This window comes from Collinsella sp. SGI.033 (assembly GCF_050315135.1).
Classification (GTDB): Bacteria; Actinomycetota; Coriobacteriia; order Coriobacteriales; family Coriobacteriaceae; genus Collinsella.
In genome coordinates this window covers 56,050-96,645 of sequence record NZ_JBNPOK010000005.1, presented here as the reverse complement: position 1 = coordinate 96,645, position 40,596 = coordinate 56,050, and the positions used below count along the sequence as shown (strand labels likewise).

The 40,596-nt window shown below is 59.4% G+C and carries 39 protein-coding genes; 32 read left to right on the top strand and 7 right to left on the bottom strand.

Annotation, left to right across the window (positions count from 1 at the left end; all coding sequences use genetic code 11):
- Nucleotides 1-93 precede the first annotated feature (93 nt).
- The 27 genes from ACQRC0_RS02990 (at nucleotide 94) to ACQRC0_RS02860 (ending at nucleotide 29,025) form a co-directional block, all read left to right on the top strand.
- Entirely contained in the window at nucleotides 94-1,575 is a 1,482-nt protein-coding gene (locus tag ACQRC0_RS02990) for a DUF1846 domain-containing protein (RefSeq protein WP_154515227.1), read from the top strand.
- Nucleotides 1,576-1,768: 193 nt separating this feature from the next.
- Nucleotides 1,769-2,152 (top strand): hypothetical protein, encoded by a 384-nt coding sequence (locus ACQRC0_RS02985; protein ID WP_427727637.1) that lies wholly within the window; start codon nucleotides 1,769-1,771, stop codon nucleotides 2,150-2,152.
- Between the two features lie 180 nt (nucleotides 2,153-2,332).
- Complete coding sequence (locus tag ACQRC0_RS02980) at nucleotides 2,333-3,994, top strand: CTP synthase (RefSeq protein ID WP_427727635.1); 1,662 nt, start codon at nucleotides 2,333-2,335, stop codon at nucleotides 3,992-3,994.
- Nucleotides 3,995-3,996: 2 nt separating this feature from the next.
- Nucleotides 3,997-4,938, top strand: coding sequence for a site-specific tyrosine recombinase XerD (xerD, locus tag ACQRC0_RS02975; RefSeq protein WP_427727632.1), 942 nt, complete (start codon nucleotides 3,997-3,999; stop codon nucleotides 4,936-4,938).
- A 465-nt stretch (nucleotides 4,939-5,403) separates the two neighbouring features.
- A complete protein-coding gene (locus ACQRC0_RS02970) occupies nucleotides 5,404-5,838 on the top strand; it encodes a division/cell wall cluster transcriptional repressor MraZ (RefSeq protein WP_035137949.1) in 435 nt (144 codons plus the stop codon).
- A gap of 20 nt (nucleotides 5,839-5,858) precedes the next feature.
- Complete coding sequence (gene rsmH, locus ACQRC0_RS02965; RefSeq protein ID WP_427727630.1) at nucleotides 5,859-6,824, top strand: 16S rRNA (cytosine(1402)-N(4))-methyltransferase RsmH; 966 nt, start codon at nucleotides 5,859-5,861, stop codon at nucleotides 6,822-6,824.
- Nucleotides 6,825-6,914: 90 nt separating this feature from the next.
- Entirely contained in the window at nucleotides 6,915-7,385 is a 471-nt protein-coding gene (locus ACQRC0_RS02960) for a hypothetical protein (protein WP_427719178.1), read from the top strand.
- Between the two features lie 260 nt (nucleotides 7,386-7,645).
- Complete coding sequence (locus tag ACQRC0_RS02955; protein WP_427727628.1) at nucleotides 7,646-9,268, top strand: peptidoglycan D,D-transpeptidase FtsI family protein; 1,623 nt, start codon at nucleotides 7,646-7,648, stop codon at nucleotides 9,266-9,268.
- A 124-nt stretch (nucleotides 9,269-9,392) separates the two neighbouring features.
- Nucleotides 9,393-10,817 (top strand): UDP-N-acetylmuramoyl-tripeptide--D-alanyl-D-alanine ligase, encoded by a 1,425-nt coding sequence (locus ACQRC0_RS02950; RefSeq protein WP_427719184.1) that lies wholly within the window; start codon nucleotides 9,393-9,395, stop codon nucleotides 10,815-10,817.
- A gap of 3 nt (nucleotides 10,818-10,820) precedes the next feature.
- Entirely contained in the window at nucleotides 10,821-11,840 is a 1,020-nt protein-coding gene (gene mraY / locus ACQRC0_RS02945) for a phospho-N-acetylmuramoyl-pentapeptide-transferase (RefSeq protein WP_154515238.1), read from the top strand.
- Nucleotides 11,841-11,849: 9 nt separating this feature from the next.
- Nucleotides 11,850-13,256 (top strand): UDP-N-acetylmuramoyl-L-alanine--D-glutamate ligase, encoded by a 1,407-nt coding sequence (murD, locus tag ACQRC0_RS02940; RefSeq protein WP_427727626.1) that lies wholly within the window; start codon nucleotides 11,850-11,852, stop codon nucleotides 13,254-13,256.
- Nucleotides 13,257-13,292: 36 nt separating this feature from the next.
- Entirely contained in the window at nucleotides 13,293-14,786 is a 1,494-nt protein-coding gene (ftsW, locus tag ACQRC0_RS02935; RefSeq protein WP_427727624.1) for a putative lipid II flippase FtsW, read from the top strand.
- Nucleotides 14,776-15,891 carry an undecaprenyldiphospho-muramoylpentapeptide beta-N-acetylglucosaminyltransferase gene (murG, locus tag ACQRC0_RS02930; RefSeq protein WP_427719191.1) on the top strand — a complete coding sequence of 372 codons (1,116 nt, stop codon included), beginning with the start codon at nucleotides 14,776-14,778 and terminating at the stop codon, nucleotides 15,889-15,891. The genes ftsW and murG overlap by 11 nt, the downstream gene beginning before the upstream one ends.
- Before the next feature lie 96 nt (nucleotides 15,892-15,987).
- Nucleotides 15,988-17,406: a UDP-N-acetylmuramate--L-alanine ligase gene (murC, locus tag ACQRC0_RS02925; RefSeq protein ID WP_427727623.1), complete on the top strand. Its 1,419-nt coding sequence runs from the start codon at nucleotides 15,988-15,990 to the stop codon at nucleotides 17,404-17,406.
- A gap of 5 nt (nucleotides 17,407-17,411) precedes the next feature.
- A complete protein-coding gene (murB, locus tag ACQRC0_RS02920; RefSeq protein ID WP_154515248.1) occupies nucleotides 17,412-18,323 on the top strand; it encodes a UDP-N-acetylmuramate dehydrogenase in 912 nt (303 codons plus the stop codon).
- A gap of 73 nt (nucleotides 18,324-18,396) precedes the next feature.
- Nucleotides 18,397-19,545: an FtsQ-type POTRA domain-containing protein gene (locus ACQRC0_RS02915; protein ID WP_427727621.1), complete on the top strand. Its 1,149-nt coding sequence runs from the start codon at nucleotides 18,397-18,399 to the stop codon at nucleotides 19,543-19,545.
- Between the two features lie 200 nt (nucleotides 19,546-19,745).
- Entirely contained in the window at nucleotides 19,746-20,897 is a 1,152-nt protein-coding gene (gene ftsZ, locus ACQRC0_RS02910; protein ID WP_427727619.1) for a cell division protein FtsZ, read from the top strand.
- 210 nt (nucleotides 20,898-21,107) lie between these two features.
- Nucleotides 21,108-21,908, top strand: a complete 801-nt coding sequence (locus ACQRC0_RS02905; protein WP_427727617.1) for a polyphenol oxidase family protein — start codon at nucleotides 21,108-21,110, stop codon at nucleotides 21,906-21,908.
- Nucleotides 21,905-22,741, top strand: a complete 837-nt coding sequence (locus ACQRC0_RS02900) for a phosphate ABC transporter substrate-binding protein (RefSeq protein WP_427727615.1) — start codon at nucleotides 21,905-21,907, stop codon at nucleotides 22,739-22,741. The genes ACQRC0_RS02905 and ACQRC0_RS02900 overlap by 4 nt, the downstream gene beginning before the upstream one ends.
- Before the next feature lies 1 nt (nucleotide 22,742).
- Nucleotides 22,743-23,669 (top strand): phosphate ABC transporter permease subunit PstC, encoded by a 927-nt coding sequence (gene pstC, locus ACQRC0_RS02895; protein WP_427719203.1) that lies wholly within the window; start codon nucleotides 22,743-22,745, stop codon nucleotides 23,667-23,669.
- Between the two features lie 3 nt (nucleotides 23,670-23,672).
- The gene (pstA, locus tag ACQRC0_RS02890; protein WP_427727613.1) at nucleotides 23,673-24,578 is read left to right on the top strand and encodes a phosphate ABC transporter permease PstA; all 906 of its coding nucleotides are present in this window, start codon (nucleotides 23,673-23,675) and stop codon (nucleotides 24,576-24,578) included.
- 12 nt (nucleotides 24,579-24,590) lie between these two features.
- On the top strand, nucleotides 24,591-25,394 hold the full coding sequence (gene pstB / locus ACQRC0_RS02885) for a phosphate ABC transporter ATP-binding protein PstB (RefSeq protein ID WP_089571588.1): 804 nt from the start codon (nucleotides 24,591-24,593) through the stop codon (nucleotides 25,392-25,394).
- Between the two features lie 92 nt (nucleotides 25,395-25,486).
- Nucleotides 25,487-26,344, top strand: a complete 858-nt coding sequence (locus tag ACQRC0_RS02880; protein WP_427719211.1) for a phosphate signaling complex PhoU family protein — start codon at nucleotides 25,487-25,489, stop codon at nucleotides 26,342-26,344.
- A gap of 120 nt (nucleotides 26,345-26,464) precedes the next feature.
- Nucleotides 26,465-27,202 carry a YggS family pyridoxal phosphate-dependent enzyme gene (locus ACQRC0_RS02875; protein WP_427727610.1) on the top strand — a complete coding sequence of 246 codons (738 nt, stop codon included), beginning with the start codon at nucleotides 26,465-26,467 and terminating at the stop codon, nucleotides 27,200-27,202.
- A 60-nt stretch (nucleotides 27,203-27,262) separates the two neighbouring features.
- Nucleotides 27,263-27,991, top strand: coding sequence for a cell division protein SepF (locus ACQRC0_RS02870; protein ID WP_427727608.1), 729 nt, complete (start codon nucleotides 27,263-27,265; stop codon nucleotides 27,989-27,991).
- 15 nt (nucleotides 27,992-28,006) lie between these two features.
- A complete protein-coding gene (locus ACQRC0_RS02865; RefSeq protein WP_427727642.1) occupies nucleotides 28,007-28,294 on the top strand; it encodes a YggT family protein in 288 nt (95 codons plus the stop codon).
- Nucleotides 28,295-28,356: 62 nt separating this feature from the next.
- Nucleotides 28,357-29,025 (top strand): DivIVA domain-containing protein, encoded by a 669-nt coding sequence (locus ACQRC0_RS02860; RefSeq protein ID WP_154515270.1) that lies wholly within the window; start codon nucleotides 28,357-28,359, stop codon nucleotides 29,023-29,025.
- A gap of 166 nt (nucleotides 29,026-29,191) precedes the next feature.
- Here the strand turns inward: ACQRC0_RS02860 and ACQRC0_RS02855 are convergent, their stop codons facing one another.
- The 3 genes from ACQRC0_RS02855 to ACQRC0_RS02845 form a co-directional block, all read right to left on the bottom strand.
- On the bottom strand, nucleotides 29,192-29,713 hold the full coding sequence (locus tag ACQRC0_RS02855; RefSeq protein WP_427727640.1) for a nitroreductase family protein: 522 nt from the start codon (nucleotides 29,711-29,713) through the stop codon (nucleotides 29,192-29,194).
- Nucleotides 29,714-30,005: 292 nt separating this feature from the next.
- Complete coding sequence (locus tag ACQRC0_RS02850) at nucleotides 30,006-30,629, bottom strand: DUF47 domain-containing protein (protein WP_427719219.1); 624 nt, start codon at nucleotides 30,627-30,629, stop codon at nucleotides 30,006-30,008.
- A gap of 66 nt (nucleotides 30,630-30,695) precedes the next feature.
- Complete coding sequence (locus tag ACQRC0_RS02845) at nucleotides 30,696-31,745, bottom strand: inorganic phosphate transporter (RefSeq protein ID WP_427719222.1); 1,050 nt, start codon at nucleotides 31,743-31,745, stop codon at nucleotides 30,696-30,698.
- Between the two features lie 285 nt (nucleotides 31,746-32,030).
- On the opposite strand from ACQRC0_RS02845, the gene ACQRC0_RS02840 reads away from it, so the two are divergent.
- From ACQRC0_RS02840 to ACQRC0_RS02825, 4 genes are all read left to right on the top strand, one after another.
- Nucleotides 32,031-32,333 (top strand): hypothetical protein, encoded by a 303-nt coding sequence (locus ACQRC0_RS02840; protein WP_195838523.1) that lies wholly within the window; start codon nucleotides 32,031-32,033, stop codon nucleotides 32,331-32,333.
- Nucleotides 32,334-32,413: 80 nt separating this feature from the next.
- Nucleotides 32,414-33,109, top strand: coding sequence for a Bax inhibitor-1 family protein (locus tag ACQRC0_RS02835; RefSeq protein ID WP_427727606.1), 696 nt, complete (start codon nucleotides 32,414-32,416; stop codon nucleotides 33,107-33,109).
- A gap of 136 nt (nucleotides 33,110-33,245) precedes the next feature.
- Complete coding sequence (locus tag ACQRC0_RS02830; protein ID WP_427727605.1) at nucleotides 33,246-34,361, top strand: TIGR02452 family protein; 1,116 nt, start codon at nucleotides 33,246-33,248, stop codon at nucleotides 34,359-34,361.
- A 78-nt stretch (nucleotides 34,362-34,439) separates the two neighbouring features.
- Entirely contained in the window at nucleotides 34,440-35,099 is a 660-nt protein-coding gene (locus ACQRC0_RS02825; RefSeq protein ID WP_427727602.1) for an SGNH/GDSL hydrolase family protein, read from the top strand.
- A gap of 73 nt (nucleotides 35,100-35,172) precedes the next feature.
- On the opposite strand, the gene thiD is transcribed toward ACQRC0_RS02825, so the two are convergent.
- Nucleotides 35,173-36,003, bottom strand: coding sequence for a bifunctional hydroxymethylpyrimidine kinase/phosphomethylpyrimidine kinase (gene thiD / locus ACQRC0_RS02820; RefSeq protein WP_427719233.1), 831 nt, complete (start codon nucleotides 36,001-36,003; stop codon nucleotides 35,173-35,175).
- A 177-nt stretch (nucleotides 36,004-36,180) separates the two neighbouring features.
- Nucleotides 36,181-37,515 (bottom strand): phosphomethylpyrimidine synthase ThiC, encoded by a 1,335-nt coding sequence (thiC, locus tag ACQRC0_RS02815; RefSeq protein WP_427727600.1) that lies wholly within the window; start codon nucleotides 37,513-37,515, stop codon nucleotides 36,181-36,183.
- 171 nt (nucleotides 37,516-37,686) lie between these two features.
- Here thiC and ACQRC0_RS02810 point away from each other — a divergent pair, with 171 nt between their 5' ends.
- The gene (locus tag ACQRC0_RS02810) at nucleotides 37,687-38,202 is read left to right on the top strand and encodes a hypothetical protein (RefSeq protein ID WP_427727598.1); all 516 of its coding nucleotides are present in this window, start codon (nucleotides 37,687-37,689) and stop codon (nucleotides 38,200-38,202) included.
- A gap of 40 nt (nucleotides 38,203-38,242) precedes the next feature.
- Here the strand turns inward: ACQRC0_RS02810 and ACQRC0_RS02805 are convergent, their stop codons facing one another.
- Both ACQRC0_RS02805 and ACQRC0_RS02800 read right to left on the bottom strand, forming a co-directional pair.
- The gene (locus ACQRC0_RS02805) at nucleotides 38,243-39,052 is read right to left on the bottom strand and encodes a YaaA family protein (RefSeq protein WP_427727597.1); all 810 of its coding nucleotides are present in this window, start codon (nucleotides 39,050-39,052) and stop codon (nucleotides 38,243-38,245) included.
- A gap of 103 nt (nucleotides 39,053-39,155) precedes the next feature.
- On the bottom strand, nucleotides 39,156-40,553 hold the full coding sequence (locus ACQRC0_RS02800) for an aminopeptidase (RefSeq protein WP_427727595.1): 1,398 nt from the start codon (nucleotides 40,551-40,553) through the stop codon (nucleotides 39,156-39,158).
- Between the last annotated feature and the right edge of the window lie 43 nt (nucleotides 40,554-40,596).

Below are 40,596 nucleotides of genomic sequence, written 5' to 3'. Positions count from 1 at the left end.
CCCAAATTAGCTGCCCCGGCCTCGTCGGTGGGGGAGGGTCTGCTCCGCTATAATCGCCTAGGACATTAAATGGAAACGGGACGGGAGCCATACATGCGCCAGGGTTTCGACAACGCGAAGTATATCGAGCTGCAGGCTGCTCACATTAAGGAGCGCATCTCGCAGTTTGGCGGCAAGCTGTATTTGGAGTTTGGCGGCAAGCTGTTCGATGACTATCATGCGAGCCGCGTGCTGCCGGGTTTTGAACCGGACAGCAAGTTCCGCATGCTCAAGAGCATTGCCGACGACGTCGAGGTCATCATCGCAATCAATGCGAACCATATCGAGAAGAACAAAGCCCGTGGCGACTTGGGCATTACCTATGACGAGGACGTCCTGCGTCTGGTCGATCTGTTCCGCGGGAACGGATTTGCCGTTGCCGCTGTGGTTATCACGCAGTATGCCGGTCAGCCCGCTGCCGACGTCTTCCGCAATCGTCTAAACGCGCTCGGCATTCCCGCCAAGCTGCACTATCCCATCGAGGGCTATCCGCACGATGTCGACCTGATCGTTTCTGATGAAGGCTACGGCAAGAACGAGTTTGTCGAGACCACGCGTCCGCTCGTTGTCGTGACGGCGCCCGGCCCTGGCTCGGGTAAGCTCGCCACCTGCCTGTCGCAGCTGTATCACGAGCACAAGCATGGCACCGCTGCCGGCTATGCCAAGTTCGAGACCTTCCCGGTCTGGAATCTCCCCCTCACGCATCCGGTGAACATTGCCTATGAGGCTGCCACGGCAGACCTCGATGACGCCAACATCATCGACTCGTTCCACCTTGAGGCATATAACAAGACCACGGTCAACTACAACCGAGACGTTGAGGCGTTCCCGGTTGTTCGCGCCCTGATGGAAAAGATCTTGGGCGAGAGCCCCTATCAGAGCCCCACGGACATGGGCGTCAATATGGTCGGTTTTGCCATTACCGATGACGATGCATGCCGAGATGCCTCCAAGATGGAGATCGTGCGCCGCTATTTTGCCGCGGTTGAAAGCGTGCGCCGTACTGGCGTGGGCGATGAGCAGGTCGACCGTCTCAAACTCATTATGAAAAAAGCCGGCATCGACAAGAACTATTCGCCGGCACGCTCGGCTGCTCTCACCAGGGAACAACTGACGGGCGGTCCCGTGGGTGCCATGGTGATGCCGGACGGTTCGGTAGTGACCGGAAAGACCTCAACGCGTCTGGGTGCCGCGAGCTCGCTCATCATGAACGCGCTTAAGCATGTTTCGGGCGTCGATCTTGAGCTCGAGGTCATCAGCGATGAGGCGATTGAGCCTATCAGCAAGCTCAAGACGCATTTCCTTGGCAGCAAAAACCCGCGTCTCCACACCGACGAGACGCTCATGGCGCTCTCTATCACCTCGGCCACAAGCGAGACGGCTACTCGTGTTCTTTCGGGTCTTGAGCAGCTGCGCGGCTGCGACGCCTTCTTTAGCGTGATTATCTCGCCTACGGACGAGACGGTGCTGCGCAAGCTGGGCATTAACGTGTGCTGTGAGCCCAAGTTTGAGCGCCGCGGTTTCTTCCATCGCTAAGATTGAGATGAGACGCCGCATCGGAGTGCGCACCCGATGCGGCGCTTAGGGGGTTTTAGGGCTTAATTTGCCGAAATTTAGGCCGTTTACCTGCCCAAAAGCGATTTGTGTCGTATACAATTACCTCAGTGGATACATCCTTTGCGGGGTTACCCATGATGGATGTTACCGGCTATCGAGGGATGCGCCGGTCGTGCGCGGTGCTTTTGATGCTCGTGCTCGGTTTGAGGAGGCTGCCATGGCGGGCAAGGGTCGTGCGAGTGTCAACGATATGAAGCGTGTCGAGGTGCTGGTGCTGATGGAGATCGCTCGGCAATCTAAGGGAAACGGTGTGCCGTACGGTTTCTCGCGCAAGACACTCTCCGAGTGCGTAGGGGTTTCGCCGTATCGTGCCCGCGCTGCAATCGACCGTTTGGATTCTGATGGCCTTATCGAGGTCGTTTCTCGTTATAACGATGATGGCGGCCAGCTTGCAAACGGCATATGCCTGACCGAGCGAGGCGAGTGGTACCTTAAGGGTGTTCGTGCCGGCATGCTTGTTCAGGATATGTTGAAGGATGAGACTGCCGATCGGTAACAACACGGCAGTTTCGACGAGCCTGCACCGCCCAAAGCTACTTGGGCGGTGTTTTGTTTCGAGATGGAGAAATGCGGGCATGCGGGTGAAAAATAGCGAGCGGCTTGCTTTTCGAGTATTACAATGAAGACCCGTAAGATGTGAATGGAAAACTTCTACGGGAAGCGCAGGTAATTCAATATGACCAAGCATGTGTTTGTAACCGGCGGCGTAGTTTCGTCTTTGGGTAAGGGCATCACCGCGGCCTCGTTGGGCCGTCTGCTCAAGTCACGAGGCTACAAGGTGACGATGCAGAAGGCCGACCCGTATCTGAACGTCGACCCCGGCACCATGAGCCCGTTTCAGCATGGTGAGGTCTTCGTGACCGAGGATGGCTACGAGTCCGACCTGGACCTGGGCCATTATGAGCGCTTTATTGACGAGAATCTTACCCGTGATTCCAACTTTACGACCGGCGCTATCTACAAGAGCCTGATTGCCCGCGAGCGTCGCGGTGACTTTTTAGGCGGCACCGTTCAGGTGATTCCGCACGTCACCAACGCCATTAAGGATAAGTTCCGCCGCATCGAGGAGCAGACCGGTTCCGACGTGGTCATCACCGAGCTGGGCGGCACGATTGGCGATATCGAGTCGCAGCCGTTCGTGGAGGCCATCCGCCAGTACCGTAAAGAGGCCGGTCCCGAGAACGTCTGCTACATCCACGTGTCGCTCGTCCCCTATATTGCCGCCGCGCACGAGGTCAAGACCAAGCCCACGCAGCATTCGGTCAAGGAGCTTCGCAGCTTTGGCATTCAGCCCGACATCATTGTGCTGCGTTCTGATCACCATATCGACGACGCCATCCGTGGCAAGATCGCAAGCTTCTGCGACGTCGATACCGACTGCGTCTTTACCAACGAAGATTGCGCGAGTATTTACGATGTGCCGCAGCTGCTCGCCGAGCAGGACTTTGACCTGCGCATTTGCGAGCGCCTGGGCTTGGACCCGCGCGAGCGCGACATGAGCGAGTGGAACGAGTTCCTGCGCAAACAGAACCATGCCAACCACCATACCGACAAGGTCAAGATCGCCGTTGTGGGCAAGTACACCCAGCTCCCCGATGCCTACCTGTCGGTCATCGAGGCCCTGCATCATGCAGGCGTTTTCTATGATCGTCATGTGGACGTGCAGCTGGTCGACGGCGAGAGCCTCGACGAGCAGAACGTCTCCGAGGTGCTTGGCGACGCATCGGGCATTTTGGTGCCCGGCGGCTTTGGCAAGCGTGCCCTGGAGGGCAAGATTCTTGCTGCCGAGTTTGCTCGCGAGCATAAGATCCCGTATCTGGGCATTTGTCTGGGCATGCAGGTCGCCGTGTGCGAGTTTGCCCGCAACGTGGTCGGCCTTGCCGGCGCTAGCTCCTCCGAGTTCGATCCGGACGGTCCGTTTAGCGTAATTGACCTGATGAGCTCGCAGGAGGACGTGACCGAGAAGGGCGGCACCATGCGCCTGGGCGCCTATCCGTGCAAGCTCGCCGCCGATACCCTTGCGCGCGAGGCCTATGGCGAGGAGCTTGTCTATGAGCGCCACCGTCATCGCTTTGAGTTCAACAATGCCTTCCGCGACCAGCTCGAGGACGCGGGTTTGGTTATCTCGGGTCTTTCGCCTGACGAGCGTCTGGTCGAGATGGTCGAGCTGCCGCGTGACGTGCATCCGTGGTATGTGGCCACCCAGGCCCACCCCGAGTTTAAGAGCCGTCCGACCAAGCCGCAGCCTCTGTTCCGCGAGTTCGTGCGCGCCTCGATTGGCCAGCACGAGGGTGTCGATCGCCTGCAGGTGACGCCCATGAACCTCGCGACGGACTAAGGGTGTCAGCGAACGAAAGACATACCGAAGATACTCCCTCGTTGCTCGATACGGTGACGGGGGAGTATCTTGATTACCTTGCGGTCGAGCGAGGCTTGGCGCGCAATACGATCGCGGCATATCGTCGTGACTTGACGACTTACTGTTCCTACCTGGAGCGGGCCGGTGTTGAGTCCTTTGAAGGCGTGAACCGTCAGATAATAGAGGGTTTTGTCGGTGATCGGCGCGACGGGGGCTACTCCGATGCCTCGGTGGAGCGTGCAGTTGCGGCCGTGAAAGGTTTGCATGCCTTTTTGGTTCGCGATGGGATCGTCGCCCAAAACCCGACGGCTGCACTGCGCCTGCCCAAAAAGGCGGAGCGCCTTCCGGAGTATCTCTCGGTAGGGGATGTCTCGGCGCTCCTCGACCAAGATTTCCCGGAAGGGGAGATGGGTTTGCGGGACCATGCCATTTTGGAAGTGCTCTATGGATGTGGCCTGCGCGTGAGCGAGTTGGTGGGGCTCGATGTGGGCGACGTCCATTTTGACGACGGCTTTGTGCTGGTGCGCGGCAAGGGCTCGAAGGAGCGGCTTGCCCCACTCGTGGGAAGTGCCGCACGGGCTATGGCTCAATATATTGCTGATGGGCGTCGGCGCCTGGCCGCTCATGCCCGCGGGTCAAAGACGCCGGCAGTCTTTTTAAATAAGAACGGTGGTCGCCTGTCGCGTCAGAGTGTTCATGTCATATGCGAGCGATACGGGCGTCAGGTGGGACTGGTGGGGCTTCATCCTCATACCTTGCGTCACTCCTTTGCGACCCATATGCTTGCGGGCGGTGCCGACCTGCGCGTGCTACAGGAGATTTTGGGACATGCCGACATTTCGACCACACAGGTCTACACGCATGTCGACCGCACGCAGCTGACCGAGGTCTACCTGGCGGCTCATCCGTTGGCGCATCGCTAGCGACTCTTTGACCTGCATATTTACAACTAATGGGGGACGGACCCCAGGTTGTCGTGACGCGGTTTTGTGCGCGTATCGGCAATCTGGGGTCCGCCCCATCTTTTGTCTTGCGCCGATGCGCCGGTGGGTCGCGCGTGACGTTGGTAGGGAAGTTTGGGGGGGGCGATGTGAACGGCGCGTAAAGGGACACAAAATTCGCCTCAAGGTCAACTTGAAGGTTGAGGTTGAAAGCCGGGCTGCTACAGATGGCATCCCGGCTTTGCTGTAAACACAACATGTTGTGTTTTCGAACATATGAACGAGGGTGTTTTACAGCATATAGAGGGTGGAGTGGTGGGGTGTTGTGGGGGAAGGTGTGGGGAAAGATGTTGAAAAATGGGGCAGTTCCCCATATTATTAATGACGTCGACAGGCGGGGTGGTTCCCCGCGTACGTGCCATCTGAGTAACCGAGGGGAGGGCGCACATGGGAATGACGGGTGCATACGAGCGCAATCTCGATGCAAAAGGTCGTCTGTCCCTGCCTGCACCCCTTCGCGAGGAGCTTGGAGAGCATGTTCGCGTGTTCAAAGCCCTGGATGTCGATGCTCTGTACGTGTTCTCTGCCGAGGCCTTCGATAAGTGGGTCGAAGGACTCTTCGCGGGTCGTGAGGGCCACGAGGGTTTTAACCCTCGTGACATCAACGACCAGAAACTCATGAGGGCGATCAACAAGCGCACCACCTCGATGGATGTGGACAGCGCCGGTCGTATCGGTCTTTCTGAGTCTCTCCGCAAGCAGGCGAACCTCGACCGCGAGGTCACGGTTGTGGGCAACTACGACCACCTCGAGGTTTGGGACCGTGCTACGGCCGATGAGGACGATGACGATGAGGCTCTGCTGGACCTCTTCTTCTCGTAAGGGCAAGGCATGAGTAACGGATGGAGCGTGGGATCTTGACACAAGAATATCGGCATGAACCTGTCATGCTCGGCGAAGTGCTTGAGTCGCTGCAGCTAAAGAGCGGATCTGTCGTCTGCGATTGCACCCTTGGCGGTGCCGGTCATTCGGTAAAGATGGCCGCGCAGGTGGGGGAGACGGGTCTTTTGCTTGGCGTCGATCAGGACGACATGGCCCTCGAGGCCGCTGGTGCCCGTCTGGACCGCGAGGTCCCCGGCGTCCCGCATCAGCTGCTGAAGGGCAACTTTGGCGACTTGGACGAGCTGCTTTGCTCGGCCGAGGTGCCCGGGGTCGATGGCTTCCTGTTCGACTTGGGCGTTTCGTCACCGCAACTCGATATCCCTGGCAGGGGCTTTTCGTATAACGAAGATGCCCCATTGGACATGCGGATGGATCCGGGTAACAACACCCTAAACGCAGCTGAGGTCATCAACACCTATAACGAACACGACCTCACCCGGATTCTACGCGTCTATGGTGAAGAGAAGTTCGCCTCGCAGATCGCACGCGAGATCGTGCGTCGACGCGAGTCCGAACCGATTGAAACCACCGGTCAGTTTGTCGAGATCATCAAGGCTGGCATTCCGGCTGCCGCTCGTCGGCATGGCGGACACCCGGCCAAGAAAAGTTTCCAGGCCATTCGCATCGAGGTCAATCATGAACTCGATGTGCTCGAGAGAGGACTTGACGCCGCCACCAGGTGGCTCAACCCGGGCGGACGCATCTGCGTCATCTCGTATCACTCGCTCGAGGACCGTATCGTAAAGAACCACTTTAAGGAGATGAGCCAGGGGTGCACGTGTCCGCCGGAGATTCCGGTGTGCGTGTGCGGCAACGTGCCGATACTCAAGGTCATCACCCGCAAACCCTTGGTTGCCCAACCCGATGAGGTTGCGCGCAACCCTCGGGCGAGATCAGCCAAAATCCGCGTGGCGGAGCGCTTGTAGCGTTGCGCGCGCGATATTGGACCTCCCGCTCGCACCATAAACGAAGCTTAAACACACTACCAACGTACTCAGGATGGGAGGCGGCATATCATGGGCTACAACACCTCAAACGCAGCACTCGCCTATGATATGAACGCCATGCCCGCCTACCGCGAGGCACCGCAGGCGCCCGCTGCTCCTCGTGAGCAGCGCACACCGCGCTTTGATGTCTACACGGGCGCGGGCCGTCAGGCAAACCAGGCGGTAAGCCCGGTTTTCATGAGCGTTCTTAAAACGTTTTGCATCATTGCGGCTATCTTCATGACGATTGGCGTCGCCCGCGTGGCGCTTGCAAGCGTTACGGCCCAGGTGCTCAACAGCAACGCCGAGCTTACCAACACGCTCGAGAAGGCGACCGATGAGAGCTCTGACCTTGAGGTCATGCACTCTGTTTATGGTGCCGATACGCGCATTCGCGATCTTGCGGGCGCTTATGGCATGGTGGAGCCCAGTGAGAGCGTTACACTTGATTTTTCGCAGGATGCAGCCGCGGGCGCTAGCTCGGCTGCGGCTGTCCAGTAATAAGACGGTAGCTGAGTATGACAAATGATTATCGCCGCGGTCCAGACGGGAGTCGCGGGCAGGGACGTCCCTCTTCGCGGGGACGTTCTGGTTATCAAGGATCGGGTCGGTCATCTTACAACTTGGGGTCGAATCGTGGCAACGACCCAACGTCGCGCCTTCGCGGCTCGGATGACCCTCAAGTACGCAATAGCAGATCGAATAGACGATCTTCGACCGAATGGCTTACGGGGACGCCATTGCCTCGCCGTAATGCCGTCATGGGTTGTATCGGTTTGGGCCTGGCTGCGGGCGCCATCCGCCTTGCCGACTACCAGATCGTAAATGCCGATGAATTGCGCGGGCGCGCCGATGCTCGACGCCTGCTTGCGGAGACGCTTTACGCCAAACGCGGCACGATCTACGACCGAAACGGCAACGTGCTGACGTCGTCGGTCGAGTGCAGCAATGTCGCCGTGAATCCACAGCTGATCGAGGATGTCGATAAAACGGTATCGGCCTTGGTTAAGGCGACTGGAATCGATAAGAAGACTTGCCGCAAGCTGGTTCAGTCCGATGGCACTTGGGTGTATATCAAGCGCCAGGTGGACGAGGACGATGCCGCGGCATTGAAGAAGAAAAATCTGCCCGGCGTGCTCTTTGAGCAGGCGATGAAGCGGGTGTATCCATACGGCAATCTGGCTTCGCAGGTTCTAGGCGTGGTGAACGTTGACAACGTGGGCCTAACGGGACTTGAAAAGCAATATGACAAATTGCTGACCGGAACAAACGGCACGCTGGTACGAGAGCGTGCGAGGGACGATAGCTATATTGCGGGTGGCGCCTATAAAAAAGTCGCCGCCATCGATGGCGTTGACATCGTGACGACGCTGGATGTCAATATCCAGCGTGCAGCAGAGGACGCTCTGGCGGAGGCGGTCGAGAAGACCAAAGCCAAGAACGGTTCGGCTTTGGTGACAGACCCTACTACCGGCGAGATTCTGGCCGCCTGTTCGTATCCGACCTACGACCCGACCAATTTGGAGAACGCCAAGACCGAGGATATGAACTTGCGCTTGGTCACCGATGCGTATGAACCCGGTTCGGTCTTTAAGACGCTCGTTGCAGGTGCGGGTTTCGACTTGGGCGTCGTGCGCTCGAGTACGTCGTTTGAGGTGCCGGCGAGCATTAAGGTCGGCGACGATACCGTCACCGATGCCGATAAGCGTGACTACGCCATGACCATGGATGTGCGCGAGATGATGCGCCGCTCATCCAATGTTGGCTTTGTATTGGTCGGGCATAAGATCGGCGCGGACGATTTTGCCGCGTACGTGGACAAATGGGGCGTTGGACACAGTTCGGGCATCGATTTTCCCGGCGAGAGCCTTGGCATTGTCAAGGAGCGTGACCAGTATGACGGCGCCACGTTGGGCTCGATGAGTTTTGGCCAAGCGCTGTCTGTCTCGCCGATCGAGATTGCGCGCGCCGTGGGTGGCATTGCCAACGACGGCGTGATGATGACGCCGCACTTTTATAAATCCAGCAAAGGCGAGGAGAAGGACTGGGGCGAGGGCGAGCAGGCGATTTCTGAGGACGCCGCCGCCCAGGTGACATCGTGCATGCAGACGGTCGTTTCCGAGGGCACGGGTGTCGGGGGCGCCGTCGACGGTTACGACGTGGCGGGTAAGACCGGTACGGCCGAGCGCGCCGATGAAAAAGGCGGCTACCTCAAAGCGAGCTATATGTCGTCCTTTATGGGGTTTGCCCCGGCGCAAGCACCCAAGGTTTTGTGCTATATCACGCTCGACGGAACGCCGAGCGGTTCGGATGCCGCCGCCGTGCCGTTCCAGGTCATTATGGCTAACGCGCTCGATGTGTTGGGTATCCCACGCACCAAGTAGGGGGTTACAATCCTGGAAAGGGCTGTCGATTAATCTGGAGGGTGTTCACATGCCCTGCACCACGCATGCGCGGCGCTGGGATACAATACGCCGATAGCATTATTAGGTTTACAGGGGAGCTGCAATGATAGAGATCGCCGTCAACAACCTCGCGGCCGCAACAGGGGCCCGGACCGTGACGGGAGAAGCCGATCGGGTATGCCGTGGGTGCGTTATCGACTCGCGCCAGGTTGAGGAAGGCACGATTTTTGTTGCCTTTCCGGGTGAAAAAGTCGACGGCAACGATTTTGCTTCCCGCGCCATCGAATCGGGCGCCGGCGCTGTTGTGATGACGCGCGAGCCCAACGCCGAGCTTGTATCGCTGGCTCAGCGTAAGGGCTGCGCCATCCTACACACCGATGATCCCGAGGAATTTTTGCTGCGCCTGGCACATGCCTATCGCACGCAGCTTGGCTGCCTCGTGGTTGGCATTACCGGCTCTATCGGTAAGACGACGACCAAGGATGTCCTTGCGGCAGTGCTTGCCAAGCGCTATCGCGTTTGGGCCACCAAGGGTAATTTCAACAATCTGATCGGTATGCCGCTCACGGTTTTGGCCGCTCCTGCCGACACCGAGGTGCTGGTTCTCGAGATGGGTATGAACCATTTTCACGAGATCGAGCGCCTTTCTCGGTCCGCCAATCCCAACCTTGCCATCGTGACCAAGATCGGCACCTCTCATATTGGAATCCTGGGAAGTCGCGAGAATATCGCCCGCGCTAAGTCCGAGATTGTTGGGGGCATGTGTGCCGCCGACGACCTTCTCCCGTTGCTGGTTTTGGGCGGCGAAGACGACTTCACCCCGTTCATTCGTGAGACGTTTGCCGAGCCCGCGGGTATCGACGTGATGCTGGCGGGTGTTTCGGATGTTGATGAGGTTTGCGCCCGCGGCATTCACATTGATGATGAGGGCCGCCCGGTCTTTACGCTTGACTTTGGTATGGGTGAGTCCGTTGACACCATGCTCGCCATTCCCGGCGTCCAGTCCGTTCCCAACGCCGTTAAGGCCGCCGCAGTTGCCTATCGTTTGGGTGTGACCCCCGAGCAGATCGATGCTGCCTTTAGGGGTATCGCGATTACCGGTCATCGTCAGGAGATCAAACACGCCAAGAGCGGTGCCCGCATTATCGACGACTCGTATAACGCCAGCGCCGAATCCATGGCTGCTGGCCTTGACCTGCTGTGCTCGCTTTCGTGTTCTGGCTCTCGAATGGCGATTCTGGGCGAGATGGGCGAAATGGGCGACGAGGCCCCCCGCATGCATGAGCTGGTGGGCGCCTATGCCGCGGCTAAGAAGCTCGATATGCTGGCGTGCGTGGGCGGTGAGCTGGCCGCTCGTATGGCCGAAGCCGCGCGCATGATGGGCATGGACGAGGACCGCATCCAGGTGTTCTCCGATTATCAGCAGGTGCTCGACCGTATGGCCGGCGCACTTGAGAAACATGACGTTGTGCTGGTCAAGGGCTCTCGCTTTGTCGAGCTCGACCGCTTTGTGGAAGGTGTGTGCTAGCCCATGTTCGGGAACCCCGCGTATCCTACATACCAGGCCTTTTTGGGACTTGGCATCGCCGCCGCCATTGCGCTGCTGCTCATGCCGTGGTGGATCAAGCTTCTTAAGGTCGAGGGTATCGGCCAGCAGGTCCGCGCCGATGGACCCAAACGCCACCTGATTAAGCAGGGCACGCCCACCATGGGCGGCGTTGTCATTCTCGTAGCCGTTTCGCTGACGTGCCTTTTGATGGGCAAGCTCACCACCGAGCTTGTGCTCGTGCTGCTTGCCACGCTTGCAACCGGCGTTCTGGGCCTTATCGATGATTTGACCTCTGTCACGCACGGTCGTTCGCTCGGCCTGACGCCCCACGCCAAGATGATCGGTCTCACCATCATCTGCGTCACGTTTACCGTGCTTGCCGTCAGCTGGTGCGGCGTTGCCCCCGAGATTCGTTTTCCCGGCGGTCTGACGATTGACCTCGGTATCTTCTCGACCACCATTGGTGGCCTTACCTTTCCGTGGCTCTACATCGTCTTTTGCTGGCTGATGATCGCCGGTCTTTCTAATGCCGTGAACCTGACCGATGGCCTTGACGGCCTTGCCGGTGGCACCTCCATGATTGCCATGCTTGCCATGGCTGCCATGGCGTTTTTGCACGGTGACGTAAACCTGTCTATCTTCTGTACCGCATGTGCTGGTGCTTGCCTGGGCTTCCTTTGGTTCAACTGCTATCCGGCGAGCATCTTTATGGGTGATACCGGCTCTCTTGCCTTGGGTGCGGCCTTTGCCTGCACGTCCATTATGACCAACACCGAGGTCGTCTCGCTCATCATCGGCGGCCTGTTTATCGTCGAGACCCTGTCGGTCATGATTCAGGTCGTCTACTTCCACTTTACGCATAAGCGCGTCTTCCTTATGGCGCCCATTCATCATCATTTCGAGAAGAAGGGATGGGCCGAGACTAAGGTCGTCATCCGTTTTTGGATTGTCGCTGCCGCTTTTGGCGCTCTGGGCCTTGCCCTGTTTTTCCAGTTGGGATAGTGGTTTTTCATGCCTCTTGCAGATTCCTTTAGCCTGCTCGTCTTGGGCCAGGGTAAGTCCGGTCTAGATGTCGCTCGCTGGGCGCTTGCGCACCCCGAGCGCGTGAGTACCGTTACCGTGTACGGTGGCGGCACGTCCGAGCCCAATGATGCCACGCGCTCGCTCGAGGCGCGCGGGGTATCGTTTGTCTACGGAACCGAGCAGGTCGAGGGCGCGTTTGATGTATGCGTGACGTGTCCGGGCATCTCGGAGTTCTCGGCATTCTATAAGGCTGGCCGCGATCACGCTGCCCAGATCATGGGTGAGCCCGAGTTTGCCTACCGCCTGTCTCCCCAAAATTGGATTGCCATTACGGGCACCAACGGCAAGACGACCACCACGTCGCTGACCGACTACCTGCTTAAGGCAGCGGGCGAGGCGAGCGTTGCTGTCGGTAATATCGGTGAGCCTCCGGTGAACGAAATCGACGACCGCGCGCATAACGAGTGGTTTGTAGCTGAGCTTTCGAGCTATCAGATCGCAACGACCCAGGAGCTTCACCCCCGTGTGGCGGTGCTGCTCAACATTACCCCCGACCATCTGGGCTGGCACAAGAGCCATGAGAACTATGCGCTCGCCAAGATTAAGCTCTTCGAGAATATGGTCGATGATGACCTTGTGGTTATCGACGTCGAGGATGCCGGTATCCATGAATTCGATGAGTATGTCTACACGCCGGGTCGTCGCATCTGCAAGGTCGCCTTTGACGAGCCTGCGGGCGAGGACGCCGCATTTGTGCGCGATGGCAAGATGGTCATTCGCCTGAAGGGCGTCGAGACCCCGCTCATCGCCACGTCCGAGCTCAAAATCTCCGGACATCACAATGTCATCAATGCCCTGTGCGCTGCCACGGCTGCCCTGGCCGTCGGTGCCGATGTCGACGGTGTGTGTCGCGGCCTGGCCTCATTCCAGCCGCTGGAGCACCGCGTTGAGCCCTGTGGCGAGATTGATGGCGTGCGCTACGTCAACGATTCCAAGGCAACGAACACCGATGCGGTCGAAAAGGCCCTGACGGCGTTTCCCGACGACGACGTGATCTTGCTGCTCGGTGGTCACGATAAGGGCACGCCACTCGAGTCCTTCGCCCGCGTTGTCATGGACAACGTGCGATCGGTCGTCTGCTTTGGCGATGCGCGCGAGCGCTTTACCGCCGCTATGGACGAGGCCGATGTCGATGGTGATGTTGATATCGCTCAGGCTGACGACCTGCGCGACGCCGTCGACGTTGCCCGTTCGCTGTCGAGCCGAGGCGACGTGATCCTGCTTTCTCCCGCCTGTTCTTCGTTCGATGAGTTCTCGGGCTACGAGGAGCGCGGCCGCGTGTTTAAGGACTACGTGGCCCAGCTTGCCGCCGCAGCGAAATCGCAAATGGAATAGGGGCCGCCGGTGAGAGAGGAGAGCCCCCGACAAGGTATGAGGAGGCCCGACTCGGACCGTGCTTCCTCGCAGCGCAGTACGCCGCGTTCCGGTCGCGGCGGGCAGACGCTCAGCGAACGCTATATTGCCGGCGTCCCCGCCCGCATCATGCGCCCTCGTTTGATATTCATGGCGTGCCTGTTTACTTTAGTGTGCTTTGGTCTGCTGATGGTGTACTCGGCGTCATCGGTCGAGGCATTGCACGAGAACGGCTCGGCGACGTTTTTCCTGGTTCGACAGGCTACCTTTGCCGGGGTTGGCGTGCTCGCCATGGTTGCGATCGTTCGCGTCTTGCCGGACAGCTGGTTTGGGGAAAATGTACTTAGGGTCTTCCTTATCGGCATGATTCTCTTGCTGTTTGCGGTATTTCTTGTCGGCAGTGGCAGCCGTGGCGCCACGCGCTGGCTCAACATCGCCGGTATTCAGTTCCAGCCGTCTGAGTTTTTAAAGCCGTTTGCCATCGCGTATTCGGCCATCATACTCGACCGTTTCTTTTCGCCCGGTGGCAACATCAACGAGTTCCTTCGTAAGATGGTCGTCTACTTGGGCATTTCGCTCTTTTTGATCTTTATCCAGCCCGATTATGGCACCGTCTTGATCATCTCGCTGACCCTTATGTGTATGGCGTTATTTGCGGGTCTAGACCCCAAGTTTATCATCGGCGTGATCATTCTCGTCATTGTCATGAGTGTGTTTGCGCTTGTTGCAGAGCCGTACCGCATGGTGCGTGTTCAGGTTGCCCTGAACCCTTGGGCCGACGAGTATGGCGATGGCTATCAGGCAACGCTTGCCATCATGGCGTTTGCTTCGGGCGGCTTGTTCGGCCGCGGCATCGGTAACTCCACCATGAAGTATTCGTATCTGCCCGAGGCACACAACGACTATATTCTGGCCATTATCGGCGAGGAGGTCGGTTTTGTCGGGACCGCGCTGCTCTTCCTGGTCTTTGCGATGCTGATTTACTCAGCGTTTCGCATTGCCGAACAGGCTGCGGACCGTCGCGGAGCGCTCATGGCATCGGGTTCCGCAGTCATTCTCGCGGTACAGTTTTTGATCAATGCGCTGGGCATCCTCAACGTGTTTCCCATGACGGGTAAGCCGCTGCCATTTATCAGCTACGGCGGTTCGTCGATTATCGTATCGCTTATGCTTGCGGGGCTGATCTTGCGCGTCTCGCACGAGAGCGCCCGTCGTGATGAGTACGACCGTCGCCGCGAGAGCTTTGCCGTTATGGACGAGAGCACCGCCGGCGTGCCCCATGTGCGCGGCGATCGCCCTTCGCGCAACGGTTTTACCGTCTTGGATGGCTCTGCGTCCGAGCCGGCGGCTCGTCCGCGCCCGCGAACGGCTCCGCAGGGGCGTCCCCAACGCCCGAACCCCCGAAGCTCGGGCGGCGGATATAATCGAATCAATTTGAATTCGGACCCGTCGGCGCGTCTGCGCACCGACGATCAGGGACCGCGCGTACGAAGGGATTTTCATGACCGATAAGATGACCGTTGCTATCGCAGCCGGCGGCACGGCGGGACATATCAACCCTGCGCTTGCCTTGGCTGAGGAGTTGCGCGACCGCGGACATCATGTTGTGTTCGTGGGCCAGTCGCACAAGCTCGAGGGTCGTTTGGTTCCCGAGGCCGGGTTCGATTTTGTACCTATCACGGTCACGGGCTTCGACCGTTCCCGTCCTTGGACCGCGTTGAGCTCGCTGTGGCGCGTCAATAAGGCCAAGCGCTCGCTCGCCAGCCATTTCTCAAAGGTTGGCAAGCCCGATGCTGCCATCGGTTTTGGTGCCTACGTCGAGGTCCCGCTGCTGGGCTGGTGCAAGGATGCGGGCGTTCCGTATCTGCTGCACGAGCAGAACTCTGTTCCGGGCCTGGCCAATAAGATGATGAGTTCCCATGCCGCCCGCGTGTGTATCTCGGTGCCGGCTGCGCGCTCTGTCTTTGAGCGCGAGGGCGACCCCGAGCATGTGCTCATGACCGGTAATCCGGTGCGCCGCTCGGTCATTGAGGGCGATCGCGCCCGCGGCCGCGAGGCACTTGGCGTGCCCGAGGATGCGACGCTTCTGCTCGTCTTTGGTGGTTCGCTCGGTGCCCAGCATCTCAACGAGCGCGTAGCCTCGCTCAAGAGTGAGCTGCTGACCCGCGAGAATCTCTACATTTTGCATTCGACGGGAGCCGACGGCTTTGAGGACACCGAGCGTGCTTTGGCGCTGACGTCCGATGAGACGAAGCGCTATCGCGTCCAGCCCTACATTGACAACATGGGCGACATGCTAGCTGCAGCTGACCTGGTGCTCTCGCGCTCCGGCGCCTCGAGCGTGGCCGAGATTGCCGCCCTCGCCGTGCCTTCGGTGCTCGTGCCGTATCCGCATGCCACGGCCGACCACCAGACGACCAATGCGCGTTATCTGGTCGATGCCGGTGCCGGCGTGCTTTGTGCCGATGCCGATATCGATGCTCCGGCGTTTGCCGAGGAGCTGCTGCATCTGGTCGATGACGCCGCAGCGCGCGATGCCATGCGTCAGGCGGCGCGCGGGTTGGCTCAGGACCGCGCCGCCGCACTTTTGGCCGATGCGGTAGAGGGTTTGCGTTAGTTAGACGGGATATCGAGCTTGCGCTCGCGCGGATGCGGTAGGTGCGGTACAGTTAACGGGTTACAGGCAGTGTTTACGCAAGGAGTACACGAGCACATGGCTGATTCCCAGACTGCAACCTCCGCGCCCGAGTTCAAGAGCGCCCACTTTATCGGTATCGGTGGCGCCGGCATGAGCGGCATCGCTCTCGTTTTGCACGAGCGTGGCTATGCCGTTACCGGTTCCGACCTTAAGACCTCGCGCTACATTCGTCAGCTTACCCGTGCTGGCGTGAAGGTTCACGTGGGCCACGAGGCCGCCACGATCGATGAGGTCAAGCCTGACGTGGTCGTGGTCTCTACCGCTATTCCCGAGTCCAACCCCGAGCTTGTGCGTGCTCGCGAGCTCGGTATTCCTGTGTGGCCCCGCGCCAAGATGCTCTCGGCTCTGGGCCACGGCTACACCACCATCGCTGTTGCCGGCACGCACGGCAAGACCACGACGTCCTCGATGTGTGCCACCATGCTCGACCGCATGGGTCTGGATCCCAGCTTTTTGATCGGCGGTATCGTCGAGGGTTACGATACCAACGGAAAGAACGGCTCGGGTGACTACTTTGTCGCCGAGGCCGATGAGTCCGACAGCTCGTTCCTGTTCCTGAACCCCAACGTGGTCATCGTGACCAACGTCGAGGCCGACCATCTCGACCACTACTCGGGCATCGAGGAGATCGAGGCCACCTTTGCCAAGTTTATGGGCCTGGTTGGAGAGGGCGGTACCGTCATCGTTTGCGGTGAGGACCCGCATCTGGTCGAACTCGCCAAGTCGACGGGTCGCCACGTGCTTTCCTATGGCTTTGCCGAAACCAACGACGTCGTCTGCGTGCATCCGGATGTCAAGGGCATTCAGAGCGACTTTATCGTTCGCTTTGAGGATGGGACCGAGCATGCTGTCGAGATCAAGAGCAACCCCGGTCGCCACAACATGCTCAACGCCACGGCAGTGCTAACCGTTGCCCATGTCCTGGGTCTCGACGTCGATGCCGCAGCCGAGGCGCTTTCGAGCTTTGAGGGCGTCCGCCGCCGCTTTACCCATGTGGGCGATATTGACGGCATCACCGTGGTCGATGACTACGGCCATCACCCCACCGAGATCAAGGCGACGCTTGCCGCCGCCTCGTCGCTGGGCTATAAGCATGTTGACGTCGTGTTCCAGCCGCACCGCTATTCGCGTTTGCAGGCGCTGTGCGATGACTTTGCCGATGCCTTCGCCAATGCCGATAAGCTGCTGCTCATCGATGTGTTCTCTGCCGGCGAGATGCCGATTCCGGGCGTAACCTCCAAGATGCTCGCTGATACTGTGCGCGCCAAGCACCCTGGCAAGGAGGTCGTGTACTGCTCCAGCCGTCTCGAGCTCAATCGTGAGCTCGAGAAGATGGTAGGTGAGGGCGATCTGCTGCTTACTATGGGCGCCGGCGACGTTACGACCGTTGGCCCTGAGTTCATCGAGTATCTGACTGCCAAGAAAGACGCTTAGCCCCTATGGGTCTGTTTAACGCCGTCATGGCGCTTTCGGGCATGATTGACACGGATGTAGTCGAGGATGAACGCCTTGCGCGTCATACGAGTTATCGTATCGGCGGCAAGGCCGACCTCTTCGTGACGTGCCATAGCTATCATGCCCTTCGTCGTGCCGTGGCAGTACTCGACCGTGAGCAGGTGCCGTGGGTCATTATCGGCAAGGGATCTAATCTGCTCGTTGCCGATGCGGGCTATCGCGGCGCCGTCATTTCGCTGGGGCGTGAGTTTCAGCGCACCGTTGTTGCCGAGGACGGTTGCACGCTGACCGTTGGCGCGGGCGTTATGTTCGCACGTTTGGTCAACGATGCCCTGTCGCGCGGGCTTTCGGGCCTTGAGTTTGCGGTTGGCATCCCCGGCTCGGTCGGCGGCGCCGTATCTATGAACGCCGGTACGCGTACCGAGTGGATAGGTTCGCTTGTCGAGGATGTGGTCACGTTTGACCCGGCATCCGGCATTAAGCATTATGCGGGGTCCGAGATTGCCTGGGGCTACCGTGAGTGCAGCCTGCCGCGTAACGAGATTATTCTCGAGTGCGTGCTTAAGCTCAAGCCTGCGCCTAAGGCCGACATTCGCGAGCGTATGGAGCGGTATCTGACGAGGCGCAAACGCACGCAGCCCATGGGTCGCGCTTCTTGCGGGTCGGTCTTTCGCAATCCACCCGACGCGAGCGTTGGCAAGCTGATTGAGGATTGTGGATTAAAGGGTTTTTCGGTTGGCGGTGCGGAAGTTTCGCCCGTACACGCTAATTTTATCGTTAATAACGGTACCGCCTCGGCCGATGACGTGGCCGCGGTTATCAGGCATGTGCACGGAAAGGTGAGGGAGGCGTATGGCATCGAGCTCAGACCGGAAGTCAAATTCCTCGGCTTCTAGAGCATCGAAACCTACCTTCCGCCGCGCCGGAGGGCGTTCCGGCGCACCCGTCCAGCCTCAACGCAAGCCCCCTGTGTCCTCCAAGCCCGCTGGATCCGTTCGGTCCGCCAAACGTCCGGTCGTCGGCTCGCAACTTGGTGGACGCCCTGCCGCAAAAAAGACGGTTCACCCGGCTCCGCGCCCCTCGGTGACGTCTAAGTCGGCGATGGGTGCCAAGCCCTCTCGCCCCATAGTGACGCCCAAGCCCTCGCTGGGGGCTAAAGCAACGCATCCCGGTCGTACGTTGGGCGCTGCCAAGCCGCGCTCGTTGACGTCGGTGCCCGCCACTAAGGCACCTGCGACCAATAAGGGTATCAATCCGCTGTCGTCGCTTGGCGCCATGGCGAGTAAGACGTCCGAGGCCGCCTCTGCCGTTAAGGGCAAGGGCAAAATCGTGGGCGGTATCTTGGCGGCTGTGGCCGTGCTTGCCGTCGTTGCCATCGTCGTTATCAATTCCGGCCTGTTTGCCGCTACCGATATTCAGATCGAGGGCAGCGAGCATGTGACCAAGCACGATGCCATGCAGCTGATCAGTCTGCCCGAGAACACATCGCTCTTCAACGTAAATCCCGACCAGATTACCGAAGATCTCAAGCAGAACCCGTGGGTTTCGGGCGTGGACGTTCAACGGCAGTTTCCCCACACGCTCGTCATTACGCCGACGGAGCGCAAGGTCACCGCGATCGCTTATATAAGTTCCGACGATCTTGCCTGGGCCATCGGCGACGATGACACCTGGATCGCACCGCTTTCGACCTCTGTGGAGGTGGACGACCAGGGAAATGTCGTCACTTCGGGTGAGGGAGCCAACACATTGAGCGGTATCGATGCTGCGTTGGCGCTGGCCAAGCACTACGGGGCCGTGCTGCTTACCGATGTCTCGGCTGATGTCGAGCCGGTCTCGGGGCGGGCCGTTTCTTCCAAGGCCGTTAAAGCGGGCCTGGATTACGTGCGTGGTTTTTCCGGCGAATTCTTGGCGCAGATCAAGGATATTTCTATACCTTCGGTCGAGGCCATCTCGGCGAATCTTGATAATGGCGTTGAGGTCTCGCTGGGCGATTCTGATGATATCGCCAAGAAGGAACGCGTCGTGACCAAGCTTCTGTCGCAGGTAGAGGGCGTAACCTACATCAACGTTCGGTCTCCCGGCAACTATACGTTTAGAAACGCACCGACCGCTTAGCGTCGGTGTGTGGCTTTGTTGAGGGGCCATACCACGCCGTTTATCTGGTTTGTTTGGTTTTCACGGTCAATTATTTGACTGATACGTTCATAATGTGCAAACATAATACGGTTTACCTTTGCATTTACTTTCAACCTGAAGGTTAATGTGCGCAGGGGTCAACCCATGCTATGGCTATAACCTTTGTTCGGAGGACCGACATGCACGAGACAGAGATCAACAACTACCTTGCCGTCATTAAGGTGGTCGGCGTCGGCGGCGGCGGTACCAACGCGGTCAATCGAATGATCGAAGAGGGCATTCGTGGCGTCGAGTTTGTTGCCATCAACACCGATGCTCAGGCGCTCGCGATCTCTGATGCCGATATCAAGGTCCACATCGGTACCGACCTTACCCGCGGCCTGGGCGCTGGCGCCAACCCCGAGGTTGGTCGCAAGGCTGCCGATGAGTCCCGCGATGACATTGCCGAGGCGCTCGCTGGCGCCGACATGGTGTTCATCACCTGCGGCGAGGGCGGTGGCACCGGCACCGGCGCCGCTCCCATCGTTGCCGATATCGCGATGAACGAGGTCGGTGCGCTGACCGTCGCCGTCGTGACCAAGCCCTTCACCTTCGAGGGCCGCAAGCGTAAGAAGAGCGCCGAAGAGGGCATTAAGACCCTTTCCGATTGCGTCGACACCATGATCGTTATCCCTAACGACAAGCTGCTCGACATCGCCGAGAAGAAGACCACCATGCTCGAGGCCTTCGCGATTGCCGATGGCGTCCTTTCCCAGGGTACCCAGGGCATTACCGACCTCATCACCGTCCCGGGCATCATCAACCTGGACTTCGCTGATGTTAAGACCATCATGAAGCAGGCCGGCACCGCCATGATGGGTATCGGTACTTCTTCTGGGGACACCCGTGCCGTCGACGCCGCCCAGCAGGCTATTTCCAGCCCGCTGCTCGAGAGCTCTATCGATGGTGCTACGCGCGTCCTGCTCTCCATCGCCGGATCCAAGGATCTGGGCATCCAGGAGATCAGCGACGCTGCCGACGTTGTCGCCAACGCCGTCGATCCCGAGGCCAACATCATCTTCGGTACCGTTGTCGACGAGTCCCTGGGCGATCAGGTGCGCATCACCGTTATCGCTACGGGCTTCTCCGACTCTAATGTCAACCGTCAGGACGAGCTCTTCGCTGCCCAGCAGTCCCAGAGCAAGGCTTCCGTTGCCGAGCCTCAGCGTACCGCTCCCGCTGCAAGCTCGGCTCAGTCTGCCCCGACCCGCAATGTCGGCGGTACGGAGCTTCCCAATTTTGGTAACGACCAGTTTGAGCTTCCCGACTTCCTTAAGCGTGGTAGCTTCTAGTTCGTTTTTCTCAACGACCTGCACGGGGTGTATCCATTTGGATGCACCCCGTTTTGTTTCTCGTTTGTAAACGAAAGTCTCCAATCTCTTTACGTTCCCCTTACGTTTGGTTCCTACCGCTGCGGGTATCCTTTTGTAGAAGTATGGCAGCCGTATGGCACGGACTGCTGCGGCTTGGCCGCGATACTTGTGTTATTAGGAGGCTTTAGTATGGCAGCACGTGCGGACAACGTTTCGCGTGTCGACCATGATGGAGTTACGTTGGTAGAGGGCGCGACGCACGATGTCCGCTTTGCCTTCACCGAACGCACTGGCGGTGTTTCCGAAGATGCGTACTCCTCACTCAATCTGGGCTCGCATGTTGGCGATGACCCCTTTGCCGTTCAAGAAAATCGTCGCCGCGTACTCGAGGCCATGGGTGCCGCCGAGTGCGAGCACAACCTGCTTGTCCCCAATCAGGTACACGGTGACAATGTCGTGACGGTGACCTCGAACGGCGCCGATGATCTCGAGAACATTCGCGAGCAGATTGCCGAGGGCTGCGATGCCCTCGTCTGCACGGCGCATGAGGTGCCCGTGATGCTTTGCTTTGCCGATTGTGTTCCCGTTGTGCTGGTGGCTCCCGGCGGCTTTGCCGTGGTGCATTCTGGCTGGAAGGGCACGATTGCGCGCATTTCCGCCAAGGCGTGCCAAGCGCTCTGCGAGGCGGCTGGCTGCAAGCCAGACGACATCTCTGCCTATATTGGGCCCCATATCCTGGGTGACGAGTACGAGGTGTCCCAAGAACTTATGGACCGCTTTGCCTCCGAGTTCGCGTGCATCGATGCTGCCGCTTCTCGTATGCTCGATCTTTCCGCCGCCATTCGCGAGGCGCTGATGGACGCCGGCGTCGTAGAGAACGGCATTGTGGACACCAAGCTCTCCACCGTTCGTCAGAACGACCGCTTTTATTCCTACCGCAACGAGGGCGGCACCTGTGGGCGCCATGCTGCGATCGGCGTGATGCTATGAGAAAGATCGCATCGGTCCTAAGCGCGGCAGTGCTCACGCTTACGCTGTGTGCCTGCTCCTCGGGATCTTCCACGTCTTCTATCACCGTGGCCGGCTCGACCACCTGCCTTCCCATTGCCGAGATTGCGGCCGAGGGCTTTAAGGAGGAGACCGGCACCGACGTGCTCGTCTCTGGCCTTGGCTCTTCTGCCGGTATCGAGGCCGTCAGCAACGGCACGGCTGACATCGCCAGCTCGTCTCGTGGCCTCAATGCCGACGAGCAGGATCTGGGCCTGACCCCGATTGTAATCGCGCACGACGGCATCGCAGTCATCGTGAACGACGATAATCCGGTCGACAACCTCTCGACCGAGCAGCTTCGCGACATATACGCCGGTAAGATTACCAACTGGAAGGAAGTCGGCGGAGAGGACCTGAAGATTCAGGTTATTAACCGCGATGAGGCGTCCGGTACGCGCGAGGCCTTCCGTACCATCGTGATGGACGGCACGCCGTTCGATCGTCGCTCTGCCGTTCTTTCGGGCACGGGCCAGGTGCGCGATGTCGTGTCCCGTTCACGTGGTGCTATTGGCTACATCTCGCTGGGTTTTGTCGAGAGCCTCAACGCTAAGACTTCGGTTAAGGCTGTTTCGGTCAACCATGTCGAGGCATCCGAGAAGACGGTCGCAAGTGGCGGCTACCCCATCTCGCGCGACCTTTACTTCTTTGTGAAGGGTACGCCTTCGCAGCGTGCACAGGACTACATTGACTATGTGACGTCGGAGAAGATGGACAAGCAGATTCGCGAGGCGGGCTTTATTCCCGTCACCAACGACGGAAAGGGGAGTGAGTAGCATGGAAGCGCAGGAAACCCCCCAGATTGAGCGAGAGGCTCAGGCGCCCAAAAAGCGTGAGTTGGCGTTGGTGTCGCGCAGCACCTATCTCAAAGAGAAGGCGCTGCAGTGGATCTTCTTTGCTTGCGCGTTCTTGGCGGTCGTCACCGTCATCCTGATTTTTGTCTTTACCACGTACTCGGCGTTGCCCGTCTTTACCGACATCGGTCTGGCGGACTTCTTTAGCTTTACGTGGGCGCCCTCCGAGGGCCACTACGGCATCATGTCGCTGCTGGCGGGCTCTGGTCTGGTGACGGTCGGTGCGCTCGCCATGGGTGTGCCCCTGGGTGTGGGCACGGCCGTGTATCTGGTCGAGATCGCCGGCAAGCGCGTGCGCAGTCTCATCAGCCCCGCCGTCGACCTGCTGGCGGGTATTCCCTCCATCATCTACGGTTTCTTTGGCATGGTCATCATCCGTCCGTTTATCGCGCAGCTGACCGGCGGTCTTGGCTTTGGTGCGCTGACGGCGTGGTTCGTGCTCGCCATCATGATCGTTCCCACCATCACCACGCTCACCATCGATGCCCTCAATTCCATTCCCATGGGCATTCGCGAGGCATCCTATGCCATGGGTGCCACCAAGTGGCAGACCATCTACAAGGTCGTTCTGCCTGCAGCCAAATTGGGCATCGTCGATGCGATTGTCTTGGGCATGGGTCGTGCCATCGGTGAGACCATGGCCGTGCTCATGGTCGTTGGCAACGCTCCGGTCATCCCGGACAGCATCTCGAGCCCCATCTCGACGCTCACGAGCCAGATCGCGCTCGACATGAGCTATTCCTCGGGCCTGCACCGCTCGGCTCTGTTTGGCATGGGCGTGGTCCTGTTTATCATTTCCGCCGCATTGGTGGGCATCGTCCGTCTGATTTCCAAGAAGAAGAGGGGGTAGGCTATGTCCGATTCCGTTGACACGACGGTCGATACGACCTCGTCGCGCGAACGCATCAAGCGTGCCCTTTCCCATGGTAAGAAGGGCCGCATCAACAAGGATCTGTCCAACAAGATTATGCTCGGCGTGTTTCGTGCCGCGGCCTATATCACCACGCTGGTGCTGGTCGCCATCATCGCCTATGTAGTTATCAACGGTCTGCCGCACATCTCGCTCGACTTTATCTTTGGCTGGCCGCAGGGAGTAAACGCCGAGGGCGGCATTTGGCCCACTATCGTCTCGACCGTCTACGTGACGGCGCTCGCCATGCTCATCTGCACGCCGGTTGCCGTCTTGGCTGCGGTCTATCTGGCCGAGTATGCCAAGCAGGGCAAGGTTGTCGACATCATTCGCTATGCTGCCGATGCCCTGGCCTCGGTGCCCTCCATTGTTATGGGCCTTTTTGGCTACGCCTTGTTTGTCGAGGCCATGGGCCTGGGTCTTTCGATGGTTTCGGCCGCCCTGGCGCTCGCACTTCTGATGCTGCCCATTGTCATGCGTACCACCGAGGAGGCAATCCGCGCCGTTCCGCGCTATATCCGTTGGGGCGCATATGGCCTGGGTGCCACCAAGTGGCAGGTCGTCTCCAAGATCGTGCTTCCTTCGGCTTTTGGCCGCATCGCCACCGGCATCGTACTTGCCATCGGCCGCGCCATCGGCGAGACCGCCGTGGTGCTCTACACCATGGGCCAGGCCATCAACCTGCCTATTTCGCCGCTCGATTCCGGTCGCCCCATGACCGTTCACCTTTATCTGCTTGCCAATGACGGCATCAACATGAACGCAGCCTACGGCACCGCGCTTTTGCTGATGGCGATTATTCTGGCCTTCAACCTGTTTGCGCGTTATCTGTCGCGCAAACGCCGCTAGTTAAGGAGTCCCATGTCCGTCTATCAGTCCGCTCCCACGCTGGAGCAAGCGGCCATCACGGCCAAGGATTTCAACTTTTGGTACGGTGACTTTCATGCGCTGACGGGGCTCGACCTCAACATCGCCAAAAACGCCATTACCTCGTTTATCGGCCCTTCGGGCTGCGGCAAATCGACGTTTTTGCGCTGTATCAACCGTATGAACGACCTTATCGAGGGCACGCGCGTCGAGGGCACCATGACGCTCGACGGCAACGATATCTATGCCGAGGGCGTCGACCCGGTCGACCTTCGCCGCCGCGTGGGCATGATTTTTCAGCAGCCCAACCCGTTCCCTAAATCCATCTACGAGAATGTTGCTTTTGGCCCTCGTCTGCAGGGCGTGACTAGCAAAAGCGACCTCGATGACATCGTGGAAGAATCGCTCAAGCGCGCCAACCTCTGGAAAGAGGTATCCAATCAGCTCAACAAGGATGGTTTGGCGCTTTCGGGCGGTCAGCAGCAGCGTCTGTGCATCGCGCGTGTGCTCGCGGTGCAGCCCGATGTCCTTCTGATGGACGAGCCCTGCTCCGCCATCGACCCCACGTCCGTCTCCAAGGTCGAGGATCTGATGGCCGAGCTGGCGCCCGAGATGACGATCATCATCGTCACACATTCAATGCAGCAGGCAGCTCGCATTAGCGACTACACCGCCTTCTTCTTGCAGGAGGTTGCCGGCGAGCCCGCCACGCTCATCGAGTATGGTCAAACCGACGCGATCTTCACCAGCCCGGTGGATTCGCGGACGGAAGACTATATCACCGGCCGCTTTGGCTGATCGGTGCGACTAGTCCCAAGCCGATCGGACCTGGTCCGGTGCGTATTCACTGTGCGGGCGGCATGACCGCACCCAACTGATTGGAGTGAACCATGCGCAAACTGTTTTCCCGTCAGCTCGTCGAGGCTCGTCACGAGATGTTGAGCATCTACGAGGCTGTAGACCTGGCTCTTCACGACGCCGTGAAGGCCTATGTGACCGACGACCGCAAGCTCGCCACCAAGACCAAGAAGCGCACGCTTTCGATTGACGCGCGCTGCGCCAACCTGGAGGCCGTGTGCTACAACCTGATCGCTACACAGTCGCCGGTCGCCTCCGACTTCCGCTTGCTGCAGACGATCATCTACGTCGACTTTAACCTGCAGCGCATGACCGATAAGGTTCGCCAGATCTGCCGCGCCACGCGTCATATGGTCAAGGCCGATATCTCGCTGCCCCAGGAGCTCGTCGGTACGGTTGAGGCCGAGGCCGAAGCCGTATACCAGGTGCTGGGCTCGTCGCTTTCCGCGCTCGTCACCAACGACATGTCCATCATCTGCAACCTGGCCGTCGAGGACGAGCCGGTGCATGCGGCCTATGAGAAGTTCTTCCGTACCTTCAACCGCATGGACGCGGGCGAGTTTATGGACGACGACAGCAACTATGACGATCTGCGCCGCGCCATCATGGTTTCGCGCTACCTCGATCGCATCGCCTCGATTTCCATCGATGCCGCCTGCCGTCTGACCTTCCTTTTGACCGGCCAGCGCATGAACGCCGGCGATATCGCCCGTACGGACGAGGATGAGCTCGAGAGCATGCGCGTACCTTCGGGCGAGGGCGTCATCATGAGGCCCGCTGTCGATGCGCGCTTTGTTGCCAAGGTGCCCGCTAACGAGGTGAGCGAGGGTCTTCGCTACCTGCTCGAGCACCTCGAGGACGAGGACGATACCGAGGATGACGAGGAGTAGGGTAGCTCCGTTCGTCGAAAGATTGTAAATACCTAAGTGAGCGCGGCCTTGCACATGCAGGGCCGCGCTCTTGCGTTAGCATGGGACTACTTGTATGGCTGTTAGCGGAGGCGATTGGCAATGGATAATTATTTGAACGTGATGCGCGCTCGCCGCGAGCAGATTCTCGAACGCTTTTATGCCGCACTCGATCGCGCGGGGCGTCCACACAATGCCGCACGTCTGATTGCCGTCTCCAAGACCGTTGGCGTCGATGAGACCGTTGCCGCCATCCAGGCAGGGTATCGTCATTTTGCCGAGAACCGTCCGCAGGAGCTTGTTCGCAAGCTTGCGGGGCTGGCGGAGCATCCGGAGCTGCCCGAGGTGCGCTTCGATATGATCGGTAATCTTCAGACCAACAAGATCAATGCGGTGCTGGGTGCGGCCGAGCTGATTCATTCGGTGGGGTCGCTTCATTTGGCGCAGGCTATCTCGAGCCGTGCCGTCCGCAAGATTGAGGCGGGCGAGCTTGCCGGTCCTCAGCATGTGCTGATCGAGGTCAATGTAAGCGGCGAGGAGTCCAAGGGCGGCTTTTCGCCCGATGAGGTTCGTGCCTCCGCCGGCGAGCTTGCGGAACTTGAGGGAATTTGTGTGCAGGGGCTTATGACCATGGCGCCCCGGGGGAATAAGGATGTGGCACGCCGCACCTTTGCCGGGCTGCGTGAGTTGAGGGATGAGCTGGAGACGGCACACCCCGATTTGTGTCTGCCTGAGCTTTCTTGCGGCATGAGCGAGGACTTTGAGCCCGCCCTTGAGGAAGGCTCGACGCTTGTTCGCCTGGGCAGGGTAGTATTTAGCCCGGAGTTTGAAGTAAAATAAGAGCCTGGAGTGCGCGCTGATTATCAGAGCGCCTGCATTAGACCGTGAGAGGACACAACCATGGGTTTCCTTGACGAAATTAAAAATAAAATGCACCTAGGCGGCCAGCAGGGTTATGACCAGGGTTATGGCCAGGATGATGACTACGGTTACGATGACGGCTATGACGACGGCTATCAGAACAACGGCTACGGCGGTGCTTCGGGCGAGGGCTTCTACACGCAAGATGAACCGAGCAATGGACTGCTGGGGCAGACACGCCGCGGAGAGGCCGAGTCGGTTGCTGTGTACACGCGTTCCGGTCAACTGATCGGCGACGACTCCCGTCACGCTACGACGTACAATCCGCCTTCGCGCTCTCAGGATGCCGCTGCGGGCGGTTATCGTCCCGGCGCCTATGACACGCCGTCAAGCTACGCCGAGAACGCTCGGGTCCGCGCTGCCGCTGTGCCCGCTCCTGCTTCAACGCCGAGCGATACCTCTGCCTATGCGAGCAATATCATCAACGCCACGCCTCAGTTGCCGGCCTACGTTCTTCGTCCGGAGAGTTATGACGACGTGGAGACGGTCGTGCGCCGCGTGCGTACCAAGCAGCCTGTCGCGCTGATCTTTGTGGGCGTTCGCACCGAGGTCGCCAAACGCGTCCTGGACTTTAGCTATGGCTTTGCCTGCGGCCTGGGCGCTTCGGTCAAAGAAGTGGGCGATCGCGTGTTTATGGTGCTGCCCGCCGGCTGCGAGGTCAAGGATTCGGATCTCAAGAAGCTTCGCGCCGACGGCTATCTCAAGTAAAGACAAGGCGAGGAGATTCCCATCAACATCTACACCATCGTTCAGCTTGTCAACACGCTGTTTAATTTTTATTCCACGTTGATTGTGGTCTACTGCTTTATGACGTGGATTCCCATGAAGCAGGGTGGTTTGCTACAGGATATCGCGGCGGTGCTCGACAGCGTTTGCGGCCCTTGGCTCAACCTGTTTCGCCGGTTTATGCCGCCGATGGGCGGTATCGATTTTTCACCGGTCGTTGCGATTATTGCGTTGCAGTTGGTGCAGAAGCTCATTCTGCAGCTACTTATAGGTATACTCGTATAGGACTGGCTCAGTAACCTATGTCGGGCGCTTAGCGCCAAGGCGATGATAAAGGAGAACTTGTTATGGCTATTACCCCTGCTGACATCCAGGCTCAGACCTTCTCTGAGGCCAAGCGCGGCTACGATCCCGCCGAGGTCGACGTCTTCCTGGAGACCCTGTCCTCCGAGGTCGACGCTATGCTTGCCAAGATCGTTGATCTTAAGGGTCGCCTGACCGCCACCGAGCAGCAGCTTGCCGATACGCAGGCTCAGCTTGCGCAGGCCCAGGATTCTGCCGCTCAGGCTGCCCCTGTCGCTACTCCCGCTCCCGATTTCTCCGCTCAGGAGCGTCAGATTTCCGCCGCTCTCATTGCGGCTCAGCAGACCGCCGAGGCGATTGTCAACGACGCTAACGAGAATGCTGACCGCATCCGCAACGAGGCCGACGCCAAGGCCCGCGAGGTCATCCGTCAGGCCCTGACCGAGAAGCAGGCCGAGCTCGAGGAGATTGACCGTCTGAAGGCTTCCCGCGAGGAGTTCAAGGCCGAGTATCTCAAGCTCATTCAGCACTTTATGGACGATGCTCAGAATTCCTTCCCGGCCGATCTGCTGGCTTCTACGCCGGTCGGTTCTGCGGCTTCTCCTGCCGTGACCATGCCTGCCGCCGAGCCGCTGCCTGTCGCTGATCCGGTTGTCCCCGTGGCCGACCCCTTCGCCCCGATTGACAACTTTGCCGCGGACGACCTGGACTAGCGCTAAAACTACAATCTAGCCCCTTAAAAGGAGCTCGCGCTTGCGAGCTCCTTTTTTGTAGCTGTATACGGGTTGGGAAACAAAACGCCGAGCTCTGCGTGCGATAGGGCAGAACTCGGCGAACGTTTGAGCGGTAAAAGGTAGATTTTAGGGCATGGGCCAAAAACTACTTGAGGAGGAAATTGGATAGGGGAATGGTGCGGGCCTCGCGATGCTCGGGGTCGGCGATATGGTCGGCGGGATAGCCGCAGACGAGCATGTGGTGGGGATAAACGCCCTCGGGCAGGTTGAACTGCTCGCGGGCTAGCTCAGGCTTAAAATGGCATACCCAGCACGTTCCCAGGCCCTGTTCCTCGGCCTCCATCATCATCTGATCGCAAACAATCGAGGTGTCGATAGCGCTGGAGTTCATCTGGTCATAGGGACGCACCCAAGCATCGTTGGTAACGCTGCAAACGAGGAAGATGAGCGGAGCGCCAAAGATGGACCCATCACGAGCAAACCGAGGCTGACAAGCAGCTGCCTTTTCCAGAAGCTCAGGCGTATCCAACACCATCACACGGGTTGGATGATTATTGCAAGCAGAAGGAGCAATGCGTCCAGCCTCAACAATGGTATCCACCACAGCCTGCTCAACAGAACGATCCTCAAACAAACGACAAGAATACCGAGACCGAGCCAGATCCATATACGACATACAAGCCCTCCAACAATTAAAAATCAAACAAACCCAAAGTAACCTAAAGAGTACCCAAAGCAGCAATCAGTCAAACGCTCACCAAGGGCCAAAGTGTCCGAGCGGGTACCAAAGATCCCTTCAGCCAAACCCCCATTGCGCTAAAACAATCAGCCAAAGTTCCCAATGGCGGTACGCAAGGCGAAGGCCCGACACCTATTTACTTTCGAACGACTCTGCCGTGCAGCCGGAGAGAGAAAGCAAATAGGTGCCGGGCCTTCGCCGGTGGGACGCATACCCCCAATTAACTGTTCTTCATGACAATCGAATCCACGACATCGGCCACATTCTCGCAGCAGTCGGCACAGTACTCCAAGAAGGCGTACACGTCACGCCAGGCGATGACCTCGAGCGGGTCCTTGCCGTTGACGTGCAGGTTACGCATGGCGTTGATGTAGAGTTCGTCGGCCTCGGACTCGATGGTGTTGATCTGAATGACGAGCTCGCGCAGCGTTTTGGACTTGCGGTAGTTGGGCAACTCGACCATCAGGTCCTTCATGGCGCGGCAGGCGTCGGTCACCTTGTGGGCGATCACGATGGCATCAGGGTGGATGCTCTGGATGTTGGTGAAGTAGAGGCGCTGCACGACGCCCTCAATACGGTCGAGCACGGTATCGAGCGAGCAGCTCATGAGGTTAAGGTCCTCGCGCTCAAGCGGGGTGATAAAGGCCGTGAGCAGGGCGTCTTCGAGCTCATGGTGCTTCTTGTCTGCTGCATGCTCAATCGCATGCATCTTCTCGAGCATGTCGTGGATCTGCGCGGGGTCAAAGTTCTCAAAAATCTTGGTGAGCAGCTCGGCTGCCTGAACGGCGAAGTCGGCGCAGGCGACGTAGTTGTCAAAGTAGAACGAATCGGGTTTCTTTGCCATGAGTGATCCTTTCGGGGCGAAGACGGGTGGGCGAGGTAATGCGGTCCGGATGGACATTCGGTTTGACTAGAGGAACATCATGAACAGCCTGGCCATAACAAAGCTGATGAGTCCACAGGCGGGGAAGGTGAAGAACCACGTGAACATCATGTCCTTGACCACGCCGAAGTTGATGGCCGAGAGGCGCTTGACGGCGCCAACGCCCATGATGGCGCAGGTCTTGATGTGCGTGGAGGACACGGGGATACCGGTGAGCGTGGCAAGCAGCAGGTTTGCGGCTCCTGCCAGGTCGGCAGAGAAGCCCTGATACTTTTCGAGCTTAACCATGCTCTGGCCGACGGACTTGATGATACGCTCACCGCCCACGCTGGTGCCGATGCCCATGGTGGCCGAGCACAGCAGCATGATCCAGATGGGGATGCCGGCGTCGCCGACGCCGGTCTGTCCGTTGGCAAAGGCGACACCTAAAAAGAGCACGCCGATGAACTTTTGTCCATCCTGCGCGCCGTGCATAAAGCTCATGGCCGCGGCGCTCGCGATCTGAGCATATTTAAAGAAGACGTTGGCACGTCGCCTGTTGGCGGCAGCGAAAAGAATCGAGACGAGCTTGCACAGGACCCAGCCCATGACAAAGCCCAGACCGATGGAGAGCGCCAGGCCGTAGATGACCTTCATCCACTCGTGGACATTGACGCTGCTGGCGCCGCCGAGGGCGATGGCAGCGCCGGTCAGGCCGGCGATGAGGCTGTGGCTCTGCGAGGTGGGGATGCCAAAACGCGATGCCGTGGCGCCGTAGACGACGATGGAGAACAGGGCCGCGCAGAGGCACGCGAGCGCCATGGTGCTGTTTCCGCCAAAGTCGACGATATGGGAGATGGTGTTGGCAACGCTGGCATTAAAGTGCGTCATGATGAGCACGCCCAAAAAGTTGAACGCGGCACTCATGAGAATGGCGGCGCGGGCGGGCATGCAACGCGTGGTGACACAGGTCGCGATGGCGTTGGGCGCGTCGGTCCATCCGTTGACGAAGATGGCGCCGAGCGCGAGGAACACGGTGACGGCAAGGACTGGGTTCGAAACAAGTTGGCCGAGGAAGGCTGAGAACGTTACGTCCATATATGGGCTTTCTCGAAGTTTGCAGAAACGTTACAAAAACATGATAAATCGTATCACCTCCTGCGGGTTTCTTTACCGAGTTCTGACGGGAGAAGTGAATTTTTTGGCACTAAAATTGAATATTAGCCCTGTTGACCGCGGGTGTTCTTTTTGCTAACACGCCGTGAGGACACGTGCGCTCGCTCCGACACCCCAAAACCACAGTCTGTTCGCTTTACAATATGCAAACATGCGTTCGATAATAGGGGCATGGAATATCGACAGACAGATGGCAAAACTCGGCGCGTGCACAAGCAGTATGTGGACGTCGTGGCCCGCATCCTCGCGGGCGGACAAGTTGTGCCGGTTACCGTCTGCTGGGTCGACGGTCGCTGCTTTACGATTGACGAGATTGTCTCGTCTACCGGTTTTGGCCTGACGGTTCACGGCATTCGTACGGCAACCTATAAGGTTCGTTTTGGCGGACATACGACCGAGCTGTATCTGGAAGACCAGGCGCGTGAGCGACCGGATGGCTCGCAGGCTCATCTGATGCGGTGGTGGGTGTGGGCGTTCGACCGCACACTCGAGAGTGAGCGCCGCGGGTAAGAGCGCGCGCCATTCGGGTACAATGGCAGGAATCTTGTCACCTACGGCGCTGTCGCGGCGCTTTTTGAAAGGACGAAATTATGAACGATATCCAGGGCTATCAGAACGGCCCCATCGAGACCGGAGCAAGCCGTGCCAAGGAGATGTCGCCGCGCGCGTACAACCTTGCCATGTCTGCCCTGATCTTTTTGGGTTTTTGCGCTATGGGCGCTGGCGCCTACTTTACGGGCACCATGTCGTTTGCGCGCATGATGATGAGTGGCGTCGCCCTGCCGCTGGTCTTTGGCTCGTTTATCCTGACCATTGTCGGCATCGTCATGATGTCGGCCGCCGCCAGCAAGCAGTCCGTGGGCCTGTCGCTCGCGGGTTACGCGATCTTTGCGAGCACCTTTGGTCTGACCGCGTCGTTTGGCCTTGCCAACTACGACCTGCCCACCATCAACACCGCCTTTATCGCCACTGCCGCCATCACCTTTGTCTTTGGCGCACTGGGCGTGACCTTCCCCAAATTCTTCCAGCGTGTGTACGGCATTGGTTTTGGCATTCTGCTTGCCACGATTCTGGTCGAGATCGTGCTGATGTTCATGGGCGTCTCGCAGACCATCACCGACCTGATCGTGATTGTGGTGTTCGCCGGCTTTATTGGCTACGACACCTATGTGGCCACGACGGTGCCGCCCACGCTGCCCAACGCCGTGCTCATGGCGTCCAACCTGTTCGTGGACATTATCAACGTGTTCCTGCGCATTCTGAACATCCTTGGTCGTCGCGACTAGTGCCAGATTGCAGCGGTGCTTGCCGCGCGCAAATCGATGCGAAAGGCGGTCCTTCGGGGCCGCCTTTTTTGTACGCGGCGGGGTATCATGGATGGGAAAAGCCGATAGCGGCAGCGACCGAGAAAGGTGACCACTTATGGCAGACGTCGACAACAGGAACCGTAACCGTAGGCCCAACCGCGCGGGACAGCCCAATCCCAAGCGCGAGGCCCGTGCCAAGGCCGCCGAGCGTCACGTGGCGACTGTGTCCGAAGCGTGCGCAAAGGATATCGAGCGCTCGCTTGCCGGCGTGCGCGAGTTCGAGGGCATGCCTGCCGGATTTGTCGCGGCGATGAAGGCTAAGGCCCAGGTGGCTGCTGCCGAAGAGCAGGTTACCGATGAGTCTGAGGCCACCGAGGTTGCGCCTGCCGAGACCGAGGTCGTGGCCGAGCCTGTGCCCGCAGAGGAAGCCACGGAGACCGAGCCCGCGCCTGCTGCCGAGGAGCCCGCTCCGGTCCTGCCCGAGGTCACCGTGCTCGACGCCTCTGCCACGCAGGCCATTCTGGATAACGGCCGAGGCTACGCGCAGTTCTGCGACATGGCCGTGCTCGCCTTTGCCTCGTTCACCAACCCGGGCGGTGGCTACATCCAGGGCTATCTGGGTCAGGAGGCCACGCTCTGTGCCGATTCGTATCTGTACAATGTGCTCGATAAGCAGCGCAAATGGTACGGCGAGAACCGTCGCCGCAACATCAACTGTGAGCTGTACCGCAACCGCGCGCTGGTGGTGCCTGCGGTGCGCTTCGACCGTAACCACGTGCATGCGTACGCCGACGTGATCGTTGCCGCTGCGCCCAACGCCAAGCGCGCTCGCCAGGAGTATCGCGTGGGTGACGATGCCCTGCTGGACGCCCTGCGCGATCGTATCCGCTTTGTGCTGGCCATCTGCGACGAGCTTGGTCGCGAGAAGCTCGTGCTGGGCGCCTGGGGCTGTGACAACAACGGCTTTGACGCCGAGGCCGTGGCCGAGCTCTTCCGCAAGGAGCTCGCATCGGGCGACTTTAAGGTCAAGCAGGTCTTCTTTGCCGTGCCCTCTACGCGCTGGGACGAGGATTTTGCCAAGTTCGAGCACGTGCTGGCAAGCTTCCCCGAGCGCAACGAGGAGTCCTATGCCCAGGTTGCCGCCCGTGCCGCGGCCGCCCGTGCCGCCGAGCAGGCTCATGCCGCTGCCGAGGACGACGAGGATGATGACGACTGGCGCAAGTATCTGTAATCGGTGCGCGCTGACAGATAGGTCGAGCCGGCGGGAGGGGCTGCTCCCGTCGGCTTTTTGCTGAAGGAGGGGTTTGCGATGAAAAACGTCCTGTGCTTTGGTGACAGCAATACCTATGGCTACGATCCGGCGGGCATGCGCGATGGCACCGCGGTGCGCTATGCGCACGATGTGCGCTGGTGCGGCGTGGCCCAGCGCGACCTGGGCGAGGGCTGGCATGTGATTGAGGAAGGCCTAAACGGCCGCACAACGGTGCGCGACGATATGTGTCATCTGGACACCAATCTCAACGGTATCCGCGCGTTGCCGATGCTGCTCGAGGCCCATAAGCCGATGGACGCCATTGTGATCATGCTGGGCACCAACGACTGCAAGACGGTCTTTAACGTGACAGCTTCCGATATCGCCCGTGGCGCCATGGCGCTGATTCGCGCCGTCCGCGCGTTTCCGTGGACCGACGCTGCGCCCTGCCCGCGCATTCTGCTGATGGCGCCTATCAAGATTAAACCGCAGATCGCCGATGTGTACATGACCGACTTTGACGAGCGTTCCGTCGAGGCCTCGGAGCATTTTGCCGAATACTATGCGTATGTCGCTGAGCAGTTTGGCTGCGACTTTTTGAATGCCGCCGATTTTGCCGAGCCGGGCGATATCGATTATCTGCACATGATGCCCGAAAGCCACGAGAGCCTGGGCCATGCCGTGGCAGCCAAGCTCCAAGAGATGCTCGGTCAGTAGCGCGACCCCAAACCACCACAAAGGGACAGGCGCCTTTGCGGTGGTTTGTGCGGTGGTTTTGGCTGCTGGCTTTTTAGTACTGCCACATGTGGTTGACGGGGCCGGAGCCCTTGCCCATGTTCAGGCCGGCGGCGAGAGCGCCGGTTAGGTAGGCCTTGCCGGCGTTGACGGCATCGGCAAGATCCATGCCCTGGGCCAGCGCGCAGGCGATGGCGGACGAAAGCGTACAGCCGGTACCATGCGTGTTGTCGGTCTCGATGCGCTTGTGGCGGAACCACGTGGTGAGCGGATCGCCCAGGTGGTTGCCCTCGTCATCGAGCGGCGCGGGCTCTGCTAGCACATCGTTGGCCTCGTTGACAAAATGCCCGCCCTTAACGAGGGACGCGCAGCCAAAGCGGCGGGTGAGGAGCATGGCAGCGTTTTGCTGTGTGCGCTCGGAATCGACCTCGTAGTCGAGCAGCGCCATGGCCTCGGGAATGTTGGGCGTGATGACGGTCGCCAGCGGGAACAGGCGGCGTGTAAGCGCTTCGGCGGCGTCCTCGGCGATGAGACGAGCGCCCGAAGTGGCGACCATGACGGGGTCGACGACGATATTTTGTGCGTCCCAGGCGCTCAGGCGGTCGGCTATGACTTCGATAATCTCGGCAGAAGAAACCATGCCGATCTTGACGGCACTGGGGCGGATATCGTCAAAAACGGCATCGATCTGCGCCGCGACAATATCCGGGGAGATGTTCTGCACGGCGGTGACGCCTAGGGTGTTCTGTGCGGTGATGGCCGTGATGACCGTCTCGGCATACAGGCGGTGCGCCGTGATGGTCTTGATGTCGGCCTGAATGCCGGCACCGCCGCTGGAATCGGATCCTGCGATGGATAGAACGGCTGGTACCTTACTGCGATCCATGTTCGCTCCCTTGTTCGGTCGGATTCAAATGGGTCTCCTGCCCACATTATAAAGTTGCCCGGGCCGGCTGTATGCCGATCCCGGGCGGGTGGTGCAATCTTTACGTAAATGTAAGAAAATGTTCACACGTCAACAATTGACGAACGCCTTGTGGCCGATTATGGCTCCGGTGACGAGTTAGTCCTCCATGCCGAGGTCGATCGTCGTGCCTTCGAACACCTTGTTGACGGTGCGGACGGCGCACATCTTGCCGCACATGGTGCAGGTGCCCTCGGTGGCGGCGGGGGATTCCTCGTAGCGCTTCTTGCCGGTGACCGGGTCGAGCGCGCACTTCCACATGGCGTCCCAGTCGAGCTTGCGGCGTGCCTGGCCCATCTTGTCGTCCATGTCGCGGGCGTGGGGCACCTTTTTGGCGATGTCGGCGGCGTGTGCGGCAATCTTGGTGGCCATGAGGCCGTCGAGCACATCCTGGGCGTTAGGCAGGCATAGGTGCTCTGCCGGTGTCACGTAGCACAAAAAGTCGGCACCCGAGCTCGCGGAGATGGCGCCACCGATGGCTGCGGTGATGTGGTCGTAGCCCACGCCGATATCGGTCACCAGCGGCCCGAGCACGTAGAACGGGGCGTTGTGGCACAGGCGCTTCTGCAGTTTCATGTTGGCGGCGATCTCGTCGAGCGCCATGTGCCCCGGGCCCTCGACCATGACCTGGACGCCGGCGGCCCAAGCGCGCTTGCACAGCTTGCCCAGCTCGATCATCTCGGCGGTCTCGGTGGCGTCGTTGGAGTCGTAGAGGCAGCCCGGGCGGCAGGAGTCGCCGAGCGAAATCGTCACGTCGTACTCGTGGCAGATCTCGAGCAGCTCGTCAAAGTACTCGTAGAAGGGGTTCTCGTTGCCGGTGACCTCCATCCAGCCAAACAGCAGTGAGCCGCCGCGGCTGACGATGTTCATGAGACGGCCGGTCTCCTTAAAGGTTTTGGTGACCGACTTGTTGATGCCGCAGTGGACGGTCATAAAGTCCACGCCGTCCTCGGCGTGCGCGCGCACGACCTCGAACAGGTCGTCCTTGGTAAGCTTGACAAGCGGCTTTTCCATGTAGCCGATGGCGTCGTACATGGGGACGGTGCCCACCATGAGCGGCGTCTCGTCGATGAGCTGCTGGCGGAATTGGCGCGTCTTGCCCGAGTTGGAGAGGTCCATGATGGCGTCGGCGCCAAAGTCCTCGGCGATCTTGACCTTCTTCCATTCCTCGGCGGCATCGGCCTTGTCGCCCGAGATGCCCAGGTTGACGTTGACCTTGGTAGACAGGCCCTCGCCGACGCCAAAGGCACGCATGCCCTTTTTGATATGCACGATGTTGGCGGGAATGGCGATGCGGCCGTCGGCCACGCGCTCGCGGATGTACTCGGGGTCGCGATGCTCGCGCTCGGCAACCTCCTTCATCTGCGGTGTGATTTGCCCGGCGCGGGCGAAGTCGATTTGCGTGACGAGCTTGGGCTCGGTCTGTGTGCTCATTGGCACGGCTCCCTTCGTTGGCATTACCCATATCAGGTTTGCGGGTCAGGGCGGGCGCGCCCAGTCTCAGCCTGCCGTCTTGTCCTGCAAGCTCCCCGTTTATGTGGTGGGCTCAAGTATAGCTCGAATGGGTACGATTGACGCGACGAGCATGCCCGCGGGGAGGCGAACATGGAAGACAAGCATCTGTATCGAGAGACGCAGTGGGATGTGTCGGCCGAGGAGAGCCGCGCCCATCATGGGCTGGTCGCAATTGGTTTCGCGATTCTTGTCGTGATGGTGATTGCCTGTTGTATCTGGACATTTGGCGGGCGTGGGGGAGTTTCCTGGACGTTTGAGGCGGACGATAGCCTGCCGATTATGACGGCGAAGGTCGCGGGTGGCAATACTGTTGCCGCGCCGGGCGACTATTGGTATCCGCGCGACAAGTTTGTGCAACTGCAGCTGAGCGGTGGTTCCATTCCTGGTGAAGAGATCGAGCGTGTGACCTTCGATGCGTCGCTTAAGACGCTGTCGGTCGAGCTCAAAAATCAGGGGGATGTACCCACGACCATGGATATAGCCCTGACGGAATGGCGCCTGGAGCCTCCGTCGGGTGTTGAGGCGTCCGAGGTGGAGCACGTTAAGGTTACCTACCAAGATGGCTCGACGACCGAGATTGCAAAAGCCGACGGCCTGGCGGAATAGACGCCGTGCCTAGGCAGCACATTCAAAAGTAGTGGTAGTCCTACAAGGCCTGTTCGTTCAGGAAGACCAAAGTGTTTTTATTTGAAAGCTCGGGAAAGTAACGATAACCAACGTCGAACGCGGTGAGCCCGCTTACATCCTCGAACTTGTTTTCTGCCATCCAGCGCACCATGGAGCCGCGCGCTTTTTTGCTGGCGGTCGAGCGTTGGATGGGCTTGCCGTTGCGGATGCCTTCACCAAAGAGACATGTGACGACCGTGGTGTCGGTGGTGAGGCGGGTCAGAACGGCTTTGGCGTATTCCGCGCTGGCGAGGTTGACGATCGTGGCGTTGGAGCCTGCCGGAGCGATGACCCGTGCGAGCTTGTCGCCCCAAAACGCGTAGAGGTCTCGGGCATCGTCGACGGCAAGCTTCGCGCCCATCTCCAGCCGATACGGTTCAACGGCATGAAAGGGGCGTACGCATCCGTAAAGGCCCGAGAGGATCCACAGATGGTCTTGCAGCCATGCGAGCTGTGCGGAATCCATCACCTCGGGCGCCATGCTTTGGTATTGAATGCCGTGATAGGACATGACGGCAGGGGAGAGGTGACGGGCGAGTGCGGGATTGTCGAGATCGCCGTTTTGCAAGATGGGCTCGAACTCATGCAGGGTGTTGAGGCAGGGCCCCAGCAGTTTGTCACTCACGTTCCACAGCGCCTGCAGGCTGCCGCTGCCTTCATTCCGCTCGATATCTAGCAGTGCGCGGTGGAGGCGAGCCGTCTCGCGCACAAAGGGTGGAATGCCCAGGACTTCAAAAGCATCTTGGGCCGCGCGCATCTGCTTGGCGGGCGAAATGATGACCTGCAGCATGGACTCTCCTCTGCCAAAAAGGAAGTTGCGGTGTAATACGGTCTGTTTTGGCCGTTTATGGGCCAGTTTAGTCCGTATCTCACCGCAACTGATGAAGGGTTGATTATGCGCGCTCGAGGAAGGCCTTGTAGCCGCGATAGGCCTCGTAGATATCGGCCTTGTTGGCGACCTCCCACAGGGCGTGCATGGACAGGACGGCAACGCCGGAGTCGATGACGTTCATGCCGTACTTGGCCATGATGTAGGCGATGGTGCCGCCGCCGCCCGCGTTGACGCGACCGAGCTCGCAGGTCTGGAAGTCCACGCCGGCCTCGTCCATAATGTCGCGGATGAGGGCCATATACTCGGCGTCGGCGTCGTTGGAACCGCCCTTGCCGCGGCTGCCCGTGTACTTGTTAAAGCACAGGCCGCGACCCATAAAGGCTGCATTCTTGGTCTCGAACTTGCCGGCGTAGCCTGGGTCGAAGCCGGCGGATACGTCAGAGGAGAGCATGCGGCTGCGGGCGAGTGCGCGGCGCAGGGCCAGCGGGCTGCCCTCGCCGGCGAGCGTCATGATCTCGGCGACAGTGTTCTCGAAGAAGCGGCTTGTCATGCCGGTGGCTCCCACGGAGCCAATCTCCTCCTTGTCGACGATGAGCGTGATGCTCGTGCGCTCCACGTTGGCCACATTGATCTGGGCGAGCATGGAGGGGTAGGCGCAGACGCGGTCGTCGTGGCCATAGCCCAAAATCATGGAGCGGTCGAGGCCCATGTCGCGGGCGGGGCCGGCGGGCACGACCTCGATTTCGGCGGAGAGGAAGTCCTCCTCCTCGACGTCGTACTGCTCCTTGAGGATATCCAGGAACATCTGCTTGACGGGCTCGGTGGGGGCGTCCTTGTCGTCCTCGTCAAATTTTACGGGACGGCCGCCCACGATCACGTCGAGGATCTCGGCGTCGACGGCGTCCTTGGCGGGCTTGGACATCTGCTCGCTCGAGAGGTGGATCAGCAGGTCGGAGATGGTAAAGACCGGATCGTCGGCCTTGTCGCCGATGTTGATGTCGACGGTGGTGCCGTCCTTTTTGCAGATGACGCCCACGAGTGCGAGCGGGGAGGCCACCCAGTGGTAGCTCTTGACGCCACCGTAGTAGTGCGTGTCGAGGTAGGCCATGTCGCCGGCCTCGAAGGCGGGATTCTGCTTGAGGTCCAGGCGCGGCGAGTCCACGTGGGCGCCCAGGATGTTAAAGCCCTGCTCGAGCGGGGCGGTGCCCAGGTTGACGAGCATAAGATCCTTGCCGTGGTTGGCGGCGTACACCTTGTCGCCTGCCTTGAGCGCGCGGCCTTCGGCGATCACGGTCTCCAGGTCGACGTATCCCGCCTCCTCGGCCATCTTGATGCCGGTCTTGACGCACAGGCGCTCGGTCTTGTTCTCGCTCAAAAACTGCTTATAGCCGCGGCAAAGCTCCTCGAGCTCCTCGATTTGCTGTGGCGTGTACTTTTTCCATGCGCAGGGACGCTCCATGACGCAGGCTCCTTTCGGATCGATCGTGCTGGTTGTTGTACCG

Excerpts from the sequence above, each read along its gene's own strand:
- ACQRC0_RS02990 (WP_154515227.1), top strand. The coding sequence starts at position 94 with ATGCGCCAGGGTTTCGACAACGCGAAGTATATCGAGCTGCAGGCTGCT.
- ACQRC0_RS02980 (WP_427727635.1), top strand. The coding sequence starts at position 2,333 with ATGACCAAGCATGTGTTTGTAACCGGCGGCGTAGTTTCGTCTTTGGGT.
- ACQRC0_RS02970 (WP_035137949.1), top strand. The coding sequence starts at position 5,404 with ATGGGAATGACGGGTGCATACGAGCGCAATCTCGATGCAAAAGGTCGT.
- rsmH (WP_427727630.1), top strand. The coding sequence starts at position 5,859 with ATGGAGCGTGGGATCTTGACACAAGAATATCGGCATGAACCTGTCATG.
- ACQRC0_RS02960 (WP_427719178.1), top strand. The coding sequence starts at position 6,915 with ATGGGCTACAACACCTCAAACGCAGCACTCGCCTATGATATGAACGCC.
- ACQRC0_RS02955 (WP_427727628.1), top strand. The coding sequence starts at position 7,646 with ATGGGTTGTATCGGTTTGGGCCTGGCTGCGGGCGCCATCCGCCTTGCC.
- ACQRC0_RS02950 (WP_427719184.1), top strand. The coding sequence starts at position 9,393 with ATGATAGAGATCGCCGTCAACAACCTCGCGGCCGCAACAGGGGCCCGG.
- mraY (WP_154515238.1), top strand. The coding sequence starts at position 10,821 with ATGTTCGGGAACCCCGCGTATCCTACATACCAGGCCTTTTTGGGACTT.
- murD (WP_427727626.1), top strand. The coding sequence starts at position 11,850 with ATGCCTCTTGCAGATTCCTTTAGCCTGCTCGTCTTGGGCCAGGGTAAG.
- ftsW (WP_427727624.1), top strand. The coding sequence starts at position 13,293 with ATGAGGAGGCCCGACTCGGACCGTGCTTCCTCGCAGCGCAGTACGCCG.
- murG (WP_427719191.1), top strand. The coding sequence starts at position 14,776 with ATGACCGATAAGATGACCGTTGCTATCGCAGCCGGCGGCACGGCGGGA.
- murC (WP_427727623.1), top strand. The coding sequence starts at position 15,988 with ATGGCTGATTCCCAGACTGCAACCTCCGCGCCCGAGTTCAAGAGCGCC.
- murB (WP_154515248.1), top strand. The coding sequence starts at position 17,412 with ATGGGTCTGTTTAACGCCGTCATGGCGCTTTCGGGCATGATTGACACG.
- ftsZ (WP_427727619.1), top strand. The coding sequence starts at position 19,746 with ATGCACGAGACAGAGATCAACAACTACCTTGCCGTCATTAAGGTGGTC.
- ACQRC0_RS02905 (WP_427727617.1), top strand. The coding sequence starts at position 21,108 with ATGGCAGCACGTGCGGACAACGTTTCGCGTGTCGACCATGATGGAGTT.
- ACQRC0_RS02900 (WP_427727615.1), top strand. The coding sequence starts at position 21,905 with ATGAGAAAGATCGCATCGGTCCTAAGCGCGGCAGTGCTCACGCTTACG.
- pstC (WP_427719203.1), top strand. The coding sequence starts at position 22,743 with ATGGAAGCGCAGGAAACCCCCCAGATTGAGCGAGAGGCTCAGGCGCCC.
- pstA (WP_427727613.1), top strand. The coding sequence starts at position 23,673 with ATGTCCGATTCCGTTGACACGACGGTCGATACGACCTCGTCGCGCGAA.
- pstB (WP_089571588.1), top strand. The coding sequence starts at position 24,591 with ATGTCCGTCTATCAGTCCGCTCCCACGCTGGAGCAAGCGGCCATCACG.
- ACQRC0_RS02880 (WP_427719211.1), top strand. The coding sequence starts at position 25,487 with ATGCGCAAACTGTTTTCCCGTCAGCTCGTCGAGGCTCGTCACGAGATG.
- ACQRC0_RS02875 (WP_427727610.1), top strand. The coding sequence starts at position 26,465 with ATGGATAATTATTTGAACGTGATGCGCGCTCGCCGCGAGCAGATTCTC.
- ACQRC0_RS02870 (WP_427727608.1), top strand. The coding sequence starts at position 27,263 with ATGGGTTTCCTTGACGAAATTAAAAATAAAATGCACCTAGGCGGCCAG.
- ACQRC0_RS02860 (WP_154515270.1), top strand. The coding sequence starts at position 28,357 with ATGGCTATTACCCCTGCTGACATCCAGGCTCAGACCTTCTCTGAGGCC.
- ACQRC0_RS02855 (WP_427727640.1), bottom strand. The coding sequence starts at position 29,713 with ATGGATCTGGCTCGGTCTCGGTATTCTTGTCGTTTGTTTGAGGATCGT.
- ACQRC0_RS02850 (WP_427719219.1), bottom strand. The coding sequence starts at position 30,629 with ATGGCAAAGAAACCCGATTCGTTCTACTTTGACAACTACGTCGCCTGC.
- ACQRC0_RS02845 (WP_427719222.1), bottom strand. The coding sequence starts at position 31,745 with ATGGACGTAACGTTCTCAGCCTTCCTCGGCCAACTTGTTTCGAACCCA.
- ACQRC0_RS02835 (WP_427727606.1), top strand. The coding sequence starts at position 32,414 with ATGAACGATATCCAGGGCTATCAGAACGGCCCCATCGAGACCGGAGCA.
- ACQRC0_RS02830 (WP_427727605.1), top strand. The coding sequence starts at position 33,246 with ATGGCAGACGTCGACAACAGGAACCGTAACCGTAGGCCCAACCGCGCG.
- ACQRC0_RS02825 (WP_427727602.1), top strand. The coding sequence starts at position 34,440 with ATGAAAAACGTCCTGTGCTTTGGTGACAGCAATACCTATGGCTACGAT.
- thiD (WP_427719233.1), bottom strand. The coding sequence starts at position 36,003 with ATGGATCGCAGTAAGGTACCAGCCGTTCTATCCATCGCAGGATCCGAT.
- thiC (WP_427727600.1), bottom strand. The coding sequence starts at position 37,515 with ATGAGCACACAGACCGAGCCCAAGCTCGTCACGCAAATCGACTTCGCC.
- ACQRC0_RS02810 (WP_427727598.1), top strand. The coding sequence starts at position 37,687 with ATGGAAGACAAGCATCTGTATCGAGAGACGCAGTGGGATGTGTCGGCC.
- ACQRC0_RS02805 (WP_427727597.1), bottom strand. The coding sequence starts at position 39,052 with ATGCTGCAGGTCATCATTTCGCCCGCCAAGCAGATGCGCGCGGCCCAA.
- ACQRC0_RS02800 (WP_427727595.1), bottom strand. The coding sequence starts at position 40,553 with ATGGAGCGTCCCTGCGCATGGAAAAAGTACACGCCACAGCAAATCGAG.